Annotated in this window: 52 protein-coding genes and 2 pseudogenes (1 of these 54 running past the window's edge); 26 read left to right on the forward strand and 28 right to left on the reverse strand. The window is 42.7% G+C overall.

Annotated features, from left to right (window positions below; genetic code table 11):
* Nucleotides 1-706: 706 nt before the first annotated feature.
* Nucleotides 707-1,929 (reverse strand): IS3 family transposase gene (locus tag VRUMOI_RS12620; protein ID WP_089139344.1). Its coding sequence is split into 2 segments (ribosomal slippage): nt 707-1,555 and nt 1,558-1,929, totalling 1,221 coding nucleotides; the frame shifts between segments, so codons are not numbered across the junction.
* 836 nt (nt 1,930-2,765) lie between these two features.
* On the opposite strand from VRUMOI_RS12620, the gene VRUMOI_RS12625 reads away from it, so the two are divergent.
* Nucleotides 2,766-4,742: a replication initiator protein RctB domain-containing protein gene (locus VRUMOI_RS12625; RefSeq protein ID WP_089139343.1), complete on the forward strand. Its 1,977-nt coding sequence runs from the start codon at nt 2,766-2,768 to the stop codon at nt 4,740-4,742.
* A gap of 97 nt (nt 4,743-4,839) precedes the next feature.
* Here VRUMOI_RS12625 and VRUMOI_RS12630 read toward each other — a convergent pair whose 3' ends face one another.
* Nucleotides 4,840-5,412 carry a hypothetical protein gene (locus VRUMOI_RS12630; protein ID WP_162598394.1) on the reverse strand — a complete coding sequence of 191 codons (573 nt, stop codon included), beginning with the start codon at nt 5,410-5,412 and terminating at the stop codon, nt 4,840-4,842.
* A 291-nt stretch (nt 5,413-5,703) separates the two neighbouring features.
* Between VRUMOI_RS12630 and VRUMOI_RS12635 the strand changes: the two genes are divergently transcribed.
* From VRUMOI_RS12635 to VRUMOI_RS12650, 4 genes are all read left to right on the forward strand, one after another.
* Nucleotides 5,704-5,901, forward strand: coding sequence for a hypothetical protein (locus VRUMOI_RS12635; RefSeq protein WP_089139341.1), 198 nt, complete (start codon nt 5,704-5,706; stop codon nt 5,899-5,901).
* A gap of 236 nt (nt 5,902-6,137) precedes the next feature.
* Nucleotides 6,138-6,347: a DUF3283 family protein gene (locus VRUMOI_RS12640; protein ID WP_089139340.1), complete on the forward strand. Its 210-nt coding sequence runs from the start codon at nt 6,138-6,140 to the stop codon at nt 6,345-6,347.
* 110 nt (nt 6,348-6,457) lie between these two features.
* Complete coding sequence (locus VRUMOI_RS12645) at nt 6,458-7,180, forward strand: YebC/PmpR family DNA-binding transcriptional regulator (RefSeq protein ID WP_089139339.1); 723 nt, start codon at nt 6,458-6,460, stop codon at nt 7,178-7,180.
* Nucleotides 7,181-7,257: 77 nt separating this feature from the next.
* Nucleotides 7,258-8,133 carry an NAD(P)-dependent oxidoreductase gene (locus tag VRUMOI_RS12650; protein WP_089139338.1) on the forward strand — a complete coding sequence of 292 codons (876 nt, stop codon included), beginning with the start codon at nt 7,258-7,260 and terminating at the stop codon, nt 8,131-8,133.
* Between the two features lie 120 nt (nt 8,134-8,253).
* Here VRUMOI_RS12650 and VRUMOI_RS12655 read toward each other — a convergent pair whose 3' ends face one another.
* Nucleotides 8,254-9,240 carry an HAD family hydrolase gene (locus VRUMOI_RS12655; protein ID WP_089139337.1) on the reverse strand — a complete coding sequence of 329 codons (987 nt, stop codon included), beginning with the start codon at nt 9,238-9,240 and terminating at the stop codon, nt 8,254-8,256.
* A gap of 82 nt (nt 9,241-9,322) precedes the next feature.
* Nucleotides 9,323-10,849, reverse strand: a complete 1,527-nt coding sequence (locus VRUMOI_RS12660; protein ID WP_089139336.1) for an arylsulfatase — start codon at nt 10,847-10,849, stop codon at nt 9,323-9,325.
* A 305-nt stretch (nt 10,850-11,154) separates the two neighbouring features.
* Here VRUMOI_RS12660 and VRUMOI_RS19735 point away from each other — a divergent pair.
* From VRUMOI_RS19735 to VRUMOI_RS12695, 8 genes and pseudogenes are all read left to right on the forward strand, one after another.
* Nucleotides 11,155-11,742, forward strand: a pseudogene (locus VRUMOI_RS19735) (AAA family ATPase); the annotation flags it as partial.
* Between the two features lie 81 nt (nt 11,743-11,823).
* Nucleotides 11,824-12,141, forward strand: a pseudogene (locus VRUMOI_RS19740) (AAA family ATPase); the annotation flags it as partial.
* A 10-nt stretch (nt 12,142-12,151) separates the two neighbouring features.
* Nucleotides 12,152-13,096 carry a DUF58 domain-containing protein gene (locus VRUMOI_RS12670; protein ID WP_162598395.1) on the forward strand — a complete coding sequence of 315 codons (945 nt, stop codon included), beginning with the start codon at nt 12,152-12,154 and terminating at the stop codon, nt 13,094-13,096.
* On the forward strand, nt 13,093-13,593 hold the full coding sequence (locus VRUMOI_RS12675; RefSeq protein WP_089139334.1) for a DUF4381 domain-containing protein: 501 nt from the start codon (nt 13,093-13,095) through the stop codon (nt 13,591-13,593). Before VRUMOI_RS12670 ends, VRUMOI_RS12675 begins: the two co-directional genes overlap by 4 nt.
* Nucleotides 13,593-14,624, forward strand: coding sequence for a vWA domain-containing protein (locus VRUMOI_RS12680; protein ID WP_089139333.1), 1,032 nt, complete (start codon nt 13,593-13,595; stop codon nt 14,622-14,624). Before VRUMOI_RS12675 ends, VRUMOI_RS12680 begins: the two co-directional genes overlap by 1 nt.
* Nucleotides 14,617-16,308 carry a VWA domain-containing protein gene (locus VRUMOI_RS12685; protein ID WP_089139332.1) on the forward strand — a complete coding sequence of 564 codons (1,692 nt, stop codon included), beginning with the start codon at nt 14,617-14,619 and terminating at the stop codon, nt 16,306-16,308. The genes VRUMOI_RS12680 and VRUMOI_RS12685 overlap by 8 nt, the downstream gene beginning before the upstream one ends.
* A complete protein-coding gene (locus VRUMOI_RS12690; protein ID WP_162598396.1) occupies nt 16,305-17,567 on the forward strand; it encodes a BatD family protein in 1,263 nt (420 codons plus the stop codon). The genes VRUMOI_RS12685 and VRUMOI_RS12690 overlap by 4 nt, the downstream gene beginning before the upstream one ends.
* Before the next feature lie 88 nt (nt 17,568-17,655).
* Nucleotides 17,656-18,597, forward strand: coding sequence for a LysR family transcriptional regulator (locus VRUMOI_RS12695; protein WP_089139330.1), 942 nt, complete (start codon nt 17,656-17,658; stop codon nt 18,595-18,597).
* A gap of 28 nt (nt 18,598-18,625) precedes the next feature.
* Here VRUMOI_RS12695 and VRUMOI_RS12700 read toward each other — a convergent pair whose 3' ends face one another.
* The gene (locus tag VRUMOI_RS12700; protein WP_089139329.1) at nt 18,626-19,432 is read right to left on the reverse strand and encodes a formylglycine-generating enzyme family protein; all 807 of its coding nucleotides are present in this window, start codon (nt 19,430-19,432) and stop codon (nt 18,626-18,628) included.
* Nucleotides 19,433-19,598: 166 nt separating this feature from the next.
* Here VRUMOI_RS12700 and VRUMOI_RS12705 point away from each other — a divergent pair, with 166 nt between their 5' ends.
* Nucleotides 19,599-21,869: a tetratricopeptide repeat protein gene (locus VRUMOI_RS12705; RefSeq protein ID WP_231897540.1), complete on the forward strand. Its 2,271-nt coding sequence runs from the start codon at nt 19,599-19,601 to the stop codon at nt 21,867-21,869.
* A 91-nt stretch (nt 21,870-21,960) separates the two neighbouring features.
* Here VRUMOI_RS12705 and VRUMOI_RS12710 read toward each other — a convergent pair whose 3' ends face one another.
* Together VRUMOI_RS12710 and VRUMOI_RS12715 are read right to left on the reverse strand one after the other, a co-directional pair.
* A complete protein-coding gene (locus VRUMOI_RS12710; RefSeq protein ID WP_089139328.1) occupies nt 21,961-22,254 on the reverse strand; it encodes a hypothetical protein in 294 nt (97 codons plus the stop codon).
* Nucleotides 22,255-22,431: 177 nt separating this feature from the next.
* Nucleotides 22,432-23,826, reverse strand: coding sequence for an MATE family efflux transporter (locus VRUMOI_RS12715; RefSeq protein ID WP_089139327.1), 1,395 nt, complete (start codon nt 23,824-23,826; stop codon nt 22,432-22,434).
* Between the two features lie 111 nt (nt 23,827-23,937).
* Between VRUMOI_RS12715 and VRUMOI_RS12720 the strand changes: the two genes are divergently transcribed.
* The 3 genes from VRUMOI_RS12720 to VRUMOI_RS12730 all read left to right on the forward strand — a co-directional run bounded on the left by VRUMOI_RS12720 (nt 23,938) and on the right by VRUMOI_RS12730 (nt 27,315).
* Entirely contained in the window at nt 23,938-24,822 is an 885-nt protein-coding gene (locus VRUMOI_RS12720; protein ID WP_089139326.1) for a helix-turn-helix transcriptional regulator, read from the forward strand.
* A gap of 531 nt (nt 24,823-25,353) precedes the next feature.
* On the forward strand, nt 25,354-26,019 hold the full coding sequence (locus VRUMOI_RS12725) for a Qnr family pentapeptide repeat protein (protein WP_089139325.1): 666 nt from the start codon (nt 25,354-25,356) through the stop codon (nt 26,017-26,019).
* A gap of 75 nt (nt 26,020-26,094) precedes the next feature.
* The gene (locus VRUMOI_RS12730) at nt 26,095-27,315 is read left to right on the forward strand and encodes an amidase family protein (protein WP_089139324.1); all 1,221 of its coding nucleotides are present in this window, start codon (nt 26,095-26,097) and stop codon (nt 27,313-27,315) included.
* A 191-nt stretch (nt 27,316-27,506) separates the two neighbouring features.
* Here VRUMOI_RS12730 and VRUMOI_RS12735 read toward each other — a convergent pair whose 3' ends face one another.
* The 3 genes from VRUMOI_RS12735 to gltS form a co-directional block, all read right to left on the reverse strand.
* Nucleotides 27,507-28,409: a 1,4-dihydroxy-2-naphthoyl-CoA synthase gene (locus tag VRUMOI_RS12735; RefSeq protein WP_089139323.1), complete on the reverse strand. Its 903-nt coding sequence runs from the start codon at nt 28,407-28,409 to the stop codon at nt 27,507-27,509.
* 58 nt (nt 28,410-28,467) lie between these two features.
* Nucleotides 28,468-29,826: an MDR family MFS transporter gene (locus VRUMOI_RS12740; protein ID WP_089139425.1), complete on the reverse strand. Its 1,359-nt coding sequence runs from the start codon at nt 29,824-29,826 to the stop codon at nt 28,468-28,470.
* A 96-nt stretch (nt 29,827-29,922) separates the two neighbouring features.
* Complete coding sequence (gene gltS, locus VRUMOI_RS12745; protein ID WP_089139322.1) at nt 29,923-31,146, reverse strand: sodium/glutamate symporter; 1,224 nt, start codon at nt 31,144-31,146, stop codon at nt 29,923-29,925.
* A gap of 335 nt (nt 31,147-31,481) precedes the next feature.
* Here gltS and VRUMOI_RS12750 point away from each other — a divergent pair, with 335 nt between their 5' ends.
* The 4 genes from VRUMOI_RS12750 (at nt 31,482) to VRUMOI_RS12765 (ending at nt 34,341) form a co-directional block, all read left to right on the forward strand.
* A complete protein-coding gene (locus VRUMOI_RS12750; RefSeq protein ID WP_089139321.1) occupies nt 31,482-31,706 on the forward strand; it encodes a hypothetical protein in 225 nt (74 codons plus the stop codon).
* A 135-nt stretch (nt 31,707-31,841) separates the two neighbouring features.
* Nucleotides 31,842-32,483 carry a YdcF family protein gene (locus VRUMOI_RS12755; RefSeq protein WP_089139320.1) on the forward strand — a complete coding sequence of 214 codons (642 nt, stop codon included), beginning with the start codon at nt 31,842-31,844 and terminating at the stop codon, nt 32,481-32,483.
* Between the two features lies 1 nt (nt 32,484).
* On the forward strand, nt 32,485-33,459 hold the full coding sequence (gene dgcA, locus VRUMOI_RS12760; protein ID WP_089139319.1) for an N-acetyl-D-Glu racemase DgcA: 975 nt from the start codon (nt 32,485-32,487) through the stop codon (nt 33,457-33,459).
* Nucleotides 33,460-33,966: 507 nt separating this feature from the next.
* Nucleotides 33,967-34,341, forward strand: a complete 375-nt coding sequence (locus tag VRUMOI_RS12765; protein ID WP_089139318.1) for an endonuclease domain-containing protein — start codon at nt 33,967-33,969, stop codon at nt 34,339-34,341.
* Here the strand turns inward: VRUMOI_RS12765 and mpaA are convergent.
* Complete coding sequence (mpaA, locus tag VRUMOI_RS12770) at nt 34,338-35,048, reverse strand: murein tripeptide amidase MpaA (RefSeq protein WP_089139317.1); 711 nt, start codon at nt 35,046-35,048, stop codon at nt 34,338-34,340. The genes VRUMOI_RS12765 and mpaA overlap by 4 nt on opposite strands.
* 184 nt (nt 35,049-35,232) lie before the next feature.
* Between mpaA and VRUMOI_RS12775 the strand changes: the two genes are divergently transcribed.
* Complete coding sequence (locus VRUMOI_RS12775) at nt 35,233-36,849, forward strand: peptide ABC transporter substrate-binding protein (protein WP_089139316.1); 1,617 nt, start codon at nt 35,233-35,235, stop codon at nt 36,847-36,849.
* Between the two features lie 62 nt (nt 36,850-36,911).
* Here the strand turns inward: VRUMOI_RS12775 and VRUMOI_RS12780 are convergent, their stop codons facing one another.
* Entirely contained in the window at nt 36,912-37,316 is a 405-nt protein-coding gene (locus tag VRUMOI_RS12780; protein WP_089139315.1) for a VOC family protein, read from the reverse strand.
* 73 nt (nt 37,317-37,389) lie between these two features.
* Here VRUMOI_RS12780 and VRUMOI_RS12785 point away from each other — a divergent pair, with 73 nt between their 5' ends.
* Nucleotides 37,390-37,692: a putative quinol monooxygenase gene (locus VRUMOI_RS12785; protein WP_089139314.1), complete on the forward strand. Its 303-nt coding sequence runs from the start codon at nt 37,390-37,392 to the stop codon at nt 37,690-37,692.
* Between the two features lie 19 nt (nt 37,693-37,711).
* A complete protein-coding gene (locus tag VRUMOI_RS12790; RefSeq protein WP_089139313.1) occupies nt 37,712-38,155 on the forward strand; it encodes a YtoQ family protein in 444 nt (147 codons plus the stop codon).
* A 69-nt stretch (nt 38,156-38,224) separates the two neighbouring features.
* Here the strand turns inward: VRUMOI_RS12790 and choV are convergent, their stop codons facing one another.
* The 7 genes from choV to VRUMOI_RS12825 form a co-directional block, all read right to left on the reverse strand.
* The gene (gene choV, locus VRUMOI_RS12795) at nt 38,225-39,436 is read right to left on the reverse strand and encodes a choline ABC transporter ATP-binding protein (RefSeq protein ID WP_089139312.1); all 1,212 of its coding nucleotides are present in this window, start codon (nt 39,434-39,436) and stop codon (nt 38,225-38,227) included.
* Between the two features lie 2 nt (nt 39,437-39,438).
* Nucleotides 39,439-40,284 carry a choline ABC transporter permease subunit gene (gene choW / locus VRUMOI_RS12800; RefSeq protein WP_089139311.1) on the reverse strand — a complete coding sequence of 282 codons (846 nt, stop codon included), beginning with the start codon at nt 40,282-40,284 and terminating at the stop codon, nt 39,439-39,441.
* A 73-nt stretch (nt 40,285-40,357) separates the two neighbouring features.
* The gene (locus VRUMOI_RS12805) at nt 40,358-41,302 is read right to left on the reverse strand and encodes a choline ABC transporter substrate-binding protein (RefSeq protein ID WP_089139310.1); all 945 of its coding nucleotides are present in this window, start codon (nt 41,300-41,302) and stop codon (nt 40,358-40,360) included.
* A gap of 33 nt (nt 41,303-41,335) precedes the next feature.
* Entirely contained in the window at nt 41,336-43,036 is a 1,701-nt protein-coding gene (gene betA, locus VRUMOI_RS12810; RefSeq protein ID WP_089139309.1) for a choline dehydrogenase, read from the reverse strand.
* Between the two features lie 84 nt (nt 43,037-43,120).
* Nucleotides 43,121-44,581, reverse strand: a complete 1,461-nt coding sequence (gene betB, locus VRUMOI_RS12815; protein WP_089139308.1) for a betaine-aldehyde dehydrogenase — start codon at nt 44,579-44,581, stop codon at nt 43,121-43,123.
* Nucleotides 44,582-44,602: 21 nt separating this feature from the next.
* Complete coding sequence (betI, locus tag VRUMOI_RS12820) at nt 44,603-45,205, reverse strand: transcriptional regulator BetI (RefSeq protein WP_089139307.1); 603 nt, start codon at nt 45,203-45,205, stop codon at nt 44,603-44,605.
* 275 nt (nt 45,206-45,480) lie between these two features.
* Complete coding sequence (locus VRUMOI_RS12825; RefSeq protein ID WP_089139306.1) at nt 45,481-47,424, reverse strand: ligand-gated channel protein; 1,944 nt, start codon at nt 47,422-47,424, stop codon at nt 45,481-45,483.
* A gap of 124 nt (nt 47,425-47,548) precedes the next feature.
* Here VRUMOI_RS12825 and VRUMOI_RS12830 point away from each other — a divergent pair, with 124 nt between their 5' ends.
* Nucleotides 47,549-48,538 carry a LysR family transcriptional regulator gene (locus VRUMOI_RS12830; RefSeq protein WP_162598397.1) on the forward strand — a complete coding sequence of 330 codons (990 nt, stop codon included), beginning with the start codon at nt 47,549-47,551 and terminating at the stop codon, nt 48,536-48,538.
* On the opposite strand, the gene vctC is transcribed toward VRUMOI_RS12830, so the two are convergent.
* From vctC to VRUMOI_RS12855, 5 genes are all read right to left on the reverse strand, one after another.
* On the reverse strand, nt 48,475-49,233 hold the full coding sequence (gene vctC, locus VRUMOI_RS12835) for an iron chelate ABC transporter ATP-binding protein VctC (protein ID WP_089139304.1): 759 nt from the start codon (nt 49,231-49,233) through the stop codon (nt 48,475-48,477). The genes VRUMOI_RS12830 and vctC overlap by 64 nt on opposite strands.
* A 5-nt stretch (nt 49,234-49,238) precedes the next feature.
* Complete coding sequence (locus tag VRUMOI_RS12840; RefSeq protein WP_089139303.1) at nt 49,239-50,261, reverse strand: iron chelate uptake ABC transporter family permease subunit; 1,023 nt, start codon at nt 50,259-50,261, stop codon at nt 49,239-49,241.
* Nucleotides 50,251-51,189, reverse strand: a complete 939-nt coding sequence (gene vctD / locus VRUMOI_RS12845) for an iron chelate uptake ABC transporter permease subunit VctD (RefSeq protein ID WP_089139302.1) — start codon at nt 51,187-51,189, stop codon at nt 50,251-50,253. The genes VRUMOI_RS12840 and vctD overlap by 11 nt, the downstream gene beginning before the upstream one ends.
* A 39-nt stretch (nt 51,190-51,228) precedes the next feature.
* The gene (locus VRUMOI_RS12850; RefSeq protein WP_089139301.1) at nt 51,229-52,176 is read right to left on the reverse strand and encodes a siderophore ABC transporter substrate-binding protein; all 948 of its coding nucleotides are present in this window, start codon (nt 52,174-52,176) and stop codon (nt 51,229-51,231) included.
* Between the two features lie 115 nt (nt 52,177-52,291).
* The gene (locus VRUMOI_RS12855) at nt 52,292-52,723 is read right to left on the reverse strand and encodes a MarR family winged helix-turn-helix transcriptional regulator (protein WP_089139300.1); all 432 of its coding nucleotides are present in this window, start codon (nt 52,721-52,723) and stop codon (nt 52,292-52,294) included.
* A 121-nt stretch (nt 52,724-52,844) separates the two neighbouring features.
* On the opposite strand from VRUMOI_RS12855, the gene VRUMOI_RS12860 reads away from it, so the two are divergent.
* The gene (locus tag VRUMOI_RS12860; RefSeq protein ID WP_089139299.1) at nt 52,845-53,273 is read left to right on the forward strand and encodes an organic hydroperoxide resistance protein; all 429 of its coding nucleotides are present in this window, start codon (nt 52,845-52,847) and stop codon (nt 53,271-53,273) included.
* A gap of 127 nt (nt 53,274-53,400) precedes the next feature.
* Here VRUMOI_RS12860 and VRUMOI_RS12865 read toward each other — a convergent pair whose 3' ends face one another.
* The 4 genes from VRUMOI_RS12865 to VRUMOI_RS12880 form a co-directional block, all read right to left on the reverse strand.
* Nucleotides 53,401-54,687 carry a TRAP transporter large permease gene (locus tag VRUMOI_RS12865; protein ID WP_089139298.1) on the reverse strand — a complete coding sequence of 429 codons (1,287 nt, stop codon included), beginning with the start codon at nt 54,685-54,687 and terminating at the stop codon, nt 53,401-53,403.
* 12 nt (nt 54,688-54,699) lie between these two features.
* Nucleotides 54,700-55,275, reverse strand: a complete 576-nt coding sequence (locus tag VRUMOI_RS12870) for a TRAP transporter small permease (protein WP_089139297.1) — start codon at nt 55,273-55,275, stop codon at nt 54,700-54,702.
* 79 nt (nt 55,276-55,354) lie between these two features.
* Entirely contained in the window at nt 55,355-56,374 is a 1,020-nt protein-coding gene (locus VRUMOI_RS12875) for a TRAP transporter substrate-binding protein (protein ID WP_089139296.1), read from the reverse strand.
* 527 nt (nt 56,375-56,901) lie between these two features.
* On the reverse strand, nt 56,902-57,671 hold the 3' portion of the coding sequence (locus VRUMOI_RS12880) for an ABC transporter substrate-binding protein (RefSeq protein WP_089139295.1). 319 nt of this gene lie beyond the right edge of the window; only the last 770 of its 1,089 coding nucleotides appear in the window; its start codon lies off the right edge, out of view — the gene reads right to left on this strand; the stop codon is at nt 56,902-56,904.

A 57,671-nucleotide genomic window follows, 5' to 3' on the forward strand; every position in this document is an offset into this window, starting at 1 on the left:
AAGTTCGTCCAATTAACTTGACCTAAAAACATTGTACAGCAAAAAACAACTAAAACAATGAATAGCTGAACAATTAGTGTAGTGATTAATTTATCCCAAAATTGTCATTTTATTGCAATAACAGGTAAAAACGTGCATTTCCTCACGTATTTTTCACCAACAAATACCAGGAAAACACAAAACTTTTAAAGTGTTACGGTGTCACCAATTTACAATGTAAATACTGAATACATCGGAACGATTAATTGAATAGGTAAAATTACGGCCGTTGTCGGATCAACATAGAAAACATGATAAAGCAAGTAATTGAGTTTGGAATTTTACAATCAACAAGAGGGGAGGTACCAAATCGATAATTCCATATAACAAAGCCAACCCCAATTAATTAAGATAAAAAATAGCATCATACACACCAAACTCGTTCGTCTACATTTCGACAAACCAATTAGATAAAGTCTTAGATATTAGAAAAAAGACAAATTTCAGCTTGTAACCCGTGAATAACAACCTGCCTATGAAAAATATTGAACCACCATAAAGCCAATAATCACTCGAAAGAGACGCATCTTTCTTAAATAACCCTCTTTGACATAATAATGGTTATTCGATATTTAACGGCATTAATGAATAATCTGCCTTGATCATCGTTCCATATTATTTGTCCCGTCCTAAAATACGTTGACAGTTTTATACTAAGCCAACTGCGTTAGCCGTTGGCTTTTTCATGCACCTCATTCGGGGTTCTCATCCCAAGACTCAGGTGCGGTCTCATATTGTTATAGATGTTGATTGATTCCTTTACTAACTGCTTAAGCTCAACGATATCCTTACACTCATAAAGTAAAAATTCTTGTTTCAGGATGCCGTTTACTCTTTCTGCTAATGCATTCTGGTAGCAGTCATAACCATCCGTCATCGATGGCTTGATGGTTTCCTTTTTCAATCTGTCTTGGTAAACACCTGAGCAATATTGAAGCCCGCGATCTGAATGATGGATACACGAGCAACTATACTGACGTGATTTTATCGCCATATCTAAAGCCTTTACAACATCCGTCGCTTTCATTTCATTGCTGAGCTCATAGCCCATAATTTTCCGACTAAAGGCGTCAGTAACTAACGAGAGATAATGCACGCCTTCATTAGATTGGACATAGGTTATGTCACTCACCAACACATCTTCGGGATGACGAGGTTTATAGTCTTTAAGCAAGTTAGGATGTTTTTTCATCCAATGTCGACTATTGGTCGTCTTCGTAAAACTGCGCTTAGGCTCAACGAGAAGGCGTTCGTCACGTAAGTAATCAAAGAGTGCATCTCTACCTAGCTTGATTCCTTCTTCTTGCAGCTTTGGTTTGAGTAAGGAATACAATTTTCTAGTACCTATTCGAGGCATATAGCGCCGAAGTTCTAGAACCATCTGCTTGATGGGGGTGAGCTCTACCTGACGGTGAGCTGCCCGCCTTTCTCTTTGATAAACGCTTTGTCTCGATATGCCGCACAACCTACAGACTCGAGCTAGGCTGAGCCCTTTCTGTTTTTGAAGGCTTCTTGCTCCTTGGCGATATACTTTTTTCTGAGGCTAGTCCCGTGCTCAGCATCAAGGATATCAACGACTTCATTTAAAAAGAGATTCTTTAGTCGTTCATCTTCCAATTCTTTTTCAAGTCGCTTAATTTTTTGAGCTGGAGATTCATTGGGTTTCGTTGTTTTATGCATGGCTTTCTTCCTTGGATTTTGCGTCCAGTCCATTTTTCCGAACTTTCTTAGCCAGGTTAAAACCGTTGAACGACCTTGAATGCCATAGATAGCTTGGGCTTGTTTATAAGTCATGTCGCCTTTTTCAACAGCATCGACAACCTGTAATTTAAAGCCTAGTGTGTAATCACGCTGAGTGCGCTTAACGTAGAGATTATGTGAAGTAGTCATAATTCGTCCTCAATGTGTAAACACATTTCAGGACGAGACAATTCATAGAAATAAGCCAGAATTCCACAATAGAGGCTCAATGTTGAAAAACAGTATAAATTTCAATTTTCCGCCATCATTTATAATAGAAGAAGGGTAGTTAAGGAAGCATGATCAAGGAACAAAATGTCAATCCAATTTGATTTGTACAAAGATCACTTTCGGATCGATGATCAAGCGTAAATATCACTCGGAAGCATGAAAAGCCTTGTATAGATTACATTGAGTGTAAATTGAAGTGACATAAATTATCGAAAAACACGCTTTATTTCGTCCAATCAACGACTAAGAGCCTTGATCATTCTTTCTAATGGAGGAAACAAGTTACAAGCAGTAAAGAAAAGATGAATTGTTGGCTTCCACCATGATCATCGTTCCAATAGAGAAATGTGCCTTGAAATACCTCGCTTTGCGATCTTTTGAGAAATTAACGCTTATGATCTGTGGATAACATGTCGATAGTAGATGATCATCGTTTCATCTTTCATTTGATCATGCTTCATAAAATTAATGATCATGCTTCTGTTCTAAATTGATCATGCTTTCACTTTATTAATGATCATCGTTCTGAATCTCTTATGATCATGCTTTCCAAAGAGAAAAAAATAAGGTGTTTATATTCAGCAACTTAAAAGCAAAACAACAGCCAGATCATTAGATCATATAACCATTTAAGATCAAATAAACATAAAGATCAGTTATTTAAAGAAAAGCATTTTTTTCTTTCTTTTTTGATCTTTTTTATTTATTCTTTTGGAACTATATGAATTTTACATCCAATGACAAATGGAATTGCTATGCCAACCCAAGAAAAGATCTTGATCAAACTTCCAAGAAACCACAAAGATGGTCACTTATTTCAGATCTCAGAACATACGATCGATTGGATTGAGCAATACCAGCATTTCAAAGGTGTCACCAAAAGTATCATCGAGCTACTTAATTTAATTTCATTAAAAGGTTTATCCAGCAAAGATGGGTTTGTATCAACCACTGAAATTATTGATGCTACCGATGGGCAACTGACTCGAGCAGCTATTCAACAACGCTTAAGGGCAGCGGTTTCCATTGGCTTATTTAGCCAAACACCTGTTAGATTTGAAGAAGGTCTAGCGGGCAAAACGATGCTTCATACCTTTATCAACCCTAATCAGCTGATTTCGGTTCTAGGTTCTACCAGTTTAAAAACAGATTCAACTCGCCAAACAGAAAAACAAAAACGTTCAAAAGCACTGGCACAAACCCAAGTAAACCGTCAATTACTCAATGAACATGGTCTATACACACCACCTGCAATGCGTGATGAAGCCGAGCAGTTTGTTGTTTCACCGACAAATTGGGCTGGCATTATTGATCAAGCATTAGCGCCGCCAAGAACCAGAAAAAACTATCAAAAATCAATGGTTTCTATTTCTGGTACCCGCGCAATCATTGAAACACGATCATCTAAAAACATCATGACGGTCGATGATTTGATGACGTTATTTGCTCTGTTTACTCTCACTGTTCAATATCACGATCATCACCAAGATGATTACCACATGAACGCCAAGCAAATGCCCAATAAAACGCCGTTGTATATAACGGATATTTTATCTTTGCGTGGCAAAAAAGACAGTGGTCCGGCTCGTGATTCTATCCGTGATAGTATTGATCGTATTGAATTCACCGATTTTCAATTGCATGAATTAACAGGCCGTTGGTTAAGCGAAAATATGCCTGAAGGCTTTAAGAGTGATCGTTTTCGCTTTATTGCCCGTACGATCACAGCGTCAGATGAAGCTCCAACAGAAAATGCATCTGGTGAAATCCGAATAAAACCAAACCTGTATATTTTAGTTTGGGAACCTTCATTCTTCGAAGAATTATTAACGAAAGATTACTTTTTCTTATTCCCACCAGAAATCCTTAAGCAACATACACTGGTGTTCCAGTTGTATACCTTCTTCAGAAGCCGCCTAGTACGCCGTTTAACCGAATCTATGCTGCTTAGTGAGATTAACCAAAAGCTCGCTCGTAACATTGAATGGCGCCGTTTTTCGATGGATCTTATTCGTGAGCTACGAAAACTATCGGAAGGTAAAACAACTGACGATCTTTTTGTGGTGAATTTATGGGGATATCACTTAACGATCACCACCATAATGGATAAAGGGAAAGTTCAAGATTATCAAATGGATATTCGTTGTGATGCGGAAGAAGTATTGAGATTTTCTCGAGCTCGAACGACGAATGCTGGTAAGCGCAACATGGCGCCAACATTACCAAATCCATTACGTCACGAATTGGTGTCGAAACAAAAACTGCAAGAATTGGCCGAGATCATTGATGGTGAATTTGAGCCGATCCAACGTAAGGATCCATCGCCAAGAGGCCGTTTAGGTCGACGAGTGAAGCTGAAAAAGCATCTAGTTGAAATTAATGCTGATGAACTAACGATCACTTTATCTAAATATACCTCACCACAAGCCCTAGAACGCAGCATAACCGCATTATCTGCAATGACAGGGCATCCGTTTGCCTCGATCAAAGAAGAGTGTGATGAGCTTATGAGTAAGCTTGATTGGCTACGTGTTGGTGACGAAGTATTACCATACGAAACATTAAGTAAAACTATCGAGTTGTTTAATCAAGAAACTAAATCAAAACACCTTTCTATTGAGAGATTGATTGCAGGCCTTGCAGTAAGACGTAAAGTTTCTAAGCAAGTGTTTGATGGTCATCTTGATGACACCGTAATGCGTGCATTAGATGAAATGGCCAATGTTTCTTAATGTTTAATAAATCAATTAGTTAAGATAAAAAACTGAAAGCATGATCAAGGTGATTCATGCTTTCGGGTCCCTCCCGTTTACAGAACGATGATCAAGGCTATAAATGTCCATGATCTCGATTTCTCATATTGAGTTCGCCTAGAGGCGTCATGAAAGCAATGTACAGCTCAATCACTTGATAGCTTTCCCTTTCCCATTCAGGCTTTCGTTGGCAAAACTCCAGCATCATCACGGTTAATTGATCAAGATACGAAGCTCCCCAATACCTTAACTCAACCTGGGTGTGTGGATTCGCTGTAACACTTTGTAATCGTGCATAAGCGAGTTGAATATATTGATAAGCTAATTGATGATGCTCAAGATCATCAAAATAGTGAAATAGCTTCAAACAGCCATCGAGCCAAAAAGTCAGCGCTTTAACGTGCGTTTCCGATAATGTTTCATTCCATAATGCAGGGGGAGGGGAGTGTATGAGGGATACCAACTCTGAAATATTATGAAAGTCGGTTTCTTGTTGCTGACATTGCAAGCGAAATAACCAAGTGCTGAGTTCCATTTTGAGCCTCTTTTCTTGGATTGATATGTAATCAGTGTAGCTTCTCAGGTTGAGGTTGCTTACTTCAGGGTTAAATTTCATCCAATGTTGATAAAGAATCGCAAATTTATTCATCTTGATCTTGCCAGCAAAAAAAATTTACCTAAAATGCGCCAATCTGCTATTTATTATTGAGTGAAAGGTTTTTAATCTAGAAATCAGAAGGGCGAACAGCCGAATTTTTGGATAGCGAGATCTTTGACGCTACACCCAGTTAAATAGAAACAAAAGCGGTAAATAGAAAGGATAACGCAACTTGTTTCTGAACTCTGAGTTTAGTCACACTCTGTATTTTATTTACTTAACAAGTGGACATGAGTTTGCTTAATATCCACTTTGTTTCCGCATGGTTTTCTGGAGGTAATTATGTCGATTAATTCAATTGATCACGATGACATGACTGGAATTGCAACAAATTGGGACAACAAAGACGATTCGAACTCTCAAGCGACTCCGAAGCAAATGAAGAGCGCTGAAGCGAGACGCCGAATTGAAATGTTAAAGGAAATTCGCGAAAGCGGGCTAACACTAGAAGAAGCAAGAGAGTTAGGCTTACTTCACTAAACGGTCAATTAGCCACTAGTCATAGGCTTTATCGATATCAAAGTTAATGTATAGATACAGAGTGAACTGTTCATTCTGTATCTTTTATTTTTGATCAAACCTTTCTTAATGTCTGCGTTGATGACTTGCACGTACTGCGCAAATTTACACTGTAAACTCATGAATATCTTTTTATCATTTGTACGTTGCTATGGTATATTCCCCTGACTAAAGACTCTTGAGCATAGGCCAATTCAATGTCTATAAATTTATCTTTGTTGCCTTCAACTGAGAAAAATAAAATCGAATTAGATAAACAAGCTTCGTATGCAGTTTGGCAGTTAAAACAAGCGAAAGCTGGTCCAGAATTATTGCTTACGGAAGCTGAAAAAATTCGCAATGAAGATGAACGTACATTCTTCGAACAAGCAGTCCAAAAATACAAACGGATAATGGGCGTAGCCTAGTTATCGGTCTTCATAAGAGACATGTTGTCAGTTTGGTTGAACGGCAATATTGATACGCAAACTCTTATGATAAATATCACGCGTTAAATTGAATCAGAGAGAACATTCCCATGGGAAGAAGTTTTGAAGTGCGCAAGGCCTCAATGGCAAAGACAGCTGGCGCAAAAATTAAAGTTTATTCTAAATACGGTAAAGAAATTTACGTTGCCGCTAAAAATGGTGGTTCAGACCCTGATATGAACCTGTCGCTAAAGCACCTTATTGCTAAAGCGAAAAAAGATAACGTACCTGCTCACGTTATCGAAAAAGCCTTAGATAAAGCGAATGGCGGTGGTGGTGAAGATTTCCAACCAGCACGCTATGAAGGTTTTGCACCCGGTGGCGCAAGTGTCATCGTGGATTGTTTAACGGATAACGGCAACCGTACTTTCCAAGACGTTCGCCAATGTTTTGTTAAGACTGGCGCTAAAATCGGTAGCCCAGGTACTGTTGCACATATGTTTGATCACCAAGCGGTTTTCCAGTTTAAAGGTGAAGACGAAGAAGCGGTACTAGAAGCACTAATGATGAAAGATGTGGATGTCACCGATATTGAGCTAGAAGATGGTGTCATTACTGTGTTCGCCCCTCATACTGAGTTCTTCAAAGCAAAAACTGCACTAAACGAAGAATACCCAGATCTTGTCGTTGATGTTGAAGAAATTACTTTTGTTCCTCAAAACCACACACCAGTGACGGGTGATGATGCGGTTAAGTTCCAAAAGTTCTTGGACATGCTAGATGACTGTGATGACGTTCAACAGGTTTATCACAACGCTGAATTAGAAGACTAAGTCACCGTTGGTGAAATGAATTGTAAAACACCGAGCCCCAATTGCTCGGTGTTTTTGTTTTAAGATAAGGAGATGGTATGAAGGTTAGTTTTATCGGTCTAGGCGTGATGGGTTTCCCAATGGCTGGTCATTTAACTCAATATGGATTTGAGGTTTCTGTTTTCAATCGTACGCATACCAAAGCACTAGATTGGGCCAATCAGTATCAAGGGCAAGCGGCTGAAAGTGTCGAAGATTGTGTGAAAGAGGCTGATGTTGTATTGCTTTGTGTTGGTAACGATGACGATGTACGCAGCATGACTGTCAGTGATACCGGAGCGCTGCGTTTTATGAAGACTGGTGCCGTACTGGTTGATCATACCACTACGTCTGCATCGCTCGCTGAAGAGCTTGCTCAAGCGGCAAGCAAAGCGGGTATTGAATTTATGGATGCGCCGGTTTCTGGTGGCCAAAGTGGCGCGGAAAACGGCGTATTAACCATTATGTGCGGCGGTAGCCAAGCTTTGTTTGATAAACTTCAGCCGGTGTTTAATGCTTACGGAAAATCGTCGGTATTAATGGGCGAAGTAGGGCAAGGTCAGCGCGCTAAAATGGTTAATCAGATCTGTATTGCGGGCGCGCTTCGTGGTTTATCTGAAGGCTTATTGTTAGCTCAAGAATCGGGATTAGATATTGAGAACCTGGTGAATTGCTTAAAAAATGGCGCAGCGGGTTCATGGCAAATGGAAAACCGCGCGTTAACCATGTCTCAAGATAAATACGATTTTGGTTTTGCGATTGATTGGATGATTAAAGACTTAGGTTTCTGCTTAGATGAAGCGCAAAAGCACAATTTGAATTTGGCGCATACCCAGCAAACGTATGATGATTATGTCGCTTTGGCGAAAGCGGGTGATAACCGTATGGATACTTCAGTACTGCATAAAGCCGTTAAGAATATCGCGAAAAAGTAATCGAATGTTGAATGCAATAATAAAAAACGAGCATTGAACTGCTCGTTTTTTTATTGCCGTGAAACGAGTGATTACACTGCTGAGTGTCGGATGACCCAGCGAGATTAATCACAATAGACGTTAATCAGCAAATACTTGTTTCCAGTCTTGCTTCATATCGACCACATTCCAATTATCTTTTTGGGCAAGCGGAAGCGCTTTTTCTAAATGACCGATAGCAGAATCTTTATCATAAGCCCACTCACGTTTGTCATCAGTATGGTGGATCAGTAATGCCATACTTGAGTAAGGTGAAGTTTTGGTCCATTGCAACATTTCTAAATCGCCATCGGAATTACCTGCGGCGAAAACGGGCTTTTTACCTATGTAGGTTTGAATGGTTAAGGGCTTTTGTGCCTTATCATTATTCACATTAATTTCAGGTAAACGCATGATGGTTGGTTTACCATCAATCACTTTGTACTCTGTTTTAACCGAAGAACCTAGAATCTGCTCCTTTGGTATACCATAAACTTCCGGAGCCCAAGCGCGCATAAAATCAACCCCGCCACCGGAAACAATATAGGTTTTGAAATCATTTTGCTGTAAGTAGTGTAGTAACTCCAGCATTGGTTGATAAACCATTTCGGTAAATGGACGTTGGCTATCAGGGTGACGGGCCGTTTTGAGCCATGCATTTACTGATGCATCAAATTGTTCACTGCTCATTCCGGTATGACTGGCCATCACAATCTTCAATAGACCTTCCATACCCGATTTTTTAACCCCTTCAAGATCGCCTTTTAATACCGATGCGAAAGGCTCTTGCGTTTTCCATTCAGGGTGCTGCGCGGCTTTTTCTTTGATTTGTGCTAGTGCGAAATACAGTTGGAAGTACACGGGTTTTTCAGCCCATAGCGTACCGTCGTTATCAAAGGTCGCAATGCGGTCTGCTACGGGAATGAATGTATCCGATTGGCTATCCGTTGAATGTTGAACGAATTGAATAATCTGTTGTTTGGTCGCGGTGTCATTCCATGATGGCAGAGGATCAGGGGGACTGTTAGCAAAAGAAAGGTGACTTATTAGCAACAAGAGTACAGGTAGAAAGTAACGTAATAGGTTCATAAGGCATCCTTAAATCATCGGTGCAAAGTTCAAAAAAGGCCTACTGGTGAAGGTAGGCCTTGGTTTGGTATTACTACATCGGCTAGTTACGTTGAGCCTGAGTTTGTGTCATTGTTTTAAGCACTTTTTCAATACTTAAAGAGCTACTTTGTGTTGCTGGGAACTCTTTAAATGTCTCAAGGAACTTACGTACAACGGCTTGAGCAGGAACAAACATCCACATTTGTTCAGCATAGAAGCGACCGATGTATAGTTTTGAATCCGGACTCACTTCGAATGGGTCCATACGTAGGTTAACAATCAATGGCCAGCTTGGCGTTTTACGGTAGGCTGTAGAGATATCACCTTCCATAATACTGAAGTGAATTTTCCAATCTTTGTAGCGTAGGGCGTTTAGGTTACCCGCGGCATCAAAGTAGAAAATCTCATCACGTTTACCTGGGCCTTTACCTTCAAGCAATTCTGTTTGGTCGTAACCATCTAGGTGAGCTTTGAACGTTTTGCCATTGGCTTGGTAACCTTTAAGTAGTTTTTCTTTTACTTTTGGCTCGCCAGCAGCGGCAACTAATGTTGGCATCCAGTCTTCTTGTGAGAAGATGTCGTTGATAACCGTACCTGGTTTCACGTGACCAGGCCAACGAACCATCATAGGGACACGGAAACCGCCTTCCCATGTTGTTCCTTTCTCACCTTTAAATGGTGTGGTACCACCATCAGGCCAAGTTACTTTCTCTGCACCATTATCGGTTGAGAAGATAACAATCGTGTTATCTGCCACACCGAGCTCGTCGAGCTTGTCTAGCATTACACCCACTTGGTCATCCAGATCCATCATGCCATCGGCATAAATACCGTAGCCTGATTTACGTGCGTATTTTTCACTTAGATGAGTCCAAATGTGCATACGGGTTGAATTGTGCCAAATAAAGAATGGCTTATTGGCTTTCACCGCTTTTTCCATGAAGGCTAAGCTTTGCTCTAGCGTTTCTTGGTCGACATTTTCCATACGTTTGCGCGTAAGAGGGCCGGTATCTTCAATTTTTCCATCAGCAGTTGCTTTCAATACACCGCGAGGGCCAAATTTTTTGCGGAATTCAGGATCTTTAGGATAGAACTCACCCTCTGGCTCTTCTTCAGCATTTAGGTGGTATAAGTTACCAAAGAACTCGTCAAAGCCATGATTAGTTGGCAAATGTTCATCTTGGTCGCCTAAGTGGTTTTTACCAAATTGACCACTGACATAACCTTGATTTTTAAGAAGTTCGGCGATGGTTGGATCTTTAGCTTGAATACCGTCTTTCGATCCAGGCATACCGATGGTTAACAAGCCAGTACGAAATGGATGTTGACCTAAAATGAAAGAGGCTCGGCCAGCGGTACAACTTTGTTGTGAATAAGCGTCAGTAAATAGGGCACCTTCATTAGCAATTCGATCGATGTTCGGTGTACGACCACCCATCATGCCATTGTGATAGGCGCTGATGTTATACACACCTACATCATCACCCCAGAAAACCAAAATGTTTGGCTTTTTATCTGTTGCTGCAAAAGTGCTAAATGAAGCTAAAGCTCCGCTTATCACTAGTGCTTTCTTCAAAAAATTACGCATGAAATCCTCCTGCGCGATAGTCCATAAAAAGGTCGGTAAATACCATTCCTTTAGCTTGAGTGTTGTTCAAAAGATATTTTATCGCACAACCTGATGATGAAATACCCAACACCATTAAGTCTAATTCATTTACTTAGAATGTCCGGTTTTTGTTTTAAAGCATTGTTAATATAGAGGTTTTTTGATGCTTCCTACCGGGAGGATTTACTTGCTGGGTGATTATAAAGGTTATAACCGGAAGTTATTTTTTATACGTATATACTGCAATAAAGGATCTTTTTTTGATGTGATTTTATGAGGTGAGCATGAGCATAAACCGTGATTCTATTCAATACTTAGTCGATCATGTTGAACAGTCTGTGATTGGGCAATCTCATGTGGTTAATGCTTTGGTGATTGGTCTATTAACCGGTGGGCATATTTTATTGGAAGGGTTACCGGGCACGGCGAAAACCCGTTCGGTAAAGGCGCTCGCCAATGCGCTGCAAACCCAGTTTGGTCGTATTCAATTTACTCCAGATTTATTACCTTCTGATGTGACGGGAACCGAGTTGTATCAGGAAATCGATGGTCATCATCAATTGCATTTTCAAGCGGGGCCGATTTTCAATAACCTTGTACTGGCCGATGAGATCAATCGTGCGCCAGCAAAAGTACAAGCGGCCTTACTTGAAGCGATGGCGGAAGGGACCATTACTGTTGGGGATAAAACCCATCCGTTACCAGATTTATTCATGGTATTAGCGACTCAAAACCCAATTGAGCAAGAAGGGACTTACCCGTTACCTGAAGCGCAAATGGATCGCTTTTTATTAAAGGTCAATGTCGACTATCCAACCGGCAGTGCAGAGAAAGACATCATCCGATTAGTCCGTAGTGAGGAGCAGGGAAGTCTACAATCTAATGGTTCCGCTGAAGCCGCTTTTCAATTTGATATTCAAACGCTTTTTGATGCACGCCAAGAAATCTCAACGATTGAAGTTTCAGAGATGGCAGAAGATTATATCGTCAATTTAGTGATGGCGACTCGTACGCCGAGTGATTATCCTAATTCATCGTTAAGCCAATGGATTCAAGTTGGCTCAAGCCCACGCGCATCCATTGCTTTGGATAAATGCTCACGAGCTCATGCTTGGCTCAATGGCCGCGATCACGTGACTCCGGATGATATACGAGCCATGGTACCGATGGTGATGGGGCATCGTTTTATACTTTCTTATGATGCTCTGGCGGATGGCGTTACCCACCAGCGAGTGATTGATGAGCTATTGAGTTGTGTGGCAATCGGTTAAGAGAGGCATTATGGCAACTCAAGACTTAGATCCTAGAGTGTATTGTGAGTTTTCTCGCTTAGTTCGTCTGCAAGCACAATCTCATGCCTTTAGCTTTTTACCTCAGATGAATGCTGGAACCGCGTTAGCGGGCCGGCATAATTCTCGTTTCCGAGGAAGAGGGCTTAATTTTGAAGAGCTTCGTCATTACCAATTAGGCGATGATATTCGAAATTTAGATTGGAAGGTGACGATTCGTACCGGAAAACCTCATGTGAGAACCTATACGGAAGAGAAAGATCGACATGTCTTAATTGCCGTTGATCAACGCAGTGGGATGTTTTTTTCTTCACTACATACCATGAAATCTGTCGTGGCCGCCGAAATTGCTGCTCTCACCGCATGGCGAGTTCTTAAAGACAATGATCGCGTTGGCTTTAGTTTTATCACTCCTCAACGTATTAGCCACCATAAAGCTCAACGTTCACAGAATGGCTTATTAAGGGATCTTAATGAGATGGCTCGGCATAACCAATCGTTAAATATTGAATCGAAGAATGATAATCATGTGCACTTTAGCGATTGGGTGAAGAGTATTGCCCAATTGAAACTAAAAGGGGCCACCATTGTGATGATCAGTGATTGGAATGATGCGACCGAATTGGATCTGAAAAGGCTACAGCACTTACAACAGCATAATGACATTTTAAGCCTGATGGTTTCTGATCCGATGGAGCAATCGTTGCCTGAGAAAATAACCCATAGTCGTTGGGTGATTGGTGACGGTTCTTATCAACTGAGTTTAGATACTGGAAGCAAGGTTGATATCGCCAATGAGACCCTTCGCAGTACCAGTCATATCAAACGAGAGCAATTAGCCAAAATTATGGCGTTTAACAACTTGCCTTTCATTAACTTAGATACATCAGGTGAGCATATCAAGCAATACAAACGCTCAATAGGGGGGCAGAGATGACTACCCAGCCAACCCCACCTTCTACTTATATTCTTAAACAATTACATGATGTTGGCTTACCTGAACCTGTGAGCTGGTGGCCACAAACGATAGGTTGGAAAATACTGCTTGGGATAGGTTTGGTACTACTTTCTATTTGGTTGTATCAGCAAGGTCGGAGTTGGTGGACAAATCGTTATCGACGCGAGGCGCTCGCGGTCACTGAGTCATTAGATATCCATTCCCCTAAATTTGAATATCAAGTCTTTGTGATCATCAAGCGGGTGATGGGCTATCTTAATTGCGCCGATCAAGCCGCGTATGGTGAGGGTTTTCTGCAAGCCTTATACGCCTATATTCCTCATGATGATTCTAAGATGGAGCCTGAACTTGCTGACAAATGGATGTTGTCACTCAATAGCAGCAAACAGGCACTGAATATGGAAGAGAAACAACGTATTCATCAATACTGTTTGCATTGGATAAAAGAGCACCAACAATCGGGGGCTGGAGCATAATGATGTCATCACTAGAATTTGCTACCCCTAACTGGTTTTGGATTCTGCCGTTACCCATATTGGTTTATTTCTTATTTCCCGCTTATCGAACCAAACAAACCGCGATCAAAGTCCCCTTCTTTCACTTATTGATTGAAGCGATAGGGGAAGAGCCATCGGAAGGGGCAACCCAACTTAAGGCGAGTTGGTGGCAGCGTATTGCGCTGGTGGTTGCTTGGGGATGCTTAGTGATGGCTTTAGCTCAACCCAAAGTGTTGGGTGAACCTCAAACTCGTGAAAGCATGGGGCGAGATGTCATGGTGGCCGTGGATTTATCCGGCTCAATGTCTGAGCAAGATTTTAGTGATGCACAAGGTCATAAAGTGAATCGCTTAGATGCCGCAAAAATGGTACTGCAGGATTTTGTTGCCCAACGAAAAGGCGACCGTCTTGGGTTGATTTTGTTTGGTGATGCCGCGTTTATCCAAACCCCGTTTACCGCAGATCATGACGCGTGGTTAACCTTGTTAGAACAAACGGATGTGTCGATGGCGGGAGAAAGTACCCACCTTGGTGATGCTATCGGACTTGCGATTAAAACCTTTGAGCAAAGCCAACACAGCCAAGATCGTCAAAAAGTCGTGATCGTGCTCACCGATGGTAATGATACTGGCAGTTTTGTGGAGCCACTAGATGCTGCAAAAGTCGCGGCTGCCAAAGGCGTTCGTATTCATGTTATTGCGATGGGCGATCCGAGTACAGTTGGAGAGCAGGCGATGGATATGGATGTGATAAACCACATTGCCAGTACCACCGGAGGAAAGGCTTATCAGGCAAAAGACAGTGATGGATTAAAACAAGCCTATGCCAGTATTAACGATTTAGAACCACAGTTGTATGAAAGCACAACTTATCGCCCTAAGATTTCATTGCAGCATTACTTTGTCATGGTGGTGCTTGTTTTATATACCTGCTTATTTCTCATTGCGACGGTGAGGAGAGTGGGGGCTGCGCGCTTAAATACACCCGCACAGGAGAAAGAGCATGTTTGATTCTCTGGTGTGGCAACAACTACTGAGCCAGTTTCATTTTATTCGTCCATGGTGGTTGCTGGGTTTCCTTCCTTTGGGGATGTTATGGTTTTTACGCTGGCGCAATGAACAACAACCTCAATGGGCTGACGTGCTCCCCGAGCATTTACGAAAAGTGTTAACTATTGGCGAGCATGGTTGGAAAAAGCAACTACCGTTAAAGGCATTAGCCCTGTGTATTGCGATTGGCGTATTGATTTGCGCAGGCCCTACATGGCAAAGAGAGGCGTCCCCATTTGGGGAAGATAAAGCCGAAATGGTTGTGGTATTAGATAACTCAGAGTCAATGTTGGAAACGGATCTCCCCCCGAGCCGGCTTGAGCGAGCCAAGCAAAAAATACGAGATCTACTCACCTTACGGGCTGGTGGGAAAACCGGTTTAGTGGTCTATGCCGGATCGGCTCACACCGCGATGCCATTAACTCAAGATAGTGCTGTTTTTACGCCATTTTTAACCGCGATTAGTCCGAATATTATGCCCGAAGCGGGAAAGTTCGCCGATAAAGCGCTGCCTATTATTGACCAGTTATTGAAAGGAAAATTAGGTGGAACCGTATTATTAGTCACGGATGGTGTCACGCCACAAGCCATTGAGGCTTATGCTACCTTTTTTCAAAATAAGCCTTATCAGTTGCTGATTTTGGCGGCTGGAAACCCAGAGCTTGTGGTTAATAACCCTATTGATATGAGATCGCTTGAGACGTTAGCGAGCGAGACGGGGGGCCGATTGGTCACGACTTCGGTTGATGATAGTGATTTACAAGAGCTAAATCGTGCTATTGAACGACACATGCAACTGAATGGCGAATCGGCGATGCCATGGAAGGATATGAGTCATCCTCTGATTATTGTCTTAGCGGCGTTGACCCTATTGTGGTTTAGGAAAGGTTGGTTAGTGCAATGGTGCTTAATTGGTGCATTGTCGTTGTCATTTTTACCATTACCTGCGCAGGCTTCTGTTTATTCACAAGCAGAAAAAGTGCCTGCAACTCAACATATTACTACCTGGCAACGAGTATCGCAGTGGTGGATAGACTTGTGGCTGACACCGGATCAACAAGGCCAACGGTATTTTAATGATTTGAATTATCTTGAAGCTGCCAAACATTTTAATGACCCCATGCGTAAAGGTATTGCCTACTACTATGCGAGTGAGTTTAAGCTGGCACAGTCTGAATTTATTGAAGCTAATTCCGATCTCGGTTGGTATTACGCGGCAAGCGCTTTGGCTCGGCAACGAGAGTATGTGGCCGCGCGTAACTTGTTACGCCAGTTATCCGAAAAACCAGACATCGATCCTCGATTGCTTAAGGATATTCAAAATAACTTACAGGTGATGGAAAGTATTGTTGAAGATGTGAATCGTACCAGCGAAAGCCAAACCGGATCGCTTGATGGCCCAGAAGAGAGTAAAGAGTTAGGAAACCAGCCTAAAACGGGCGATGGTGCGGAAGAGCAAGTCTCCTCTCAACTAATGAAAAAAGAAACCCTTAATGCTGAGCAAATTTTAGGCAGTGATGAGTTAGCCGATAAATGGCTGAAAAAAGTCGATGCAGATCCAAAGCATTTCTTATCGCGCAAATTTATGTTGCAACTACAGCAACCAGCGCCTTCAGCAACACCGGTAGAGGATGCTCAAGAATGAAGTCATTAAGCGTGATGCTAACCCTTTTATTATTTCAGTGCCTATGGGCCGCCAACAGCGCGATTGCCGATGAAGTGTCAGATATGTCAGCGCCTAAAGTGATGGTAAAGGTCGATTCTTGGCTAGGGGAGGCTAAACAAGTTGAGTCATCGAAAAATTATGCGGTGAGTGAACAAGTTATCTTACATATTGACGTGAGTACACCGCGTTGGTTCTTAGGCCCGACCACGATTGGAAAGATTGATATTCCCAATTTAATTGTGAAACAAAGAAACCAACTTGCCACCAATTATACGCAACGAGAAGGTGGCGTAACGTGGTCTCATCAACGTTGGGAAATTACCTTATACCCTCAATCTTCGGGAACGTTTCGTTTACCCCAAATCCCAGTGTCTGCCACTATTGCAGGGGATGAGGGGCAAAAAGTTCAAAAAAGCGCATCGACCTCTGCATTAAGTTTTAAAGCATTACTACCGGATGGGCAATTAACGGATAACGATAAGTGGTTTGCAGCAAGTAAAGTGGCTGTGGAGCAAAACTGGCAAACCAGTCATGAGCAACTCAAAGTCGGGGATGCGATCACTCGAACGCTAAAAATCACAGCTGATGATTCCCTGTCCATTTTATTGCCGAAATGGTTGGAAGAGAAAAGTACCTCTGATTATCAGGCTTATTCCGATCCGGCTAAATTAGTTGATAAAAGTGTTCGCGGAGATTATCTATCGAGCCGTGAAGATAAAGTGGTTTATGTGATGCAGAAAGGCGGGGAGGTGACTTTCCCTAGCTTTACCATCACGTGGTGGAACACCAAAAACCAAGCGCTTGAAACCATTCATATTGAAGGGAAGTCGTTTCAAGTTAAGCATACCTTGTCGTCGTTTATTCAAACCTATTGGTTATGGTTGGTCTCGTTAGCGTTGGGTTTGATGGCTATTGTGATTTTTGTCTTCGGGGTGATTCGTTATTATCGCGATCGTCCTTTGCCACTTTTTATCCAATTTCATCGGTCTGTATTCAATAACAACGTCAAAACCGCACGCTTACTCTTGTATATCAAACTGAAAAAAGTGATGCAGAAAGATGCTTTTTTTCAAGTCGATGAGTTGCAATCATTGACCGAGGGGGTCGCCGATCCCAAAAGCGGCAGTAAGCAGATAAAAAGTTACTGGAAGCGAATTAAAGCAAACAACGTTTCTGCAAATAGCCCACTTCAGCCGCTTAAGCTGAAAAGCACTTTAGATAAAATCGTAAATAAATAGCTCTAGTCTCTTAAAAATTTGGTTGTTGTGATGTTAAGTAATTGTCATTGTAATACAATAAACCCTTATTCGTTTTAGGTGTTAAAGTATGAAGTCTGCGGATTTAAACCTTATCCCAATATTTATTGTTATTTATGAAGAGCTCAATTTATCGAAAGCGGCAAAACGTCTTGGTATAAGCCAGCCAGCGGTGAGTAAAGCCCTGAAACGTTTACGTGATGTGTATGATGATCCTCTTTTCCACCGTTCGAGTTTAGGAGTGGAACCCACATCATTTGCGATGGATATTTACCCCTCTTTTCAAGCCGCGTTAGATAACTTTAATTCGACTTTATTTGCTTCAAGTGAATTTGACCCTAAGGTGTCGAATAAAACCTTTTCGATTGCTTGTGTTTCAGGGGTGGGGATTGAGCTGTTTAACCACTGTATTCAGCAAATGCAAGATAGTGCACCGAATATTAATTTCGAAATACATCCACTCTTTACTCAAGATTATGAAAGCGATCTACGGTTACAACGCTATGATTTAATTATTGATCTTACCCCTTCTTCTCGTTCAAACCTTAAACACGAAGTCTTGTTTTCTGAAAAAGGTTGTGTGGTATGTCGTAAGGGGCACCCTAGGCTGATTAATAATACGCTTACCTATCAGGCTTTTTTTGCCGAGGAGCATGTCGCCTTCTCCCAATGGAAAGTTCGTGGGAGCGTTTTAAGTAATGAGCACATGAAGTTCATCGAGATGAGAAATATTCGCCATCGAGTTCCAGGGGCAGCAGAAATGTTATCGCTCATTGCCGCTACTGATTTTATTGGTATTTTACCTGCATCGACGGTGCGATCTTTCCAAGGAATATACCCAGTGAAATTATTGGCGCTTCCTTTTGACAAATCAGAAGTGACGTTTAGTGCGATTTGGCACCCGAGCAGAACCAAAGATACTGCTCACCAATGGCTGCGCGAGCAGATTCACAAGGCTTTAGATCATAAAAATCAGGGTGAAAAATATCCGCTAGGGGAAGTAGAGCACTAATGATGTTGTACTCTACTTTTGAATTGGATTATTGAGTTATGCTTTTCGCTAAGCGAATTCCAATGTCTCCCATGATAATCGATTGACTTGCGAAATCTCGACGGTAGTTTTTCGATTCATTTTCATTGTAAGCAAAACTTGCCCCGCGCACCGTTTTTAGCGCGGCGTTGGACTTGTTATCTTCTACATTTACTGGGTTGTCCGACGGGCTAGACTTGTAGAAATCAACATCATAAACATCAATCACCCATTCTCCCACATTCCCTGTCATATCATAGAGACCGAGCTCGTTAGGTTGCTTTTGCCCAACCGGATGAGCTTGGTTATTAGAGTTCGCATCATACCAGGCCACATCATCAATATTATTCGAGCCCGAGTAAGTTAATGATTGGCTTTTATTGCCCCCTTTTGCGGCAAACTCCCATTCGGCTTCCGTTGGCAAACGGTAGATTTCTCCGGTTAAATGGTTGAGCTTATCAATAAACTGATTAGCCTGTTGCCAGCTAATATTATTCACCGGGTTGTTCGGGCCTTTAAAATAACTGTATGACGGTCCCATTACCGTTTCATAGAGCTCTTGCGTCACTTCAAATTTTGAGATGTAAAAATCATCAACCTTTACATCGTGCGCCGGTTTTTCTGCGTAAGTCGCCGCTTTGTCATCAGACCCCATCACAAAGTGCCCACCTGATACTCGCACCATATTTTGATTAACGGATTCTGCTAGCGGGGAGCGGTGTGCTTTGTTAAAGGGAGGTGGCGCATTATCACAAGCCGATAAAACTAAACCTAAACTAACGATAAAGGATAAATAAATAGGGAAGCGCTGTTTCATAGTGACCTTCAAAAATGGTTTAGTTAAGGCTATAGCTTAGCCAAAGAACCGATAAAAAAGAGTTATATGATCTATAACTAAAATAACGGATGGGTTTACAGCCTAAACGGATCACATCAAGGTAAAATAATAATAGTCGTTTGAGGGTTCTATCAATGAGGTTTATGTGAATTTTATTACTCGTGTTTACTTAGCTATTACGTTTAGCTGTATCAGTCTTTTTAATCTGGCTAATGCAGAACAGCCCTCGGAATCCTGTGCTAGTTGCCATCAGCAGCAAGTCGAAGATTGGAAGCAATCCGATCACTTTCACGCCATGGAAAAAGCAACCCAAGCAACCAGTTTGGGGCAGTTTGATGGCCGCAGTATCCAATATTTAGGTAAACCGGCGACGTTTACTCAAGATAACGACAACAAACTATGGGTGACTTTTTTTGATGAACAAGGAAAAAAACATCATTTAAACGTTATTTACACCTTTGGTTATCAACCATTGCAGCAATATTTATTCGATGCCGGTAAGGGAAAATGGCAATTTATTCCTTTTGCCTGGGATTCTCGATCTCAACAACAAGGAGGGCAGCGTTGGTTTGTCCTTCATCCGGATGAAACACCTAATGATACTTTTCACTGGACTCAGCAGGGACAAAACTGGAATCAGATGTGTGCGGATTGCCACGTCACCGACTATAAGAAAAATTTTGACTCAAAAACCAACCGCTATAACCCTGAGTTCTCTGCGTTGAATGTCAGTTGTAATGCGTGTCATGGTGATGACTCTCAACATATAAAATGGGCGAAAGGGGATAAGAGCATCAGCAACAAAGGCTACGACGTTAATATTAAAATGCGCAGCCCGATGTTCCATAAAAATGAGCATGGTCAAATGGTTTCTGTTCAGCCGCTCGCCCAGAGCCAACAAGTTGAAACGTGCGCAAGCTGCCATGCTCGTCGAACTCAGTTACAAGATCGCACGTCGCCTCAAGATATTGTTAATGCATTTACCCCATCACTTCTGTCTTCGGATCTTTATTATCCGGATGGTCAAATCTCAGATGAGGTGTATGTGTGGGGTTCTTTCATGCAAAGCAAAATGCATGATAAAGGCGTGACTTGTACCAATTGTCATAATCCGCATTCCGGTAAATTAAAGCAGCCTGGTAATGATACTTGTACCCAATGTCACACTAAGGCTGAGTACGATACCGATGCCCATAGTAAACACGCCAAGTTTAGTCAGGGAAATCAATGCGTCGATTGTCACATGCCCGCGACCACTTATATGCAGGTCGACCCGAGACGTGACCATAGCTTTAAAGTGCCAAGACCGGATTTAAGCCTCTCGACCGGGGCACCTAATGCGTGTACTCAGTGCCACGACAATAAAGACGATAAGTGGGCGCAACAAACCCTTAAAAAGTGGTATCCCAACAGCAAGCACCAAGGTGCAGCCCATTATGGAAATGTTTTCCATCAGGCGGATACCGGAATGCTGACCTCCAGTACTGAGCTATCTAAAATCGCGCAAGATGGCAATTACAGTGATATTGTGCGAGCGTCAGCGTTGAGCCGGATGTCTGCCTTGCCCGATGCGAATGCGATGGTGGCGATTGCTCGTGCGGTAAAAAGTGATGAGCCATTGAAAAAGCTAGGGGCGATTGAAGCGGCAGCAAACTTTCCCATTGCCCAAAGGTGGCGTCTATTAAGCCCATTGTTGTCTGATGATGCATTATCGATTAGAACGGAAGCCGCGCGTGTGCTTGCGCCTATCGTGCCGGATCTTGCGCAATCGGCAACACTCTCCGTTCAAGAGAGAAATAAACTGAATGAAGTGCTCGACGAATATCGAAAAATTCAAGCTTATCAAAGTGATCGTGGCTTTTCGTATGCAGCACTAGGAAATTTAGCGATCAACTTAAATCGTTTGGATGAAGCGCAAAATCATTTCAATCAAGCGATCACTGTTGAGCCGAGCTTTGTACCTGCCTATGTGAATTTAGCCGATGTGTACCGTCGTCAAAATAATGAACCCAAAGCGCAGGAAGTACTGTTAAAAGGCTTAGAGATCGCCCCAGATAATGCCTCGTTATATTATTCGTTAGCGATGAGTTATGTGCGTAGTCAAAATAAAGCGAAAGCATTAACTGAGTTAGAACAAGCGACATTAAAAGCGCCAGATAATGTACGCTATCACTACACATACTCATTATTATTAAAAGATCAGGGTCAGCCGAGAAAAGCGCTAGAAGCGTTACAGCGAGCTTATCAGCTATCGCCAACCAGCCCCGATCTAACTTATGCTTTAGCGCAAGAATACTCGGCGCTGGGGGAATATTTCTCTGCACTGCAATACGCACAGAAGTTAAAAGTCTTAGTGCCGAATAACCCTCAAGTCGATGCCTTTATTCAGCAATTGAAGGCTCAAGCTAATCAGTAAAATCGTTGATTCATACCAAGAGTGATGAATACCAATAGAAAGCCCGAATGGTTCCGATTCGGGCTTTTTTGTTTGTGATTAGAGTGGAAGGTTACTCGAAGAATTTACCGCAAGGCGTGCCATCATTATCGAGTTGCAACTGTTGATTTGGACAATGTTGATAGAAGTAAGCCGCTTCCGCTTGAGTCGACATTTCATTACACATTTGTCGGCTATCACAAGCAAAGCCTTGTTGTGATGGTTTATGGTGTGTTGAGCTAGTGCTTCCCATATCGAAGAAAGCGGCTATCTGGGGTTTATAATCGACATTATTTTGTGGCGCAGTTTGATAAAAAAGCTGCCAAAAGGCCAGTGCAAATAAGATGATGAGGGCGATTTTTTTCATGGTGAGTGTGTACTAGTCTTTGCTTAATTAATAGCCACACATTGGAACAGTTAGATAATAAAACCAAGGCGCAATAGAACACACCTTGGTTTTTTGCGGTTTGATTCTCAGTTATGTTTACTTTTTTCACGCCATACAAAAGATCTTGGTGATAACTAACGTTCAGCCACTCAAGAATTAGATGGTTTGAATCGTTAAATTATTTAGCCATTTTCGTTTTAGATAACGGGTAAAGCAAAGGCTGAGCTTCACGATCTCTTCTGAGATCATTAGCAAGTACACCCAAGCAAAACTTAACTCTGCAACAAAAGCGCCATAAGCGGTGAGTGGAATTCCCACCATCCACATAGCAATAAAATCCATGCGTAAACAGAAATGGTTCTCGCCTCCCGCACGTAATATGCCATTGATGATCAGCATATTGAGCATGCGGATGATGATCGCAAAGCTCATCACGACAAAAGCTGGATCGGCGATGCCACTGAAATTAGGACTATCGAGATCCAAAAAGGCGATCACATTGTGTCGTTGTAACAACATGATGACGCAAGCAATTACCCCCATGACGAGAATCGATTTAATGAAAAACTTCGACATCGCTTGAGCTTGTAAATATTCATCTCGACCTAAAGATTGGCCAAGCAGTACCGAACAAGCCACCGAGATTCCCATAAAAATGGCATAGCATAGCCCTTCAAATGGGCCAATCATGCTGTAAACCGCCAGTTCAGTCGTGCCCATGTGGCCGTAAATCATTTGATAAGTCAGCGTACCAAATGCCCACAAAACCGCATTACATGCATTAGGAATGGCGAGTCTTTTATAAGATTGCCATAGGCGAGTATTCTGCTTTTGGTACTGGCTTATGATCAACCAATGCTGTTGGTATTTTAACACCCCATAAATAAGGAGCACTTGAACCACACGCGCAATGGTGGTGGACAGTGCAGCGCCGGCCACCCCAAGCGCGGGCACTCCAAAACCGCCGTGAATGAGCCAAAAGTTAAGGGCAATATTAATCGCGATTGTAATCGCCGCTAAAATCAAAGGCAGTACGGCGTTACCACTAGAACGTAAACTGGCTTCTGCGGTGATCACCCAATGAGTCAACATCAACAAAGGTAGGCTATACAGTAGGTAATCGGCACCTTGTTGGATCACCTGCATATCATCGGTTTGTAAGCGCATGATCTGCGAGCCGAATCCGACCATTAAAATGGTGACTGGGATCATGATAATCGATCCAAACTTCAGCGATTGCATGGTGACGGTTTTGGCGGTTTCTTTATCGTCGCGCCCCCAGTATTGAGAGACTAAAGTACCCGTTGCCGTCGCGAGCGCAGCCATGATCATAATCGCGACAAAGTGCCAACGAGAAGCTATACCAACAGCGGCGGTCGCGGTCTGGCCAAAATCACTCACCATTAACACATCCGCCAGCGCTAAAATGGCCACTAAAGCACTTTGTAGTGCCACAGGAAACGCCAGCTTCACTACCCGAGAAAACAACTTAGGTGGCAAGTATGAAGTCGGTGGATTGGTTTGTATGCAAGAGTGTGGTTGAATGGACATAACGCGTTTCCCTGAATAATGGCCATTGTCAGCAGAGTAGCCAAACTCGCTATGCTCAAAAAAGCGTAGCAATATGAATGGCAAATATAAAAGAGCCTTGGATAAACCAACATGTTTGAAATCTCGAAAAACCTGTGCAAATCCGTCATTGAACAAGAGTTGCTCAATCGTCACTGGCAAGATGATGTGTATCTGGCTGAAGCCTGCAAAGAGCGCTTTATTGTGTCTTCAGAGATCCCTGAATTAATTGCGGAAGAGATCTCGATGGCTGGGCTTGGGGAATTCTCGCAAGGTTATTCGGTAGAGCGCCGTGAACCTGAAATCCATACGATCTTATTTAGTTTAGAAGGGGGAGGGTACCTATCGACACGCGATGGGGTTCAGCATATCCAACCCAATAGCGTAACGGTTTTGCCACAAGGGCTGCCTTTTCGTTTTGAACTCGGCGAGCATCCTTATTGGAAAATGGCGTGGATCTTATTACCCCCAACGGAAAAATGGCAGCAAGTTCAGCAAAGTAAACAAAGGGTAGAACCCACGCATCTTAGCGAATCCGTATGGTCACTACTTAATTTAACCCATCAAGAAATACACGGGCGGGCGACGTTTCGCCAACTGCTATTAAGTGAACTGTCGCGAGTTCTGATGGGCTCAACCGATATCAACCCATCGAATGCTGCCATGCGGGTACACAGCGTATTTAATCAGGTAGAAGCCCAGTTGCATCTACCTTGGACGGTGAAAGAGATGGCTCAAAGAAGTTTTTTAAGTGAAGAGCAGCTTAACCGTATTTCCAAACAGCTCTATCAGCGTTCCCCTAGTCAAAAGTTAATTCAATTGAGAATGGAAAAAGCGTTGGACCTACTGCGTCACCGAGATTGGAGTATTACCATGATCGCCCACCGCCTAGGTTATCCAGACCCATATAACTTCACCCATCGTTTTCGGAAGATTTATGGCATGTCACCGAGGGATTATCGCAAAACTAAATTGTGAGTGTTTGTGGAGGGCTGTGTAACGGGTTTGCCCCAAAGTAGTTTGGCGTAACCAACCCCATCCAACTTCCCCTTATGTCGACTTCAGCTGCCAAGTGACATCATCTATCAAGGGGAAGAGCTGATCTTTGCCGCGACACAATAAGCGATCATAAATAACTCCCTCCCTTTACCAATGGAAATGCATAGCATCAAGGTTGGCAGCTAAGGGAGGGTTGATGTGAGTGGCTTATTTGTGCCCCGAAACTTGTTACATTTCCAAATGTGAACGGAAATCGTCAAGTAAATTTCATATACCATGAATGTCTAACCCCTCTTTATTTTCCTACCTATATGGCTCCATCTATGGTGCAAATTTTTCCCAGCCTGCCGCATAGGTTTATCTTGTTTTCATTGCCGTCTCGGGGCTATTTGGTGCCTTATTTTGGCTATTTTAGCGCTGCGTAACCACCTGTTTTCTAATGAGTTTATTTTGTTGTCAACGTAACTGTAGATGTTACTCTTAATTTAACTTAATCAAGAGGTTACAACATTGAATTCTTCCCATAAAACGTACGATCAAATTGATTTTTCAGGCCAAGATTTGAGCTCTCATCATTTTTCTCACTGTAAATTTTTTGGTTGTAATTTTAATCGAACGAATTTACGTGATGCTAAGTTCATTGGTTGTACATTTACTGAGCCGAATGATTTTGAAGGATGTAACTTTATCTATGCAGACCTACGAGATGCTTCATTTATGAATAGCATGCTTTCAATGGCGAATTTCCAAGGGGCAAACTGTTTTGGTCTTGAATTGAGAGACTGTGATCTAAAAGGTGCTAATTTCTCACAGGCAAACTTTGTTAATCATGTTTCTAACAAAATGTATTTTTGTTCTGCTTATATTACGGGGTGTAATTTGTCTTATGCTAATTTTGATAAGCAATGCCTAGAAAAGTGCGATTTATTTGAAAATAAATGGGTAGGAGTGAGTCTGCGAGGGGCCTCTTTTAAAGAGTCAGATTTAAGTAGAGGATCATTTTCTGATGACTTTTGGGATCAATGCAGAATTCAGGGGTGTGATCTCACTCATTCAGAGTTAAATGGCTTAGACCCTCGTAAAGTGGATTTAACTGGCGTGAAGATTTGTTCATGGCAACAAGAGCAACTTTTGGAACAACTGGGAGTGATTGTTATTCCAGATAAACTGCTTTGACCTGCGATTTTAATCACTCAAATTTATAAAGCGAATCACCTTCTCAGCCTTACAATAATAAAGATAGGAACTCCCATGTATAATTTTTTATCCTCTGGCGCATTTGTTGAAACCTTCACGATAGAGCCATATAGCAACGGGTCACTTAATGGGCTTACGTTTGCCGTTAAAGATAATATTGATATTGCTCAGTATAAAACCTCCTATGGGAGCCCATCTTGGCAAAATAAACATAAGGCGGCCATTTATAACGCCTTGTGTGTTGATCAGCTATTAGGCTCAGGGGCAACCTGTTTAGGGAAGACGGTATCAGATGAATTCACATATAGTTTAGATGGCGAAAATTTCTTTTTTGGAACACCTATAAACCCAAAAGTGCCAGATAGAATACCGGGAGGCTCATCGAGTGGTTCGGCTTCTGCTGTTGCGTGTGGTTTAGTGGATTTTGCCATTGGAACTGATTCAGCAGGCTCAATCAGAGTGCCTGCAAGTTTATGTGGCGTTTACGCCATGCGACCAACGATGCATCGAATTTCGGAGGCAGGTGTCTTACCTTTTGTACCTAGCACAAGTACGGTTGGGGCTTTTGCCAATGATATAAATGTATTGGGCGATGTTATGCAAACGCTCTTAAAAACTGACAGCGTCGCATCCCCAAAAATAGAGACAATTTACCTGCTTGAAGATGCCTTTAATATCTCTGATCCAGAGGTATCAGCTCTTATAAAAGAGAGTATCAACAATTTATTGGTTAATATTGATGCCAATGTGGTTTCTATTACACTGAGCGATATTCTTGGCGAGGAAGTAACACTTGATATGCTTAATGTTAATGCATTAAGACCATTACAAACTTTTGAGTTCTTGAACACTGTAGGTAACTGGATTGAACATGAATCGCCTGAACTTAGCCCATTTTTTGCTATGAAATATGAAACGGTGCGAAAGTTTGATCGCAAGTCGGTTAGCGATTCTCTTTGGCTTTGTGAGCGATATTTTCGTCAGATGTTCTCGTTTATTAAGAAGGGAGATTTGATTGTATTTCCCACTGTACCCACGATTGCACCATTAAAAAATTCGCTTGAGGATATGGAAACAGCGCTAGATTTTTATGACCGAACTATGTCGATCACTTCGTTTTCTGGTGTTGGTCGTCTGCCTGAAATATCGATACCAATAGCAAATGTAGATAACGCACCTGTTGGACTGTCAGTGGCAGCAGGTTTCTATCAAGATGAATTTTTAATATCCAGTGTAAAGCAATTAATTTTGAATTCTAAGAAGTTCAACCAGTAGTCTAAATACAACCTATCGGTTTTATTTCCGCCATGTGGCTAGAGCTGACAGGTTGCTTTAAATCGTTTCTGTCCAAAACCACTCAATACAAAGAATACAGCTACGCATTGCCTACCAATATCAACCAACATAAAAAACGCCCTGAACTTCGAAGCTCAGGGCGTTTTATAAGTTACTTATCAACTAAAAAATCAATAGTGATATGGGAATTTAGAGAAGTCCTTTGGACGTTTTTCTAAAAATGAATCACGGCCTTCGCGCGCTTCATCGGTGCCGTAGGCGAGGCGGGTGGCTTCACCGGCGAAGAGTTGTTGTCCAACCATGCCATCATCTGTCATGTTTAAACCAAACTTCATCATGCGCAATGCGGTAGGCGATTTTTGACAAATGATTTTGCCCCACTCAAGCGCTTCTTTTTCAAGATCCGCATGAGGAACCACTTTATTCACCATGCCCATGTCAAAGGCATCTTGTGCGCTGTAGTCTAAACCTAGGAAGAAGATTTCACGTGCTTTTTTCTGGCCAACCATTTTCGCTAGGTAAGCTGAACCGTAGCCAGAATCAAAGCTCGCCACATCTAGGTCGGTTTGTTTAAATACGGCGTGTTCTTCTGAAGCCATTGTCATATCACAAACCACATGCAATGAGTGACCGCCACCAGCAGCCCAACCAGGAACAACAGCAATCACGACTTTTGGCATAAAGCGGATCAAGCGTTGTACTTCTAGAATATGCAGCCTGCCAAGTTTTGCAGGGTCGATTTGATCTTGTGGCATTCCTTCGTATTTGTAGCCATCTTTGCCACGAATACGTTGATCGCCACCTGAACAAAATGCCCAGCCACCATCACGAGCACTTGGGCCATTACCGGTTAGCAAGACACAGCCAACATCGCTCCACATACGAGCGTGTTCTAGTGCGCAAAAGAGTTCATCTACGGTTTTTGGTCGAAACGCATTGCGACACTCAGGGCGGTTAAACGCAATACGTACCACACCTGCATCCACAGCACGGTGATAAGTAATGTCTTCAAACGAAAAACCTTCAACTTCTTGCCAATCTTCTGGGTTAAAAATATCTGAAACTTTATTCATGAGTGCAGACCTTTTTCTATCTTGTCTAAGTGTGGAATCAGGTGATGACCTAATTCTATTAATCGTATTTGATTTCGGTGGCCAATGTTTGTTTCTTTAACGCGACCAATGTGATGAACATTGAAATGACCGCCATGATTGCCATTAATAAATAAATTGAGGTGAAACCTGAGGCCAAGGCTTCGTGGCTGTATTTATCTAGGCTACTTTGTTTGGCGACACCGTCATGATCTAAGCTCAGTTGGAATACCGTTGAGCAGGCAGCTACACCGATGGCGCCCCCTAACTCTCGTCCAAAATTAAACAAAGACATGCCAATACCGCGATCTTGTGCAGGTAGAACATTTTGCACCATGACGCCTATCGCCGGTAAAGTAAATCCAATCCCTAACCCTGCTAAGCCGAGTGCCACTGCTGGGTAAAAGTGTTGTTGGATCATCGCAAAGCTAACTGCTGCGAGGAAAAAACCAAATAAAGCATAGCGCTTGGTTTCTCCTGATTTGTTGACCAGTTTACCGCCACAATAAGCCCCCGCGGTGATGCTAAACATGAATATCACCATGATTTCACCACTGGCTGAGGCCGATAAACCGCGTTGCCATTGCATTTGCATTGGTAAGTAAACCAAGATTGCAAACATCAATAACTGTGAGCATAAAATGAGTAATATGCAAACTAGGTAATTAGGCAATTTGGCTAATCGCGCAGGCAGCATAGGATCGGAAACGCGTCTTTCGACAAAAATTAATATGAGGATGGCGGCAATGAAGGCACTGCCTGTCCATGTTAAAGGCAACTCCGCTTCCGGTGAGAGTAAGAGCAGTAAGCTGGTGGAGCAGACCATCAGCATCATTGCGCCTAGCCAATCAAATTTTGAATCGCGTTTCTTGTTTAAGTGTGACAGGTTGCGACGAATTAAAAATACCGCCAATAAGCCAAGTGGAATATTAATCCAAAATACCCAGCGCCATGAAAGGTGCTCAGCAAAATAGCCACCCAATAATGGGCCTGCGATACTTGAAACGGCGTAAACCATCGAAATAAAGCCTTGGTATTTGCCGACTTCTCGCGCAGGAATGCAGTCAGCAATCACCGTAAAGGCGAGGGCAATTAATCCGCCACCACCAATCCCTTGAATAACCCGGGCGATGATCAAGGTTTGTAAGTCTTGAGCAAAACCACAAGCTGCTGAACCGATCACAAACAAAGTGATGCCGATATACAACATTTTCACTCGCCCAAGAATATCACTTAACTTGCCGTAAACGGGCAACACCGCGGTCGCCGCGAGCAGATAAGCTGTGACAACCCAAGTTAAGGCATTACCGGCTTGTAATGCATCGCCAATAATTGGCAATGGGGTTGTAACGATACTTTTTTCTAGTGATCCAAGTGCAATAACCAGAGCAACGCTCATGAATATTTTTTGTGGAGATACCGTTTTTTGTTCTGTCACAGGGCTTCCTCAAGATGATGGTCGCTTCAATAATTGAGTAATGGTGAATCCGTTATCTTATCCAATAAACGATAAGTAACCTTGGATAATGATTAAATTTACAATATCGATGAAGAAAGCACCGACAATTGGCACCACCATAAAGGCTTGTGGTGATGGGCCATAATGCGTGACCAGTGAACCCATATTCATTACTGCCGTAGGCGTCGCGCCTAAGCCGAAGCCACAGTGGCCACCCGTGATCACCGCAGCATCATAGTTTGAGCCCATCACGCGGAAAGTCACGTTATAAGCAAAAACACCTAAAACCACGGTTTGTACACAAAGAATGATTAACAATGGAATGGCCAGTGAGAAAATTTCCCACAATTGTAAGCTCATTAATGCCATCGCTAAGAATAGAGATAGCGATACAGTTCCGAGAATATCAACGGTATCGGTATTCAGTTTGTACTTACCTGAAACTTCAAAAATATTGGTGATGATGACACCTAAGAAGAGGGCATATACAAAGTCTGGGATTTTTAACCAGCTAATTTCAAAAGTATTGACCCATTGTTCAACATAAACCGCTCCAACTACACAAATCAGCATAGTAAATAATGTCTCAATCACGTGGTAAGCTGAAACTTTATCTTCTTCGCGGTCGTTATAGGTAACGACATCAGGGAAGCTGTCATGGTGCTTATCACCTGCACCGTACTCAGAAACGAGATTATGTTTTTGAATACGACGTTGTGCGACAGGCCCACCGATAATACCGCCGACAATTAAGCCAAAGGTCGCGGCTGCCATCGCAAATTCAAGAGTATTAATGCCATAAGTATTTTGGAAAGTACTCGCCCACGCAGCGCCCGTACCATGCCCACCAGATAAAGTGATAGAACCGGCAACGAGACCCAGTAAGGGGTTAATCCCTAATGCTTCGGCTAAACCAACACCGACCGCATTTTGAATGATGATGTATACCGAGGCGACACCAAGAAAAATAAAGACTTTTTTGCCGCCTTTTAATAACTGGGTGTAGCTAGCGGATAGGCCAACGGTTGTGAAGAACAGCAACATTAAAGTGTGTTCAAGCGGTAAGTCGAATTCTAAAGTGATATTTTGAAAATGTAGGATAGTGCTAATAACGGCGACGACCAAACCACCGACAATCGGTTCTGGCACTTTATATTTTGATAAAAATGGCACCTTGGAATTAATGAAATGACCGAGTAGCAACACGAAGATCGCGAGCAAAAAAGACTCGATAGAATCCACAGGATAAACTGTATTCATATACTGCCTCTAAAAAAGTAAAACTTAAGGAGTGAAAATGTAGGCCGCGTTATTGAGCATAGACAATAAATGAGGCTGATAAACATCATTTACGTTGATAAATCGCTAAATGACTTTGCGTAAATGGGAAGCTCGATAGGCTAGCTTTTTACGTCATTTTTTGAAGTCACGAAGGTTTTGCGAAAATCATTTGCTCTGGTCACGGCTAAAGTTTGATATTGATTGAATTATTAACATGGAGTTTTCAATTTTATGACGTCTCAGAAAGGGAATAGATCTAGTATTTTAGATAGTTACGCCACTTTTATTCACGCGTTCAATAAATGGAGATTGTTATGCCCGTTTTATTTTGTCAATCATGCTGTCGCGATACCCAGCATAAAGCGGTATTACGTAGACGCGAAGAGGATGATGAGTCATTAAAAAACAAATTCCAAAAATTCAATGAGTTGGTTAATCAGCTTTTCAGCGGCGTACCTTACCACAAAATGGACCGCGTGTGTTTATGTCGTGATTGTAATCATCAAAATGCTGTGTTTTCATCTGATTCAACCCACTGATATTAAAAGCGATTTTGTGTCTCTTTCACATTGCGATAAATGAATAAATACTTTTCTTTTATCAGCTCTTACTACCAGTTGAAAACTCAAGTACAGTAAGTCATTACACCGTCCTATCTAATATGGAAGTGCACAATGACGCGTTATTATGATCATGCTTTATCGGTTTGGCAGTATTTAAAACTCGATCAACCTCTGCAAAAAACAGATGCTTTATTACTTCTCGGTAGTTCTGACTTACGGGTTGGCGAGCGTGCCGCAGAACTCTATCACCAAGGTATCGCGCCGCTTTTAATTATCTCTGGTGGAAAAGGCCGTATGACCGATGGCCTGTTTGAGCATTCGGAAGCGGAAACCTTTGCTAAAATCGCCATGGATTGCGGTGTCCCTCATCACGCGATTTTATTGGAAGATCAATCGACCAATACCGGTGAAAATTTTCGATTCACACAGTCGTTATTAGAAGACAAAGGCCTTGACATTAAAAGTGTCACCTTAGTGCAAAAGCCTTATATGGAACGACGTGCTCTGGCGACCTGCCAACAACTTTGGCCGCACGTTCAGGCCCAAATCACATCTCCTCAATTCGATTTTTTGGATTATTGCAGCGCGCTTCATCCTTCTTCTGAAGTCATTAATTTGATGGTGGGTGAGATCCCACGCCTTAAAGATTACCCAAAACAAGGCTTCTTTGCCGCTCAAGACATTCCGGAATCGGTTGAGCAGGCATTTATGGCGTTATTGGGCATTGGTTACGACGAGCACGTGGATGTGTAACATGAAAATGACGATCTCTACTCAATCATGGCCAATCAATGGCGCGTTTACGATTTCTCGTGGTTCGAAAACCCACGCTGATGTCGTGGTCGTGACATTAGAAAAGCAAGGGTATATTGGGCGAGGTGAATGCGTGCCTTATGCTCGTTATGGGGAATCGATAGAACAAGTGATTTCCGATTTAGAAAATATAGCGAATCAGTTATCACACGTTGATTCCTCGCAAGATATTCAAGCACTATTACCGGCCGGTGCGGCTCGCAACGCTTTGGACTGTGCTTGGTGGGATTTACAGTGTAAACAGCAACATAAAACAATTTGGCAGTGGCTTGAGATTGAGCCCCATGATTTGACTACAGCGTTTACTTTATCTTTAGCGAGCCCTGAAAAAATGGGTGAAGATGCCAAAGCCAACCAACATCGCCCATTACTAAAATTAAAACTTGCCGGTGAGGGAGATATCGCACGAGTCGCGGCGGTTCGTCAAAATGCGCCCCATGCCAATATTATTGTCGATGCCAATGAAGGGTGGGATGTGGAATTATATAACGCCATGATCCCGCAACTTAAAGCATTGAATGTGGCGATGATAGAGCAACCTTTCCCTGCCGATAAAGACGATTGGTTGGATGGCTTAGACCGACCAATCACCTTATGTGCCGATGAATCATGTCACGGCGTTGCGAGTTTGTCTAAGCTGGTAGGGCGCTATGATATGGTCAATATTAAGCTCGATAAAACCGGTGGCTTAACCGAAGCGCTTGAGTTGAAACAAGCGGCTATTGAACAAGGCATGCAAGTGATGGTGGGTTGTATGGTTGGTTCTTCACTTGGCATGGCCCCGGCATTTGTGGTGGCGCAAGGCGCTCAAGTCGTCGATCTCGATGGCCCGTTATTGTTAGCTCAAGACCAAAACCCCGGATTTGAATTTGAGGTTTCTACCATGAAGGTGATGCGTCCTAAATTGTGGGGATAAGTGAGTTAACCGTAACCAACCCCCTCTAACTCCCCCTTATATCAACACTTTCTATCTCAAAAGTTGATCGTTCAAGGGGGAGAATATGATTGAGCGCGCTGAGCATCCAACTAATCTACTCTCTTCTTTTTAATCGAGTTGTTCTCTGTGCAGTGAACAAGCTCTGTTTTGAAAGTTGTGGGATAGGTGAGTTAACCGTAACCAACCCCCTCTAACTCCCCCCCTTATATCAACCTTTCCTATCTCAAAAGTGATCGATAAAAGGGGGAGAACATGACCGAGTGCGTTGATAATTATATGAATTTAATCAATGGGTTTATTTGTTTAATGGCGTGGTTCGGGAAAGAGAGAACATTATTTGGCGCGCTGAAAACCATACTAATTTAACCTATTTTCTTGTGTGATTTTTATAGACTTTGTTCCCAGTACTGCGGACAAGCTCTCCCCCTTGATCGTTGGAATTACTTGGCCTATTAGTCAACATAAGGGGGAGTTGGAGGGGGTTGCATGGGAAAGATCTATAACTTACAAAAAACCAAAATATATCGTCCATTACTTCGAAATAACTTAACCCCAGCAGAAAAAATGTTGTGGTTTCATATTAAGAATAATCAGCGCGGAGTTAAATTCAGACGTCAACATGGTATAGGTCGTTATATCGTCGATTTCTACTGTGCAAAGCTTCATTTAGTGATTGAAGTCGATGGCCACAGTCATTACACCGAACAAGGTATTCGCTACGATTTAGAAAGAAATCAGTATCTTAAAAATAACGGATTAAATATTCTGAGATTTACGAACCATCAAGTTCGTGACCAATTGGCGGCAGTCATCCAGCAGATTGATATCTACATTCAGGCCAGATTGAGAAGTCAGTATTAAAATTGTTGGGTTAGCAACGCCATCAACATTTCCAAATAATGCTCACAAACGTAATCGGCAGAAACGGGCGGCAACTCTACCGTCACACATAATAAATCACGTTCGGCACACCAAGAACCAAATGAGCCCGGTGTGTCGTAGCCAACATCTTCGACCATAGGTAAATTCATTTTCTGCGATAACCAATGCGCCAAAGGCGAAAAGCTTGGGTCATCAATGCAAGCTAATGGTTCATGAAATGACGTCACCCACGCCGGTTTGAGCTCTTCAATTAACTGACATAATGCTGCGGTTTCAGGCTCAGAATTGCCCGTGTCGCCAGTTCCCACTTCGACATCACGCTCTGGCTCTTGAGTGCTCCAACGATAAACCGTGCCACCGCTTTGCCAATTTTGACTCGCAAAGTTTCGATTCAAATCGACCTGATTGGCGTTCGCTCGGGTTCCTAACAGATTACCGTCGGGATTCATGCTTAAAATGACATGATGGCGTAGCTGTTTTGCTTCAATTGAACGTAAAGCGCAAGAAAGACTGACAATCGAAGCCGTTTCATCGCCATGCGTGCCCGCAAGAATTAATCCGGTATTCTCATCTTGAATTTGAGCGGGAAAATACAACAAAGGCGCACCTAATACAGAGTGTCCGTATTGGATAGGTTTGAGTTGAAATTGTGCTCGTTGCTCACGAGGGCGAAGAATGACAGCCATACGATCTTCCTAATCAATATTTCAAATATGTAAATCCATATTGAGTCAGTATTACCGAATCGTGCTCACAGATAAAGTACCGATAACAATAAAATCACAATAAAAATATGGGTTAGATGGGAAGTTAACGTTATAGTTATCAGTATTCTTTGATTAATACGTTCTTCACTAACAAGGAAGTATCATGCTCTCTTTTAAACCTTCAGTTTTAGCTTTAACTCTATCCGCCGTCCTTTTACCTACTTCTGTCTTGGCTGCTCAGGTACCTGATGGTGTGACGCTAGCGAAAAAACAAGAGCTTGTACGAGGAAATGATGCCGAAGCGCCCACATTAAATCCGTTAAAAGCAGAAGGTATTCCTGAAATGCATATCCTTCGTGATTTGTTTGAAGGGCTGGTGATCCAAAACCAAGATGGTAGTGTGGTGCCGGGCGTTGCGAAGAGCTGGGAAACCAAAGACAACCAAACTTACACTTTCCATTTACGCCAAGATGCTAAGTGGTCAAATGGCGAGCCTGTTACCGCGCAAGACTTTGTTTATAGTTTGCATACCGCCGTCGATCCAAAATTTGCCTCACCGAACGCTTGGTATTTAAAACTGACCGGTATTAACAATGCTGAAGCGATCATTGATGGTAAAAAGCCGGTAGATAGCCTTGGCGTGAAAGCGTTAGATGCCCACACATTGCAATTTCAATTAGATAAACCAGTCCCTTATTTTGTTGCGATGACTGCGCATACCGTGATGATGCCAATCAATCAAAAAGCGGTTGAAAAATATGGTGAAAATTGGACTAAACCAAAAAACATGGTGTCTAACGGAGCGTATAAACTCGCCAACTGGGTGATTAACGAGCGTTTAGAAATGGTGCGCAATCCTAACTATTGGGATAACAAAGACACCGTGATTAACAAAGTGACTTACATTCCGTTTGAAAGCCAAACGGCGGCGATGAATCGTTATATGACTGGTGAAGTGGATATTACTTCTGATGTGCCAGTTGCGATGGTCGATAAGTTGAAACAAGACCATCCAGATGCTTATAAAATCACTCCTTTGCTATGTACTTATTACTATGCGTTGAATACCCAGCGTAAGCCATTTGATGATCCGCGCGTACGTAAAGCCATTTCATATACCATCATGCGCGATGTGATTGCTAATGGCGTGACCAAAGGCAATGTACCTGCTTATACGTTTGCTCACCAAGACGTGGCGAATTTTAAAGCGACTCAGCCAGAATATAGCCAATGGACTCAACAGCAACGAGATCAAGAAGCAGCGAAATTACTGAAAGAAGCCGGCTATGATCACGATCATCCGCTAAAAGCCTCTTTGCTTTACAACACCAGTGAAAATCACAAAGCGATTGCAGTGGCGATTGCCTCTATGTTGAAAAAGAATTTAGGTATGGAAGTGACGCTCGATAACCAGGAATGGAAATCTTACTTAGCGGCACGTCAAGAACGTAACTTCGACATTATGCGTGCTTCTTGGTGTGGAGATTACAACGAAGCCTCGACATTCTTAACGCTATTAACGTCGGATAACGACAAAAACTTTCCGTCTTATTCCAATCCAAAATACGATCAAGTGATCGCCAAAGCACAAGCGGCGGTCGATCTAAAAGCTCGTAATCAATACTACGATCAAGCGGAACAAATGTTAGCGCAAGATATGCCACTTGTCCCAATCTACTACTTTATGCAATCACGTTTAGTCAATCCAAAACTTGGTGGCTACCCAATGCATAATGCGGAAGGGCGTATTTACTCAAAAGATTTGTACTTCACTAAGTAAGTATTTTCTAAGTTTAATCGTCTTTCATAAACCCGATCATGTATCGGGTTTATTTTTTGGCACTAAGTTAGCTTTTGCCCTGAAATGGCTGGGTGGTATATCGGTTGAACCACGTTACCTGCCGGATCGGTACAGTGGAAACTGCGTGCACCATCGCTATGATCGTGAGGAGTATCGAGTAAAGGCACACCTTGCGCTTGTAAAAACTCATACCATTGTTGTAGCGCTTGTTTGCTATCCACCACAAAACCAAAATGATCAAGATTATGGTGACCGCTTTCTTGTTCGGAATGGGAGCGAGATAGCGATAAGTTATCGTTGCCGCAACTTAGGTAGATTAAGTTGTCATTCGCTCGACGGAGTATCTCCATGCCCATAATCTCATGATAAAAATGGACACATTCCTCAAAAGGGTAGACGGCTAGTGCTAAGTGTCTTAATCCATTAAATGGTGTTGGTCTTTGCATATTTCCTCCTTAAATGACTTTGTATTATTAATTGTATACAATTATCCTGTTATTGCTAATCATGGAGGAGCTTATGTTTTGTATCATTGTAAAAAATGAAGTAAAGAATGGATGCCGAGAACAGTATTTGTCGGTGATGCAAGAGAATGCGAAAGCGTCGGTGTTAGGTGAGCAAGGTTGCTACGCTTTTGATGTGCTGGTGGATCAAACCAATGATCATCATTTTTATTTGTATGAAATCTATCAAGATGAAAACGCGCTCGCCGAACATAAAAAGACTGAGCATTATTTAGAAAGCCGTAAATATTTGGCCGATATTGTGGAAAATGTATCGGTGATTCGCTGTGATGTTACCGCACGAAATGGAAAGAATTAAATAACGTAAAGGAGACAAGATGAGCTGGAATGTTTATTTATCAGGTGAAATTCATACTGATTGGCGTGAGCAGATCATTCAAGGTTGTGAAGCCAAAGGGTTAGAGATTACCTTTAGCTCGGCAGTGACCGATCACGACAGCAGTGATGCGGCAGGCGATGGCCTAGGCGAAGAATCCAACGCCTTTTGGCGCGATCATAAATCGGCCAAAGTGAACGCGATTCGCATCCAAAACCAAATTAAGCAGTGTGATCTCGCGATCATCCGTTTTGGTGATAAATACAAACAATGGAATGCCGCGTTTGATGCTGGTTATTGCGCCGCGCTTGATAAGCCATACATCACCTTGCACAGCGAAGATATTATCCACCCATTGAAAGAAGTCGATGCCAGTGCGCAAGCGTGGGCGACTGACCCACAACAAGTCGTGGATATTTTGGCGTATTTGTTATTGCAGAAGTAACGTATCGCTTTGATATGTCTATCTTTGTATAAACGCCAACCAGATTCGGTTGGCGTTTTTTATTTATGATTAAGCCACATTGGAGCTTTGTTCGAAGCTTTGATAATTACCTAATAAAGCATTATAAAATTCGCTGTCGTTCAAGACTCCAAGCAGTTGGCCATTTTCAACCATTAAAACCGGATGGGCGGTACGATTTTTGAGTTCAATGGCATCACGCATACTAATTTCTGGGCTTGCCATTACGAGCATGTTGGACTCAATGGCGGCTAAATTCGGATTTTTTTCCCATTCAACAAGCTTCAGTGGTTCAGCACTGCTGATATTTAAATTTTCTAAACTCGACGTAGAGGATGGTTTTTCTATCCAAATCCCGGTATTCGAACATATCTGAATACGATTATCATCAGATGTAAGATCGTGAGTCGGTTGCATCAAAGAGCGACCTTTTAAAACGTTGAGTGGGTTTGTGTGGGCCACAAAATCTTTAACGTATTGAGTTTTAGGCGCGAGGACAATTTCCTCTGGTGTGCCGTGTTGAATTAAGCGACCAGATTCCATAATGGCAATATTGTTACCAATTTTTAGAGCTTCATCTAAATCATGACTAACAAACAAAATCGTCTTATTGAGTTTGGTTTGTAATTCGAGTAGTTCATCCTGTAGTTGAGCGCGAATTAATGGATCTAACGCAGAAAATGGCTCATCCATTAACAGAATGTCGGTGTCCATAGCGAAAGCGCGAGCAAGGCCGACACGTTGCTGCATACCACCCGATAATTCGTGGGGATGTTTATCTGCCCACTCGGATAAGCTCACCATTTCTAATTGCTCTAGTGCTTTTTTACGGCGAGCGGATTTACTCATTCCCTTCATTTCTAAACCAAAGGCAACGTTATCCAGTACCGTGAGCCAAGGCATTAAGGCAAATTTTTGGAACACCATCGAGACTCGATGAGTACGTAAATGGCGCAGTGTTGAGTTATCGCAATTCGCGAGGTCAACTAGATTGTCACCATCTTTTATTTCTAATGAGCCACGAGAAATGGTATTCAGGCCATTAACCGCGCGTAACAAGCTTGATTTACCTGAACCAGATAACCCCATCAGCACACAGATCTCACCTTCTTTGACACTGATATTGACACCATCGACTCCGACGACTTGGCCGGTTTGGTCAATAATATTTTGGCGTGATTCACCTTTGTCGAGTAGTTCGATCGCTTTGTTGGGATGGTCACCAAATACCACATCAAGGTTTTTAATTGTAATTGCGTCCATAATTATCCCTCTTTAGCTTGGTTTGGTGTTTTGCATAAACGATCAAGAATGATGGCGACCAGAACAATGGCTAATCCAGCTTCGAATCCTTGAGAAATATTGACGGTGTTTAGCGCTCGGATGACGGGTTTACCTAAGCCATCGGCGCCAACGAGTGCGGCGACCACGACCATAGAAAGCGATAACATAATACATTGAGTCACACCTGCCATAATGCTTGGCAGCGCGGCTGGTAATTCAACTTTAAATAAAAGCTTCATTCGACTAGCACCAAATGCTTTACCCGCTTCAACCAGTTCTTCTGGAACTTTAATAATGCCTAGATAGGTCAAACGGATCGGAGCTGCGATAGCGAAAATAATGGTCGAAATGAGCCCCGGTACTATCCCTAACCCAAATAACACTAAGGTAGGAATAAGGTACACAAAGGTTGGAACGGTTTGCATTAAATCTAAAATAGGGCGCATTAAGGTATACAACCAAGGGCGATGCGCGGCCATGATGCCTAATGGGACGCCAATTAATACGGAAATCGTTGTCGCCGCAAAGACGAGAACAAAGGTTTCCAGCATTTCTTGCCAATAGCCCATATTTAAAATCAGTAGTAGCGATGCAATGATGAACACCACTAGGGATAATTTACGGTGTAAATACCAAGCAAGTGCCGCGGTAACCACGATAGGCACCGCTGGTGGTAGCCACTGAAAAACGCTGACTAGACTCATAATCACGGTTTCAAGAAAGATAGAAATTGTGTCGAAAAGTGTTGCTGCATTGATCGTGAGCCAATCAACAACGATTTCCATCCAATGTCCGAGTGGGATTTTATGATCGGTAATGAAATTCACAGTACTGCCTTATCTAGCGAGCTTACACCCGCCAGTCCAATTGAAAATATAAAAAGAATGTTGCGTTTATTAACTACTTAACTGGTTGTTTGAGATAAGCAATCACAGCTGGCGCTGCAGGTTGGCCATTGAGTGTCTTGACATTTTTTAGCCACGTTTGGATTTGTTCAGGGTGTTGGTTTAACCATTCACGAGCCGCGATAGCTGGCTTTTTGTTTTGGTTTAAGATCGAATTCATGATCTGATTTTCCATCTCCAGGCTGAATTTAAGATCGGTTAATAGGTTTCCGACATTCGGGCACTGGGTTAGGTAATCTTGTCGCACGTTAGTATGCACGCTGGCGCCACCATAGTTAGGGCCAAAGAAGTCATCACCACCGGCAAGATATTTCATCTCAACTTTGCTGTTCATAGGGTGTGGTGCCCAACCTAGGTAAACAATCCATTGATTACGACGTACCGCACGGGTGACCTGAGAGACCATGCCTGCTTCACTCGATTCGACTAATCGGAAATCTTTTAGGCCAAAGGCATCTTGATCAATCATGCTTTGCAGTAGGCGATTACCATCGTTACCCGGTTCGATGCCGTAAATGCGGTCGTTAAATTTGTCAGCATTTTTAGCAATATCCGCGAACGTTTTAACCCCGGCATCATATACGTACTTAGGTACTGCCAATGTGTATTTAGCGCCTTCTAGGTTAGCTCGAACCGTTTCTACTTTGCCTGATTCTCTATATTTCTTGATGTCATTTTCCATGGTTGGCATCCAGTTACCGAGAAAGATATCGATATCGCCATTTGCCATTGAGGAGTAGGTCACGGGAACCGACAGTAATTCTGTTTCGGTTTGGTAACCCATACCTTGCAATAATTGGCTGGTAACGGCCGTGGTTGCTGTGATATCGGTCCAACCAACATCCGAGAAACGTACGGTTTCACATTGATTAGCATAGGCGTTAAAAGTAACTAGGCTGGTAAGTCCTAACGTGAATAGTGCTGTTTTTTTAAGTGACATAATCATTCCTTGTAATCAGTGACTTGCTATTAATTATTGGTTTAGTGGTAAAGCGCGTACCGGTTGGTGGCTGCGTTGTGTATATTGCCAATTTGGATCAGTCCAAACCGGAACATTATCGGGAGTCAGTAAAGGTTGGCCTAAAATCATATCGGCGGCACGCTCTGCCACCATGATGGTTGGTGCATTTAAGTTGCCGTTAGGGATTACCGGGAAAACAGAAGAGTCGACGACTCGTAGATTGTTAATACCAAGTACGCGGCAATTTTCATCAACTACGGCCATAGGATCATTACTTGACCCCATTTTGCAGGTACAGGATGGGTGATAGGCACTTTCTACGTTCTCTTTTACCCATTGATCTATGGCTTGATCGGATTCAATTTCAATACCGGGTTGGATCTCTTTGCCTCGGAAACGATCCATAGCAGGCTGAGCTAAAATTTCACGGGTAAGGCGAATGCAGTCACGCCAATCCTGACGATCTTGCTCGGTTGAAATGTAATTGAACTCGATGCTTGGTTTCGTATGAGGATCGTTTGATTCAATAGTGACCCGGCCACGACTCTCGGGTTTATTCGGTCCAACATGAACTTGGAAACCATGGTCATCAAAGGCGGCTTGACCATCATAACGCATGGCGGCGGGTAAGAAATGGTATTGAATATTTGGCCATTTCAAGCCTTTACGTGACCGGATAAAAGCACAAGATTCAAAGTGATTGGTAGCGCCTAATCCGGTGCGCTTTAAGAGCCACTCGGCGCCAATTAAGCCTTTACTGACTAGACCTAGTTTGCTGTTTAACGTGATGGGTTGTTTACATTCATATTGAAAGTAAACCTCTAAATGGTCTTGTAGGTTGTCACCGACACCTGGTAATTCGTGTTTTAATTCTACGCCTGCATGTTTTAATGTTGCACGATCGCCGATACCTGACAGCTGGAGCAGTTGCACAGAGCCGATAGGTCCTGCACTTAAAATGACTTCTTGAGCTGCATAAACCTGAACGATTTGCCCAGATTTTTCGTATTCAACCCCATAGGCTGTCTTGCCTTCGAGTAAGACTTTATGAGCGACGATGCCGGTTAATAGTGTTAAGTTTGAACGTTTAAGTGCTCGACGTAGATAAGCATTAGAAGTGGAAGCGCGAACGCCGCCATCAACCGTCATATGCATTGGACCAAAGCCTTCTTGTTGATAGGCGTTGTAATCTTGAGTTTCTGGATAACCGGCTTCTTTTCCGGCATCAATAAATGCTTGGTATAAAGGATTACGCTCCATGTTATTACCGTTGCAGGTCCCAACTGGGCCGTTGCCACCACGATAATCATTACCGCCTTCGAACCAGCTTTCCGCTTTACGAAAATAAGGCAAACAGTTTTGATAATTCCAACCCTGTGCACCGGATTCTTCCCACTGGTCAAAGTCACAAGCATGGCCACGTACATAAACCATACCGTTAATCGAGGAGCTACCACCAAGTACTTTTCCTCGAGGGCAGTGTAATTGACGGCCATCAAGGCCTGATTCGGCTTTGGTTTCAAACTGCCAAGCGTATTTTTCACTGTTCATCGGATAAGAAAGTGCAGTGGGCATTTGAATGAAAATGCTTTTATCACTGCCACCAGCTTCTAATAGTAAAACGTTATGTTCACCAGATTCGCTGAGTCGGTCGGCTAATACGCAGCCGGCCGAACCCGCGCCGACGATAATATAATCGTAGCGTTGTTGCATAAGATTGATTCTCCGCTTCCGTTTAAGAACGTATCGGTTTAAAGACTCGTGAGTGATTTCTCAACGATAGATAAATGATTTGCCTTATTCATAAGGGCTTTCGAAGTCACCAAGATGGACAAACACACTTTTGGTTTGCGTATAGTGACGTAGGGTTTCAGTGCCATTTTCGCGGCCAATACCGGAGTGCTTATAACCACCAACCGGCATTTCAGCGGGGGAATCTCCCCAGGTATTTATCCAGCAAATACCGGCTTCTAGTTGATGAATAACGCGATGGGCACGCGATAGGTTTTGAGTGAAAACACCCGCAGCAAGACCGTAGTCGGTTGCATTGGCTCGTTTGATCACTTCGTCTTCATTACTAAAGGGTAAAACGGACATCACGGGGCCGAAGATTTCATGTTGAACATGCGCCATGTCGTCTTCACAATCGATAAACACTGTTGGTGCGACAAAGTTACCTTTATCTAATCCATTTTCGGTCACTTGGTGGCCGCCTGTGAGCAATTTAGCGCCGCTGTGTTTGGCGGTTTCAATCGCGCCCAACACTTTGTCTAAATGCTGTTTAGAAATCAGTGCCCCGACTTGAGTATTGATGTCCATAGGATCACCAATCGTCATTTTCTCGGTACGATGTTTTAATTGTGTAATGAAATCTTGGTAGATGTCTTGATGTACAAAGACTCGGGTACCATTGGTACACACTTCACCTTGAGTATAAAAGTTCGCTACCATGGCAGCGGATACCGCTTGATCAAGTTTGGCATCATCAAATATAACTAACGGTGATTTACCACCTAATTCCATAGTGACTGACTTTAATGTCTTGGCGCTATCACCCATGATGGCTTTACCTGTGCCAGATTCACCGGTGAAGGAAACTTTCGCGATATCTGGGTGAGCGGTTAGCATTTGACCTGCGCGGTAATCGCCTTGGATAACATTAAATACGCCATCCGGTACGCCTGCTTGGGTAAATATTTCAGCCAGCTTTAGAGCGGAAAGTGGCGTTTCTTCTGAAGGTTTGAAGATCATCGCGTTACCTGCGGCTAGTGCTGGAGCCGATTTCCACATGGCGATTTGAATTGGATAGTTCCATGCGCCAATGCCAGCACAAATGCCTAAAGGTTCACGGCGAGTATAGAAAAATTGTTCATCATTAAGGGGTTGTTGTTCACCTTGTAAGCTTGGAACGAGGTTAGCGTAATATTCAATCACGTCAGCACCGGTGACAATATCGACTTCTAGTGCTTCTTGCAGCGGTTTACCAGTATCAGCTACTTCTAAAGTCGCCAATTCATCGTTTCGTGCTCTAAGGATTTCAACCGCTTTTAATAAAATTCGACTACGTTCCACGGCGCTCATTTTGGACCATACTTGAAAGCCTTGCTTTGCTGATGCTATCGCTTTATTGAGATCATCCTGTGAGGCTTGCCCGATTTCAGCGATCACTTCACCATTGGCAGGGTTAATATTGTGGAAGGTTTCACCAGATGTTGCGGCAGTCAATTGGCCGTGGATGTATAGAGTTTCTGTGGTCATATAAAAGCCTAATGATGTAATTTAAAGTGAAGATTGAAGGTAAAAAGCGAGCTGTTTATCGAGGTAGTCATTGATAATCTCTCGCGCTTTTTCGGCATCAATACCCTCTGGATTTAAAGTGCCACGCAACCAAATACCATCGATTAGAGATGCAATTCCATGAGCAACTAAACTGGCTTGTTCATCGGGGAGTAGCGCTTTTAATTCAATTCTTAAATGTGAAAGCAAACGCTGTTCATTGACACGTTGAAGTCTTTTTAGTTGGGCGTCATGCATGGAATAAGACCAGAATGCTAACCATGTTTTTGCAACTTTGTTTTCAGCCTGAAAGCCCTCAAAGTTAGCGTTCACAATGCCAATAATGCGTTGTTGATGAGCATGGTTTGGCAGGCCGCTCAATTTGATTTTTACCGTGTCGGAGAGCTCTCTTAAAATCGCTCGCATTGTTTCTTCTAGTAGTCCGTGTTTACCGCCAAAATAATGGTTAATAATACCCGTTGATACACCCGCTTCTTTACTGATGAGCGAAATGCTCGCGCCATGCAAACCGACTCTTTCAATGACCGCCATAGTAGCTTTTACAAGTTGCGGCTTTCTAATATCAGGCATTCCAACTTTTGGCATATTTTGAACCCATTTATTTTTTATTGAACGGTTAATTAACAATAATGCTACACATAAAATGTTTAGACCTCAAATCAATATTTAGGGTTTGATGGCGTTTTGGGTGGAAGGGTGTACATTATTTCTTTAACTTTCATAGCTTTATGTGATGTTAAAAAAATTAACAAATAAAACATTTTATTATGGATGTAATGAGTTTTGGGGGGAAGAAAGGAGGGATAAAAAACGCCAACCAGATTCGGTTGGCGTTTTTATATTATGAAAGTCAAAGTGGATTAAAACCCGATATTCATCCCAACCCAGTAACGACGTCCATCTTCTACATATCCGTAATCGTCATAAGTGACTTCTTCATCCAATAAGTTATAAATCGCCGCGTTCACTGACACATTGCTGGTTAAGTGATAGCTGACACCCATGTCCCAGAAAGTATACGAAGGCGCTTCTAGACTGCTTGATGATGGGCCAGAAACGGGTTCCATTTCTTCGCCGTGATAAGTGACTTGCGTCCAGGCTTCTAAGTCAGAGGTGGCTTGCCAAGAAAGATCGGTACTAAATAAGTGTTTTGGCAGTTGAACTAAAGGTTGGCCTTTATAATCACCGGATTTTTGCTCAGAGTCATTAAAGGTGTAGCTGGCATTCCAGAAGACACTTTGACCTAGCGGAGTACCTAGAGCAAATTCAACCCCTTGTGTTTCTGCTTTATCCACGTTTGTACGTTTAGTCGCCACACTACCACTGCTATTGATCGGGCCACAACTTGGGCAGGCAACACGAGTAATTTTGTCCTTGAAATCATTATGGAAAACCGTCACCGATGAAGTTAACCCAAAGTCAGCTTGGTAGTTTAAACTGATTTCTTGGTTTACTGAGGTTTCAGGTTTGAGATCCGGATCGCCATAAATGTCACCGCCTCGGCTGCCTTGTGCCCAGTCAGCAGACGTTTCGCGTAACGTAGGTGCACGATAACCAGTGGAGACGCCGCCTTTTAATACCCAGTTTGGGGTTAAGCTCCAAACGCCATAAGCGCGTGGGCTCACATGAGTGCCGTAGTTTTTATCATCATCCAAACGTGCACCAACAGTTAAGCTGAATGAGTCGACAATCGCCCACTCATCTTCTAAAAAGAACGCATAACGATAGCTATCTAATTTAGTTAAATCAGATGCGCTATTTGAGGTGTAATCTTCAAGCTTTTCATAAGTGTATTCAAAGCCGGATGTCAAAGTATGGGAATAAATAGGGGTGACAAGGCTGGTTTTGAACACGGTGTTCATGCTTTCCATTTCTCGGGTTTTGTTCTCCGAGTCTTCATATTGCAGGTAGGTATTCGAAGAACCTACTATGCCCCAATTACCTTGATGACTGATCGCATAATTGGTTCGTTTGTATTCATCTAAAGAATTTTCACAGGTGCCTCGGCAGCCAGAAGTTGCAACCGATTTACCCACCGTGCCTGCGCGAGTTTGCTCACTGATCCCAGCTTCTAATGAAATATCGTGGTCTTGATTGATTTGATAGGTCAATTTGGAATTAAAGCTATTGAGGTCTTTATCTTCATAACCATTGGTAATGTCATCTTCATCACGCACGGTCGTTTGACCATTAAATTGAGCGGTCAACTTGTCAGTCAGTGGGCCGGCTAAGAAGAAATTCGCACTGCGTTCGTTGCCTGAATCACGATTTTCTTGAATGGTGGTGCCGAGTTGAACATTACCATGCCATTGCTGGTTATCTTTGCGAGTAATCACGTTGATAACACCACCAATTGCATCCGAGCCATAAAGGGTCGACATTGGCCCTCGAATGACTTCGATACGCTCAATCGCTTCTAAAGGTGGCAGCCAGCCTTGTTCAATCCCCGGGCCATCACTGTTTGGACGAGTTTGGCGAGAAGATTGACGCTTACCATCGACCAGAATCAAAGTATAAGCCGAGCCCATGCCACGAATACTAATATCTTTATTATCGCCACCACCAGTAATGGTGACACCGGGAACGGTTTTTAGCGCATCCGTCACATCACGATAGTGTTTGTTGTCTAATTCATCTCGAGTGATCACGCTGATGCTCGCGGGAGCGGTGATTTCAGCTTGTTCGTGACCGGATGCGGTGACAACCATCGTTTCAGTTGAAGAAGTGGATTGCGCTGCGTGAGCACTGGTAGCCAATAAAATTGATCCCGCTAAAGAGGAAAGCGGTAAACGGTAGCTAGACATTGTTATTCCTTTAAATGATAATGATTCTTAAATTCATTTGCGATTATTGCCATCTTGGCCGCTATTGAATAGATCAATGAGTGGAACAGGCTGTTCCAAATATGGGATACAAGTTGAAAGTGTTATGAAAACTGAATTACAAGGAATTCGAGCATTTGCTGCATTAAGTCGTTATCACAGCGTGACGGCGGCTGCCAAAGCATTGAACCAGCCTAAATCGACCATTAGCCGCCGTTTAGCACAACTAGAAACGGAGTTGGGGCAAGCGTTGTTTATCAAGCAAGGTTCTCGTTTAATGCTAACTCGTGCAGGGGAAGTGTTTGCCGAATATTGTGAGCGCTTACTTACGATGGCGGAAGAGTCGCAGAACGCTTTACAATCCTTGAAGCAAAGCGTGAGTGGGGAAGTGACGATGATTGCCCCTCCGAGTTTGATTCGAGGTTGGCTGCGCGCGCAATGTCATCAGTTTCTTGATACGCATCCACAGGTGAATATTCGGTTATTTACCGAGATGCGTGATGACTATTTTCAAAATGAACCGGATATTGTGTTGTCGATTGGCGAGCAAGATTTGCCGGGCACATGGCGTAAGAAAACCTTGGGTTACTGGCAGTTTGGTTTATATGCTTCGCCGGATTACATCAAGCAACATGGTGTACCGACGCATCCCAATCACCTCAGTGCTCATCAATGGTTGCCATTTGAATGTGATGGTAGCAGCACTATCTACCTGTCTAATGGGCAAGAACACTGCATGGCGATGCCACCGATCAGCCGCTTAACCAGTGATAATTTATTATTGCAGATTGACTCTATTGCATCGGGTTACGGCATTGGTTTATTGCCTACTTGGGTTGCCAATAATTACTCACAAGCGCACCCGGGAAATATAGAATTGTGCATGCCTGAATGGTATAGCGCGGCGCGTCCTATCGTGTGTTACTTTGCGGCAGGTGTATTGCCATTAAGAGTGCAAACCTTGATAAAAGCGCTGAATGACAATGCTCCTAAAGCGTGGCTAGAGCCTAGGGTTAGCCACGCTAATGCTACTTATGAAAAGTATAAGCACATGCGCTTGCCATCGACTTCAATGACATTAAATGGTGTTTCATAAATTTCAGATAACACCGAGCTATCAATCACTTGAGCTACCGTTCCTTTTGCAACAATTTCGCCTTTTTTAAGGGCAATAATGGTGTCGGAATAGCAAGACGCGAAGTTGATATCATGGATCACAATGACCACCGCTTTATTGAGCTCATGAGCAAGTCGGCGGATGGTCGCCATAATTTGTAATGAGTGTTTAATGTCGAGGTTATTGAGCGGCTCATCTAAAAAGATATAGTCCGTGTCTTGCGCTATCACCATGGCAATAAAGGCTAACTGTCGCTGGCCACCACTGAGTTCATCAAGGTATTTATCTTGGATCTGACTCAGTTCTAGGTACTCAATCGCTTTATCTATTGCTTGTTGATCGCTCGCTTTCAAGTTGCCCTGACAATAAGGGAATCGGCCAAAGGATATCAGCTCTCGCACCGTAAAACGTAAGCTAAAGCTATTGGCTTGGCGCAATACTGACAAACGTTTTGCGAGCGCTTTGGTATCCCACTCCACCAGTTCTTTGCCGTCAATCCATACTTCGCCTTCATCCCGTTTCAATAACCTTCCTGCCATCGAAAGTAGGGTGCTTTTTCCTGCGCCATTGGGGCCAATAATCGCAGTGACTTTTCCTTTGGCAAATTCGGCACTGGCATTTTGAACGACCGGATGTTCACCAAAACGTTTGGTCAGTTGTTTTAATTCAATCATCAGAGTTACACCACTTTATTGCGTAAGAGCAGGAATAAGAAATAGAGCCCACCAACAAAATTAATCACCACACTTAAGGTGGTTTCGAAGCCAAATGCTTTTTCAATAATCCATTGGCCAGTTAATAGCGTGGCTACTGACATTAAGCCACAGGCAGTAAGTAAGTACTTATGTTGGTAGGTCTTTAACCACTCGCGTGTCAGATTGGTGATCAGTAAACCGAAGAACATAATCGGGCCAATTAAGGCGGTAGAAATCGCAATTAATACCGAGGACAGTAGTAGCACCGTTCGGGTGGTACGTTTGATATCGACCCCTAGGCTGGTGGCATTATCTTGGTCGAGTAGATATACATCGAGAGTACGATGCAGCTTAAATAACCAAACAGATACGAATACTAGAATCGGCAATGTCCAATACACTAACTCAGTATCAATATTATTGAAGCTGGCAAACATACTGGCCTGCACATTAGCAAACTCATCTGGATCCATAAGCATGGTTAAAAAAGACGAAGCACTTTGAAAGAGCTGACCAAAAATCACGCCTAATAACAGTAGAGAAATAATATTGCTGGCGGAATAACGAAAATACACTAGAAATAAGATCAACGAGAATCCCATCATCATGACCACTGATATTGAAAAATTAATCACATGGTTGGTCATCATCACGCTTAAGCCGCCAAATACAGTGACGACTAACACTTGAATGAGTAAGTAAAGCGAGTCAAACCCCATGATACTCGGGGTTAAGATGCGGTTATTGGTGATGGTTTGAAAACAAAAAGAGGCAATGCCAATCGCAAAGCCTGCAATCACCATTGCGAGTACTTTAGGCACACGGCGTGATAAGAAATATTGGTAGTTATCAACCGTTAGACCATAGCCAATAAATAGCGCGGCCATCACAAGGCTGAGTACGAATAAGGCAACGATTTTTGGTGTATCGCCAGACCATGAGATCTTGTTACTTAACGGGTTAATCTGGCTTTTAAACGGGACTCGACGTAATGATTTAGTGTCCATGCTTCATCCCTTTCAATATTAAGAAAATAAATACACTGCCACCAAGTAAGCTAATCACCATCGAAATCGGGACTTCATAAGGGAAGATCAACAAGCGGCCCACTAAATCGCACGCGAGCACTAAGATGGCGCCTAATAAGGCGGTACGAGGAATGTTTTTGCGTAGGTTGTCACCATAGAAGCGGTTGACTAAGTTCGGCACGATTAAGCCTAAAAAGGGCAATTGGCCAACAATCATCACTACCGATGCCGACATAATCGACACCAGCGCTACCCCAATCGTCATCACTTGTTGGTAATTTAAACCCAGATTTATTGCGAAGTCTTTTCCCATCCCTACAGCGGAAATTCGTGTGGCGTAGAGGTAGCTAAAAATAGAAACGGGTATCGCAATATAAAGAAGCTCAAAGTTGCCCGCTAAAATATTGGCAAAATTGGCGACAGCCCAGCCGGATAAGTTTTGTAGCGCATCGTATTTATAAGCAATAAAAGTCGCCATTGAGGACACAATATTGCCGAAAATAATCCCGATCAGCGGCACAAAGACGGCGTTTTTAAACTGAATGCGTTGGATCAGTTGAACAAAAAATAGTGTACCGATCATCGAGGTCGCAAAGATAAGCCACAGTTGGTCACCATTACCAAAAATCACTAGGCTCAAGACAAACCCTAACATCGCACATTCAATGGTGCCGGATGTCGAAGGGGCAGCAAATCGATTTTGGCTAATTTGCTGCATGATAAGCCCAGCAATGCTTAACCCGCCGCCGGCCAGTAAAATGGCGAGTAAACGTGGTACTCGGCTATAGATAAATAATTGCCAGGTATTGGCATCACCATGAATAAGGTGGGTTAACGATACGTTACCCACCCCAACAAATAGTGAAGACAAACTTAGGCAGACTAAAACGATCAGTAATTTAGCCACAACAACCTCAAGTTTTCACTCTTAATAACGAATCATTAATTACTGAGTTTTGGTTAAAGATTCGATGTCTTTCACCATGGTTTGTGTGGCGGTAATGCCAGAGCTTGCTACATACCAAGCGGGAATATCAAGATAGATCATGCGATGATTTTTATAGGCATTCGTCGATTTAACTAAATCATTATCAAAGTCTTGGCGGGTGGTGCTTTTGCCCTTATTGACCAGTTTATCGCGGTCGAGGATAAGTAGTGTCGATGGGTTTTGTTGGCTGACTAATTCATAAGAAACCAGTTGACCATGGCCACCGGTTTTTTCTGATTTCTTATCTTTGACCGTGATACTTGGTTTGAAGCCGAAATCTTTGTACAACACAGAAAAACGTGAGCCTTCGCCAAAGGATGTCACATTGCCGCCAGAACTCATCAGCATTAATGCATCCATATCATGGCTTTGGTTATAAGATTTAATCGCCGCAAAACGTTGGTTTAACGCATCAATCTTTTGATTAACTAAGGCTTCTTTATCAAAGATTTCACCTAAGTCGTGCCAAAGGGCTTGAGTGTTTTGCCAGTAATCGGTGCCATTTTCGACAGCAAACACGAAAGTTGGCGCGATCTTAGAGAGTTCTTTAAAGTGTTTCGAACTGCGGGGGCCAACAATAATAAGATCAGGCTTCTGGCTATAAATGGTTTCAAAATCCGGTTCAAAAATGGTGCCAGAAGAAGCGATGTTATCGGCGTTATATTGCTTGAGGTAATCTGGCAGTGCCGTTCCTTTAGACACCGCAACCGGCTTTATATTAAGCGCATCAACCGCATCCAGAGCCCCTGTACCAATCACGACAACACGCTGTGGTGGTGATTCTAAGGTCGTTGAGCCCATTATGTGATCTACCGTGACCGACTTAGCATGAGCTGACATTGAGCTTAATGCGGCAACAGAGAGTAAAGCGGAGGCAATCAATCCAGATTTTTTAAAGCACTTCATTTCTTATCCTTTATGTAATCGATAATTATTATCATTCCGATTACTATATAGGGCAAGAATAAGAAATCAATACTCACAAGTGTAAATTTAGTTAAAGCCGGCTATTGATTTGCGGTTAATCGAGATCGTTAATCACTTTATCAAGCAGCTGCACTAATAGTTTGGCTTCTTCATTCTCTAAACTAGGAAATTGACAACGAATGCGCTCTGGGATCTCGGCGGCCTGTGATTGCATTATCTGACCTTGAGCGGTTAATTTTACGACTCGTTTTCGTTTGTCTTGTTCATCTTTGAGGATATTCAAAAGTTGCTTATCCCCCATCTTTTTGAGGATTTGCGTCATCGCGCTGCCATCAATCGCGGTTTTCTCAAGTAAGGCGGTAATGCTAATACCGTCTTTTTCCCACAGCGCCATCATCACCACATATTGAGGGTAAGTTAAGTTGAGCTCGGCTAACGAATCACGATAAGTACGTGTTAGCCCGTTAGAGGCCATATACAGACGATGACAAATTTGGTTGTCGAGTTTGAGTTGGGGATGTTTCATGTCTATTCTCATTTTGTGCTTATCGCCATTTTAGTTTGCACACAAAGTATTTGCAATTAACGTTTTTACGATCTAGTATTTTGCATGCAAAGTATTTTCGCTCAACCAAAAGGAATGAAAAATGAAAGAACTACAAAGTGTTGCCTACACCGCTAAAGCGACCGCAACAGGTGGACGTGAAGGTTCAGCAAAATCAGATGATGGTCGTTTGGATGTTGCGCTTTCTACACCAAAAGGTCTAGGCGGTGATGACGGTCAAGGCACCAACCCAGAGCAACTGTTTGCCGCAGGTTACGCAGCATGCTTTATCGGCGCACTGAAATTAGTGGCAGGCCAAGCAAAAGTGGCGTTACCAAAAGATACGCATATCAATTCTGAAGTCTCGATTGGCCCAATTGAAGGCGGATTTGGTATTGCCGTGAAATTAGAAGTGAATGTTGGCGATCTTGATAAAGCGACAGCACAAGAGTTAGTCAATAAAGCGCACGAAGTTTGCCCGTACTCAAATGCGACTCGTGGCAACATTGCGATTGAGCTTTCTGTTGCTTAAAAGATCGGTTGCTTAAAAAAAACCCTTTAAGCTAATAGAAAAAGCGTTCAGATAAAAACAAAGGCCTCACGTTATTGATATAGCGTGAGGCCTTTTTGTATCTTAATGGTGATGTTTGCTGAATTGATTAGTCCGCAAACGCGATATCTCTTAAAAATAATGCAATGCTTGGGAAGAAAATCAATAACGCAGCCGATAGCAATAAGATAGCAATAAATGGCCCGGTGCCTCGAATGACTTCCCAATAAGGGCGTTTAAAGATCGCAATGGCGGTGAAAATATCACAACCAAAAGGCGGCGTGGCGGAACCTATGGCCACTTGCAAGGTGATGATGATACCGACATGAACAGGATCTAAGCCGGTTGCTTGAATAGCTGGAGCAAAAATCGGCGTTAATACCAAGATCACTACGATGGGATCGACAAACATACAGGCGACAAAAAACGCGACAGAAATCGATGCGAGAACACCAAGTGGCCCCATTTGATCGATACCGATAGCATCTAAGATGGTTTGCGGCACCTGAGCAAACGAAATAATCCATGAAAAGCCATTGCCCACACCCACTAAAATAAAGACCACCGCCGTAATTAAACCCGTGGATTTGGCGATGACATAAATATCTTCAGTGCTTAAAGAACGGAAAATCACAAACTCTAAAATAATCGCATACAGCACACAGACCGCGGCGGCTTCAGTGGGGCTGAATATACCGCCATAGATACCACCAACAATAATAACAGGGAACATTAATGGCCAAATGGCTCGCTTAGAGGCGCTGATGCGTTCACTCCAACTGGCTTTCTCTTCTGTTGGAACCTTTTTGATGACGGCATATAAGTAACAATACACAGAAAATAATAATAGAATCATTAAGCCAGGGCCGATACCGGCAATAAAGAGTTCAGCAATTGAGGTTTCTGAAATCACGCCATAAATAATCATGCCGATACTTGGAGGGATCAAAAAGGCAATATCACTGGCATTAATGATTAACGCTAAAGAAAAAGAATCACTGTAGCCCGCTTTTAATAATTTAGGGCGCAGCGCAGAGCCAACCGCAACCACAGTGGCTTGAGTTGATCCAGACACTGCGCCAAAAAGCGTACAAGAAGCGGCAGTACTGATCGCAAGCCCACCTTTAATATGGCCAATAAAGGTCATTACCATATTGATTAAACGGTTAGCCGATTGGCCGCGCGTCATGATATCGGCAGCAAGAATAAACATAGGAACCGCAATTAAGGAAGCAGGGCGGATCCCGCCAAGAACTTGCTGAATGAAGGTATCCATTTGGCTCATGCCGCCAAACATCATGTAAAAACCGGTAAGCGCTGCCGCGGTAAGCGGGATCATCATAGGGAAGCCGATGAGCAGCAATACCAGCATAATGAGCATTAAAGTCAGTGCCATATCAATGCCTTTTTATAAATCGTGTTCGTGATCGGCGTAGCCATCGGCGACACCGCTTGAAAGGTAAACGTCATCACTAATAAAATTCTTATAAGCGGTGAGAAAGTATTGCAGGCCAGTAATGGCAAATCCGAGCGGAACCCAGATATAAATCCACCAGATCTCAAAGCCTAACGCAGGTAGGATCCGGCCTCGTTCATAAACACTGATAATGTATTGGAAAGAAAAGTACGCCAAAGCGAACATAATGACCGCGGTGATAATCGACACCACAATCATGACAAATTTGCGCCCTTTTTTAGGCAACATATCGAAAAATGCCGACATTCGGATATGTCGCCCAAGTCGAGCGGCAAAACCAATGCCGGCAAAAGTGATGAGAATAATAAGTATGCGGTTGATTTCTCCGGCAAAGAATAAGCCTTCACCAAAAACAAATCGTGCAACCACGTTGATGCAAGTATTTAAAGCCATGAGAAGGACGCCCGTGGCGAGCATGATGGCTTCAACTTTACTGAATAGGTTATCGATACTTCCCAATAAACCGGGTAGTTCGGATTGATAGTCTAATCTATCGGAGTTGGGCATAGTGCTTCCTTTCAATAAAGAGCACCGAATACTCCCTTTTTATCGTCAGTATTTCGGTGCTCAATCCTACTATTGATGATTATTGTGAAGCTTTTAAATCGGCTTTAAATTGGTCTAGCAAGGCTTTACCACTATCGCCAGTCATTTCAATAAAGGTCTTTTCAACTTGAGGGGCTCTAGCTTTAAATTTCGCCAGTTGCTCATCGGTTAAACGAGTCACGGTGACTTTATCGCTCTTAGATTGAATTTTTTTCAATGATTCTTCCGCTAAGCCAGTAATGTGCTTAATCGTTGCATCATAAGCATAATCTGATGCTTTCTGGATGAGCGTTTTATCTTTATCTGGTAAGCCATCGTAGAATTTTTTATTGGCCATTGACGCGGTGGTAAACCAACCGTGGTGCGTGAAGATTAGGTTGGGTGACACTTCATATAAACCGCCTGATTCAATCCAGAAAATCGGGTTCTCTTGACCTTGAATCATATTGGTTTGCAGTGCGCCATATACTTCGCCCCAAGGTAACGGTGTTGGGGTGGCGCCAAAGGCTTCATAAGTGGATGACAAAAGAGGGTTAGTCATTACACGAATTTTCTTACCTTTTAGCTCATCCGGTGAGGTAACAGGCTCGTCGGTGGTGAGAACCATTTCCCCTTCTGGGTACATTTTTAACAGCTCTAAGCCTTGTTTAGCATAGAGTTTAGGGAAATCCTCATTGATTGCCTTACTGGAATCAAAGAACTTAATCACATCTTGAATATCCGTTGGCATGAGATATGGGATAAAGAAAATTTGTGCCTCTGGGATCAATGAACCGGTAAAGCCTGGGGATTGGTTCACAAACTGCAAAATACCGTTTTGAGTTTGCTCCATAATATCGTCGGACTCACCAAGTTCACCAAAACGATAAACTTGTAAAGTGTGGTCTGAGTGGTCTTCAATGTATTTTTTGAATTGCTGTGCATAAACATCCTGCACATCATTTTCATATTCTTCGTGAGCGTAACGCCAAGTATCAGCACTTGCGAAGCTTGAAAAACCAATACTTGCAGCAATACAAGAGACGGTTGCAAGCTTCTTGAAGTTATTTCGAGTAAACATTTGCTCTCCTTTCCTTGGTGATATCATTATCAATGATGTTCTAAGTTGATGATCAATAACTTATCTTTTCACAAACACTTTCCGCTAAACACATGACAACTATATGGGCTCTTTCTTGGTGTGATCGTTGTCACGTTTTGGTTGGGGTTTTGTTGTTGAATGTTGATCTTGTTAACAAAAATAAAGATCGGATTTGGCATCAAAATTAGCCTTTACACTGTAAAATCGTTAGAGGTCTATTCTTTATTAGTTTTCCGATGAGCTTTTTTCTTGGTGAATAACAATAGAAAAACACCATTTTCGCCAATTAAAGACGGTTTTGCGTAAAAGAATGATAATTAAAACTTAGAACACTATAGATAAAGATCAAGAAATTTGAAGAGGATAACGGGTTGCTTAATCGTCTATTTACTGGCAAGTGTAGGCTGAGGCTTTTGATGGATAAAGTGGTAATAAGGACGTTGGAAAGATAAATGTTAACCTTCTGTCAGTCAGGTCATACCGACAGAAGGTTAGGTATATGTAAGTTAAAGAGACGACAGTTTTGTCATGAAAGTGCCTTGTGGGGTCACGGGCAGGTACTTTTTATAGAAGTCTTGATAAGACTGTTTTGGGTTTAAGTCTTTAAACAAATCTGGGTACATCGCTTTGGCGTAAAACTCAATCATTGCCGCATCAATAATCGTTCGACAAGCACCGTGGTACGCCGCATACATTTGGTTGTTTTTCACCGCATTCAGTGTCGACCAACCGTTACGTTGCTTAAATCCTTGTAGGCGTTTTTGGGCCACCTCTTCGCTGACGCCTTCTCCCATAATCATCGCAGTATCGGTGCTGCCTGATTCATAGCCTGTCATGACAATAATATCTGGGTTGCTGACTAAGATTTGCTCTGGGTTAAGTTTGCCCCACCATTCAACATAAGGCGCAGAGATGTTATCGCCACCGGCCATGGTTGAGATCGCGCCCCACATGTTTTTACCAAAGGTGTAACCAATTTCATTCACGCCCGTTGCGCCATATTCGGTGTAAACTTTAGGTTTTGGTAAGTTGGCTTCTTTTAAACGGCTCTCGATAGTATCGACGGTCTTTTTATATTCTTGAGCAATCGTCTGGGCGCGTTGGTTTTGGCCGGTAATTTTGCCGATCAATAAGGTACTTTGAACATGACGTTCAACAGTTTGCGCGTTGTAATCGACCACTACAATCGGAATGCCAGCCGATTCAATTTGCGCGACTTCACTTTCCAGTGCTTTGTATTGCCAATCCGCCAGCATCAATAAATCAGGGTTTAAGC

It is taken from the genome of Vibrio rumoiensis (assembly GCF_002218045.2).
Lineage (GTDB): Bacteria > Pseudomonadota > Gammaproteobacteria > Enterobacterales > Vibrionaceae > Vibrio > Vibrio rumoiensis.

Coding starts and splice junctions, on each gene's coding strand:
- VRUMOI_RS12625 (WP_089139343.1), top strand. CDS start 2,766: ATGCCAACCCAAGAAAAGATCTTGATCAAACTTCCAAGAAACCACAAA.
- VRUMOI_RS12630 (WP_162598394.1), bottom strand. CDS start 5,412: ATGAATAAATTTGCGATTCTTTATCAACATTGGATGAAATTTAACCCT.
- VRUMOI_RS12635 (WP_089139341.1), top strand. CDS start 5,704: ATGTCGATTAATTCAATTGATCACGATGACATGACTGGAATTGCAACA.
- VRUMOI_RS12640 (WP_089139340.1), top strand. CDS start 6,138: ATGTCTATAAATTTATCTTTGTTGCCTTCAACTGAGAAAAATAAAATC.
- VRUMOI_RS12645 (WP_089139339.1), top strand. CDS start 6,458: ATGGGAAGAAGTTTTGAAGTGCGCAAGGCCTCAATGGCAAAGACAGCT.
- VRUMOI_RS12650 (WP_089139338.1), top strand. CDS start 7,258: ATGAAGGTTAGTTTTATCGGTCTAGGCGTGATGGGTTTCCCAATGGCT.
- VRUMOI_RS12655 (WP_089139337.1), bottom strand. CDS start 9,240: ATGAACCTATTACGTTACTTTCTACCTGTACTCTTGTTGCTAATAAGT.
- VRUMOI_RS12660 (WP_089139336.1), bottom strand. CDS start 10,849: ATGCGTAATTTTTTGAAGAAAGCACTAGTGATAAGCGGAGCTTTAGCT.
- VRUMOI_RS12670 (WP_162598395.1), top strand. CDS start 12,152: ATGGCAACTCAAGACTTAGATCCTAGAGTGTATTGTGAGTTTTCTCGC.
- VRUMOI_RS12675 (WP_089139334.1), top strand. CDS start 13,093: ATGACTACCCAGCCAACCCCACCTTCTACTTATATTCTTAAACAATTA.
- VRUMOI_RS12680 (WP_089139333.1), top strand. CDS start 13,593: ATGATGTCATCACTAGAATTTGCTACCCCTAACTGGTTTTGGATTCTG.
- VRUMOI_RS12685 (WP_089139332.1), top strand. CDS start 14,617: ATGTTTGATTCTCTGGTGTGGCAACAACTACTGAGCCAGTTTCATTTT.
- VRUMOI_RS12690 (WP_162598396.1), top strand. CDS start 16,305: ATGAAGTCATTAAGCGTGATGCTAACCCTTTTATTATTTCAGTGCCTA.
- VRUMOI_RS12695 (WP_089139330.1), top strand. CDS start 17,656: ATGAAGTCTGCGGATTTAAACCTTATCCCAATATTTATTGTTATTTAT.
- VRUMOI_RS12700 (WP_089139329.1), bottom strand. CDS start 19,432: ATGAAACAGCGCTTCCCTATTTATTTATCCTTTATCGTTAGTTTAGGT.
- VRUMOI_RS12710 (WP_089139328.1), bottom strand. CDS start 22,254: ATGAAAAAAATCGCCCTCATCATCTTATTTGCACTGGCCTTTTGGCAG.
- VRUMOI_RS12715 (WP_089139327.1), bottom strand. CDS start 23,826: ATGTCCATTCAACCACACTCTTGCATACAAACCAATCCACCGACTTCA.
- VRUMOI_RS12720 (WP_089139326.1), top strand. CDS start 23,938: ATGTTTGAAATCTCGAAAAACCTGTGCAAATCCGTCATTGAACAAGAG.
- VRUMOI_RS12730 (WP_089139324.1), top strand. CDS start 26,095: ATGTATAATTTTTTATCCTCTGGCGCATTTGTTGAAACCTTCACGATA.
- VRUMOI_RS12735 (WP_089139323.1), bottom strand. CDS start 28,409: ATGAATAAAGTTTCAGATATTTTTAACCCAGAAGATTGGCAAGAAGTT.
- VRUMOI_RS12740 (WP_089139425.1), bottom strand. CDS start 29,826: ATGAGCGTTGCTCTGGTTATTGCACTTGGATCACTAGAAAAAAGTATC.
- gltS (WP_089139322.1), bottom strand. CDS start 31,146: ATGAATACAGTTTATCCTGTGGATTCTATCGAGTCTTTTTTGCTCGCG.
- VRUMOI_RS12750 (WP_089139321.1), top strand. CDS start 31,482: ATGCCCGTTTTATTTTGTCAATCATGCTGTCGCGATACCCAGCATAAA.
- VRUMOI_RS12755 (WP_089139320.1), top strand. CDS start 31,842: ATGACGCGTTATTATGATCATGCTTTATCGGTTTGGCAGTATTTAAAA.
- dgcA (WP_089139319.1), top strand. CDS start 32,485: ATGAAAATGACGATCTCTACTCAATCATGGCCAATCAATGGCGCGTTT.
- VRUMOI_RS12765 (WP_089139318.1), top strand. CDS start 33,967: ATGGGAAAGATCTATAACTTACAAAAAACCAAAATATATCGTCCATTA.
- mpaA (WP_089139317.1), bottom strand. CDS start 35,048: ATGGCTGTCATTCTTCGCCCTCGTGAGCAACGAGCACAATTTCAACTC.
- VRUMOI_RS12775 (WP_089139316.1), top strand. CDS start 35,233: ATGCTCTCTTTTAAACCTTCAGTTTTAGCTTTAACTCTATCCGCCGTC.
- VRUMOI_RS12780 (WP_089139315.1), bottom strand. CDS start 37,316: ATGCAAAGACCAACACCATTTAATGGATTAAGACACTTAGCACTAGCC.
- VRUMOI_RS12785 (WP_089139314.1), top strand. CDS start 37,390: ATGTTTTGTATCATTGTAAAAAATGAAGTAAAGAATGGATGCCGAGAA.
- VRUMOI_RS12790 (WP_089139313.1), top strand. CDS start 37,712: ATGAGCTGGAATGTTTATTTATCAGGTGAAATTCATACTGATTGGCGT.
- choV (WP_089139312.1), bottom strand. CDS start 39,436: ATGGACGCAATTACAATTAAAAACCTTGATGTGGTATTTGGTGACCAT.
- VRUMOI_RS12805 (WP_089139310.1), bottom strand. CDS start 41,302: ATGTCACTTAAAAAAACAGCACTATTCACGTTAGGACTTACCAGCCTA.
- betA (WP_089139309.1), bottom strand. CDS start 43,036: ATGCAACAACGCTACGATTATATTATCGTCGGCGCGGGTTCGGCCGGC.
- betB (WP_089139308.1), bottom strand. CDS start 44,581: ATGACCACAGAAACTCTATACATCCACGGCCAATTGACTGCCGCAACA.
- betI (WP_089139307.1), bottom strand. CDS start 45,205: ATGCCAAAAGTTGGAATGCCTGATATTAGAAAGCCGCAACTTGTAAAA.
- VRUMOI_RS12825 (WP_089139306.1), bottom strand. CDS start 47,424: ATGTCTAGCTACCGTTTACCGCTTTCCTCTTTAGCGGGATCAATTTTA.
- VRUMOI_RS12830 (WP_162598397.1), top strand. CDS start 47,549: ATGAAAACTGAATTACAAGGAATTCGAGCATTTGCTGCATTAAGTCGT.
- vctC (WP_089139304.1), bottom strand. CDS start 49,233: ATGATTGAATTAAAACAACTGACCAAACGTTTTGGTGAACATCCGGTC.
- VRUMOI_RS12840 (WP_089139303.1), bottom strand. CDS start 50,261: ATGGACACTAAATCATTACGTCGAGTCCCGTTTAAAAGCCAGATTAAC.
- VRUMOI_RS12850 (WP_089139301.1), bottom strand. CDS start 52,176: ATGAAGTGCTTTAAAAAATCTGGATTGATTGCCTCCGCTTTACTCTCT.
- VRUMOI_RS12855 (WP_089139300.1), bottom strand. CDS start 52,723: ATGAAACATCCCCAACTCAAACTCGACAACCAAATTTGTCATCGTCTG.
- VRUMOI_RS12860 (WP_089139299.1), top strand. CDS start 52,845: ATGAAAGAACTACAAAGTGTTGCCTACACCGCTAAAGCGACCGCAACA.
- VRUMOI_RS12865 (WP_089139298.1), bottom strand. CDS start 54,687: ATGGCACTGACTTTAATGCTCATTATGCTGGTATTGCTGCTCATCGGC.
- VRUMOI_RS12870 (WP_089139297.1), bottom strand. CDS start 55,275: ATGCCCAACTCCGATAGATTAGACTATCAATCCGAACTACCCGGTTTA.
- VRUMOI_RS12875 (WP_089139296.1), bottom strand. CDS start 56,374: ATGTTTACTCGAAATAACTTCAAGAAGCTTGCAACCGTCTCTTGTATT.